48 protein-coding genes and 2 tRNA genes (1 of these 50 only partly in view) are annotated in these 50591 nt (G+C 58.3%); 24 read left to right on the forward strand and 26 right to left on the reverse strand.

The features are described 5' to 3' along the window. Both denD and ACFWW4_RS17370 read right to left on the reverse strand, forming a co-directional pair. A protein-coding gene (gene denD / locus ACFWW4_RS17365) for a D-erythronate dehydrogenase (protein WP_411892021.1) crosses the window boundary here: on the reverse strand, positions 1 to 578 show its 5' portion. Its footprint begins 373 nt before the window's first position; the window shows 578 of its 951 coding nt (coding positions 1–578); its start codon is at positions 576 to 578; its stop codon lies beyond the left edge, outside the window. Further along, entirely contained in the window at positions 575 to 3205 is a 2631-nt protein-coding gene (locus ACFWW4_RS17370) for an Rne/Rng family ribonuclease (RefSeq protein ID WP_411892022.1), read from the reverse strand. The genes denD and ACFWW4_RS17370 overlap by 4 nt, the downstream gene beginning before the upstream one ends. Positions 3206 to 3709: 504 nt before the next feature. Here ACFWW4_RS17370 and ACFWW4_RS17375 point away from each other — a divergent pair. Both ACFWW4_RS17375 and ACFWW4_RS17380 read left to right on the forward strand, forming a co-directional pair. Then, a complete protein-coding gene (locus ACFWW4_RS17375; RefSeq protein WP_411892023.1) occupies positions 3710 to 4051 on the forward strand; it encodes a DUF3140 domain-containing protein in 342 nt (113 codons plus the stop codon). A 248-nt stretch (positions 4052 to 4299) separates the two neighbouring features. Further along, the gene (locus tag ACFWW4_RS17380) at positions 4300 to 4377 is read left to right on the forward strand and encodes a hypothetical protein (protein WP_411892061.1); all 78 of its coding nucleotides are present in this window, start codon (positions 4300 to 4302) and stop codon (positions 4375 to 4377) included. 251 nt (positions 4378 to 4628) lie between these two features. Here the strand turns inward: ACFWW4_RS17380 and ACFWW4_RS17385 are convergent, their stop codons facing one another. From ACFWW4_RS17385 to purC, 5 genes are all read right to left on the reverse strand, one after another. After that, positions 4629 to 5960 carry a sigma-54-dependent transcriptional regulator gene (locus ACFWW4_RS17385; protein WP_393928530.1) on the reverse strand — a complete coding sequence of 444 codons (1332 nt, stop codon included), beginning with the start codon at positions 5958 to 5960 and terminating at the stop codon, positions 4629 to 4631. Between the two features lie 11 nt (positions 5961 to 5971). Continuing rightward, entirely contained in the window at positions 5972 to 7711 is a 1740-nt protein-coding gene (locus tag ACFWW4_RS17390) for an ATP-binding protein (RefSeq protein ID WP_411892024.1), read from the reverse strand. 62 nt (positions 7712 to 7773) lie between these two features. Further along, on the reverse strand, positions 7774 to 8442 hold the full coding sequence (gene purQ, locus ACFWW4_RS17395; RefSeq protein ID WP_411892025.1) for a phosphoribosylformylglycinamidine synthase subunit PurQ: 669 nt from the start codon (positions 8440 to 8442) through the stop codon (positions 7774 to 7776). Then, positions 8442 to 8672, reverse strand: coding sequence for a phosphoribosylformylglycinamidine synthase subunit PurS (gene purS / locus ACFWW4_RS17400; RefSeq protein ID WP_393928533.1), 231 nt, complete (start codon positions 8670 to 8672; stop codon positions 8442 to 8444). Before purS ends, purQ begins: the two co-directional genes overlap by 1 nt. 13 nt (positions 8673 to 8685) lie before the next feature. Next, positions 8686 to 9450 carry a phosphoribosylaminoimidazolesuccinocarboxamide synthase gene (gene purC, locus ACFWW4_RS17405; RefSeq protein WP_393928534.1) on the reverse strand — a complete coding sequence of 255 codons (765 nt, stop codon included), beginning with the start codon at positions 9448 to 9450 and terminating at the stop codon, positions 8686 to 8688. A 132-nt stretch (positions 9451 to 9582) separates the two neighbouring features. Between purC and ACFWW4_RS17410 the strand changes: the two genes are divergently transcribed. The 3 genes from ACFWW4_RS17410 (at position 9583) to bmt (ending at position 12915) form a co-directional block, all read left to right on the forward strand. Next, a complete protein-coding gene (locus tag ACFWW4_RS17410) occupies positions 9583 to 9897 on the forward strand; it encodes a DUF1476 domain-containing protein (protein ID WP_411892026.1) in 315 nt (104 codons plus the stop codon). Positions 9898 to 10030: 133 nt separating this feature from the next. Next, positions 10031 to 11836: a phosphatidylglycerol lysyltransferase domain-containing protein gene (locus tag ACFWW4_RS17415; protein WP_411892027.1), complete on the forward strand. Its 1806-nt coding sequence runs from the start codon at positions 10031 to 10033 to the stop codon at positions 11834 to 11836. Between the two features lie 62 nt (positions 11837 to 11898). Next, positions 11899 to 12915, forward strand: coding sequence for a betaine--homocysteine S-methyltransferase (gene bmt, locus ACFWW4_RS17420; protein WP_411892028.1), 1017 nt, complete (start codon positions 11899 to 11901; stop codon positions 12913 to 12915). Positions 12916 to 13019: 104 nt separating this feature from the next. On the opposite strand, the gene ACFWW4_RS17425 is transcribed toward bmt, so the two are convergent. Beyond that, positions 13020 to 14102 carry a PA0069 family radical SAM protein gene (locus tag ACFWW4_RS17425; RefSeq protein ID WP_411892029.1) on the reverse strand — a complete coding sequence of 361 codons (1083 nt, stop codon included), beginning with the start codon at positions 14100 to 14102 and terminating at the stop codon, positions 13020 to 13022. Between the two features lie 134 nt (positions 14103 to 14236). Between ACFWW4_RS17425 and ACFWW4_RS17430 the strand changes: the two genes are divergently transcribed. From ACFWW4_RS17430 to ACFWW4_RS17440, 3 genes are read left to right on the forward strand one after another with little or no spacing between them, the layout of a single operon-like run. Next, on the forward strand, positions 14237 to 14944 hold the full coding sequence (locus ACFWW4_RS17430) for a corrinoid protein (protein ID WP_393928539.1): 708 nt from the start codon (positions 14237 to 14239) through the stop codon (positions 14942 to 14944). A gap of 54 nt (positions 14945 to 14998) precedes the next feature. Further along, positions 14999 to 15175, forward strand: coding sequence for a hypothetical protein (locus tag ACFWW4_RS17435; RefSeq protein WP_411892030.1), 177 nt, complete (start codon positions 14999 to 15001; stop codon positions 15173 to 15175). Next, the gene (locus ACFWW4_RS17440; protein ID WP_411892031.1) at positions 15168 to 15791 is read left to right on the forward strand and encodes a DUF1638 domain-containing protein; all 624 of its coding nucleotides are present in this window, start codon (positions 15168 to 15170) and stop codon (positions 15789 to 15791) included. Before ACFWW4_RS17435 ends, ACFWW4_RS17440 begins: the two co-directional genes overlap by 8 nt. 12 nt (positions 15792 to 15803) lie before the next feature. Here the strand turns inward: ACFWW4_RS17440 and ACFWW4_RS17445 are convergent, their stop codons facing one another. From ACFWW4_RS17445 to purM, 4 genes are all read right to left on the reverse strand, one after another. Then, the gene (locus ACFWW4_RS17445) at positions 15804 to 16211 is read right to left on the reverse strand and encodes a SufE family protein (protein WP_393928542.1); all 408 of its coding nucleotides are present in this window, start codon (positions 16209 to 16211) and stop codon (positions 15804 to 15806) included. A gap of 57 nt (positions 16212 to 16268) precedes the next feature. After that, entirely contained in the window at positions 16269 to 17426 is a 1158-nt protein-coding gene (gene rnd, locus ACFWW4_RS17450; protein ID WP_411892032.1) for a ribonuclease D, read from the reverse strand. Between the two features lie 89 nt (positions 17427 to 17515). Then, positions 17516 to 18112, reverse strand: coding sequence for a phosphoribosylglycinamide formyltransferase (gene purN, locus ACFWW4_RS17455; RefSeq protein WP_411892033.1), 597 nt, complete (start codon positions 18110 to 18112; stop codon positions 17516 to 17518). Continuing rightward, positions 18109 to 19149 carry a phosphoribosylformylglycinamidine cyclo-ligase gene (gene purM, locus ACFWW4_RS17460; protein ID WP_411892034.1) on the reverse strand — a complete coding sequence of 347 codons (1041 nt, stop codon included), beginning with the start codon at positions 19147 to 19149 and terminating at the stop codon, positions 18109 to 18111. Before purM ends, purN begins: the two co-directional genes overlap by 4 nt. 287 nt (positions 19150 to 19436) lie before the next feature. Between purM and ACFWW4_RS17465 the strand changes: the two genes are divergently transcribed. From ACFWW4_RS17465 to typA, 4 genes are all read left to right on the forward strand, one after another. Then, positions 19437 to 19513 (forward strand) — tRNA-Ile (locus ACFWW4_RS17465). 98 nt (positions 19514 to 19611) lie between these two features. Further along, positions 19612 to 20820: an NADP-dependent isocitrate dehydrogenase gene (locus tag ACFWW4_RS17470; RefSeq protein WP_393928546.1), complete on the forward strand. Its 1209-nt coding sequence runs from the start codon at positions 19612 to 19614 to the stop codon at positions 20818 to 20820. Positions 20821 to 20922: 102 nt separating this feature from the next. Beyond that, positions 20923 to 21555, forward strand: coding sequence for a DUF4328 domain-containing protein (locus tag ACFWW4_RS17475; protein WP_393928547.1), 633 nt, complete (start codon positions 20923 to 20925; stop codon positions 21553 to 21555). A gap of 108 nt (positions 21556 to 21663) precedes the next feature. Further along, entirely contained in the window at positions 21664 to 23481 is a 1818-nt protein-coding gene (gene typA, locus ACFWW4_RS17480; RefSeq protein ID WP_411892035.1) for a translational GTPase TypA, read from the forward strand. A gap of 53 nt (positions 23482 to 23534) precedes the next feature. Here typA and ACFWW4_RS17485 read toward each other — a convergent pair whose 3' ends face one another. The 4 genes from ACFWW4_RS17485 to recA all read right to left on the reverse strand — a co-directional run bounded on the left by ACFWW4_RS17485 (position 23535) and on the right by recA (position 28189). Further along, positions 23535 to 24005, reverse strand: coding sequence for an MOSC domain-containing protein (locus tag ACFWW4_RS17485; RefSeq protein ID WP_411892036.1), 471 nt, complete (start codon positions 24003 to 24005; stop codon positions 23535 to 23537). Further along, complete coding sequence (locus ACFWW4_RS17490; RefSeq protein WP_411892037.1) at positions 24002 to 24289, reverse strand: DUF1330 domain-containing protein; 288 nt, start codon at positions 24287 to 24289, stop codon at positions 24002 to 24004. The genes ACFWW4_RS17485 and ACFWW4_RS17490 overlap by 4 nt, the downstream gene beginning before the upstream one ends. Further along, positions 24286 to 26943 carry an alanine--tRNA ligase gene (gene alaS / locus ACFWW4_RS17495; RefSeq protein ID WP_411892038.1) on the reverse strand — a complete coding sequence of 886 codons (2658 nt, stop codon included), beginning with the start codon at positions 26941 to 26943 and terminating at the stop codon, positions 24286 to 24288. Before alaS ends, ACFWW4_RS17490 begins: the two co-directional genes overlap by 4 nt. 163 nt (positions 26944 to 27106) lie before the next feature. Next, entirely contained in the window at positions 27107 to 28189 is a 1083-nt protein-coding gene (recA, locus tag ACFWW4_RS17500; RefSeq protein WP_393928551.1) for a recombinase RecA, read from the reverse strand. 193 nt (positions 28190 to 28382) lie between these two features. Between recA and ACFWW4_RS17505 the strand changes: the two genes are divergently transcribed. After that, on the forward strand, positions 28383 to 28979 hold the full coding sequence (locus ACFWW4_RS17505; protein WP_411892039.1) for a gamma-glutamyl kinase: 597 nt from the start codon (positions 28383 to 28385) through the stop codon (positions 28977 to 28979). 68 nt (positions 28980 to 29047) lie between these two features. Beyond that, positions 29048 to 29284: a hypothetical protein gene (locus tag ACFWW4_RS17510; RefSeq protein ID WP_411892040.1), complete on the forward strand. Its 237-nt coding sequence runs from the start codon at positions 29048 to 29050 to the stop codon at positions 29282 to 29284. 82 nt (positions 29285 to 29366) lie between these two features. On the opposite strand, the gene glpK is transcribed toward ACFWW4_RS17510, so the two are convergent. Then, positions 29367 to 30857 (reverse strand): glycerol kinase GlpK, encoded by a 1491-nt coding sequence (gene glpK / locus ACFWW4_RS17515; protein ID WP_411892041.1) that lies wholly within the window; start codon positions 30855 to 30857, stop codon positions 29367 to 29369. Positions 30858 to 30884: 27 nt separating this feature from the next. Further along, positions 30885 to 32426: a glycerol-3-phosphate dehydrogenase gene (gene glpD / locus ACFWW4_RS17520; RefSeq protein WP_411892042.1), complete on the reverse strand. Its 1542-nt coding sequence runs from the start codon at positions 32424 to 32426 to the stop codon at positions 30885 to 30887. Positions 32427 to 32596: 170 nt separating this feature from the next. On the opposite strand from glpD, the gene ACFWW4_RS17525 reads away from it, so the two are divergent. Next, complete coding sequence (locus tag ACFWW4_RS17525) at positions 32597 to 33355, forward strand: DeoR/GlpR family DNA-binding transcription regulator (protein ID WP_411892043.1); 759 nt, start codon at positions 32597 to 32599, stop codon at positions 33353 to 33355. 106 nt (positions 33356 to 33461) lie between these two features. After that, on the forward strand, positions 33462 to 34172 hold the full coding sequence (locus ACFWW4_RS17530; protein ID WP_411892044.1) for a VIT1/CCC1 transporter family protein: 711 nt from the start codon (positions 33462 to 33464) through the stop codon (positions 34170 to 34172). A 136-nt stretch (positions 34173 to 34308) separates the two neighbouring features. On the opposite strand, the gene ACFWW4_RS17535 is transcribed toward ACFWW4_RS17530, so the two are convergent. Further along, positions 34309 to 35025 (reverse strand): RlmE family RNA methyltransferase, encoded by a 717-nt coding sequence (locus ACFWW4_RS17535; protein WP_411892045.1) that lies wholly within the window; start codon positions 35023 to 35025, stop codon positions 34309 to 34311. A 14-nt stretch (positions 35026 to 35039) separates the two neighbouring features. Continuing rightward, entirely contained in the window at positions 35040 to 36152 is a 1113-nt protein-coding gene (locus ACFWW4_RS17540; protein WP_393929058.1) for a Ppx/GppA phosphatase family protein, read from the reverse strand. A gap of 244 nt (positions 36153 to 36396) precedes the next feature. Between ACFWW4_RS17540 and ACFWW4_RS17545 the strand changes: the two genes are divergently transcribed. From ACFWW4_RS17545 to ggt, 4 genes are all read left to right on the forward strand, one after another. Continuing rightward, positions 36397 to 36693, forward strand: a complete 297-nt coding sequence (locus ACFWW4_RS17545) for a virulence factor (RefSeq protein WP_411892046.1) — start codon at positions 36397 to 36399, stop codon at positions 36691 to 36693. Positions 36694 to 36734: 41 nt separating this feature from the next. Further along, the gene (locus ACFWW4_RS17550) at positions 36735 to 37658 is read left to right on the forward strand and encodes a methylenetetrahydrofolate reductase (RefSeq protein ID WP_411892047.1); all 924 of its coding nucleotides are present in this window, start codon (positions 36735 to 36737) and stop codon (positions 37656 to 37658) included. Positions 37659 to 37669: 11 nt separating this feature from the next. Further along, on the forward strand, positions 37670 to 38737 hold the full coding sequence (locus ACFWW4_RS17555) for a dihydropteroate synthase (RefSeq protein WP_411892048.1): 1068 nt from the start codon (positions 37670 to 37672) through the stop codon (positions 38735 to 38737). A gap of 280 nt (positions 38738 to 39017) precedes the next feature. Then, entirely contained in the window at positions 39018 to 40820 is a 1803-nt protein-coding gene (ggt, locus tag ACFWW4_RS17560; RefSeq protein ID WP_411892062.1) for a gamma-glutamyltransferase, read from the forward strand. A gap of 35 nt (positions 40821 to 40855) precedes the next feature. Here the strand turns inward: ggt and ACFWW4_RS17565 are convergent, their stop codons facing one another. Together ACFWW4_RS17565 and ACFWW4_RS17570 are read right to left on the reverse strand one after the other, a co-directional pair. Further along, a complete protein-coding gene (locus tag ACFWW4_RS17565; RefSeq protein ID WP_411892049.1) occupies positions 40856 to 41653 on the reverse strand; it encodes a hypothetical protein in 798 nt (265 codons plus the stop codon). Positions 41654 to 41657: 4 nt separating this feature from the next. Continuing rightward, positions 41658 to 43199: a helicase HerA-like domain-containing protein gene (locus ACFWW4_RS17570; protein WP_411892050.1), complete on the reverse strand. Its 1542-nt coding sequence runs from the start codon at positions 43197 to 43199 to the stop codon at positions 41658 to 41660. A gap of 401 nt (positions 43200 to 43600) precedes the next feature. Between ACFWW4_RS17570 and ACFWW4_RS17575 the strand changes: the two genes are divergently transcribed. Further along, on the forward strand, positions 43601 to 44215 hold the full coding sequence (locus ACFWW4_RS17575; protein ID WP_411892051.1) for an invasion associated locus B family protein: 615 nt from the start codon (positions 43601 to 43603) through the stop codon (positions 44213 to 44215). Positions 44216 to 44289: 74 nt separating this feature from the next. Here the strand turns inward: ACFWW4_RS17575 and ACFWW4_RS17580 are convergent, their stop codons facing one another. The 4 genes from ACFWW4_RS17580 to ACFWW4_RS17595 form a co-directional block, all read right to left on the reverse strand. Then, the gene (locus ACFWW4_RS17580; protein ID WP_411892052.1) at positions 44290 to 45498 is read right to left on the reverse strand and encodes a beta-ketoacyl-[acyl-carrier-protein] synthase family protein; all 1209 of its coding nucleotides are present in this window, start codon (positions 45496 to 45498) and stop codon (positions 44290 to 44292) included. Next, positions 45499 to 45759, reverse strand: coding sequence for an acyl carrier protein (locus ACFWW4_RS17585; protein WP_411892053.1), 261 nt, complete (start codon positions 45757 to 45759; stop codon positions 45499 to 45501). A gap of 67 nt (positions 45760 to 45826) precedes the next feature. Then, positions 45827 to 46888 (reverse strand): UDP-3-O-(3-hydroxymyristoyl)glucosamine N-acyltransferase, encoded by a 1062-nt coding sequence (lpxD, locus tag ACFWW4_RS17590; protein WP_411892054.1) that lies wholly within the window; start codon positions 46886 to 46888, stop codon positions 45827 to 45829. A 32-nt stretch (positions 46889 to 46920) separates the two neighbouring features. Next, a complete protein-coding gene (locus ACFWW4_RS17595) occupies positions 46921 to 48492 on the reverse strand; it encodes a L,D-transpeptidase family protein (protein WP_411892055.1) in 1572 nt (523 codons plus the stop codon). 377 nt (positions 48493 to 48869) lie between these two features. Here ACFWW4_RS17595 and ACFWW4_RS17600 point away from each other — a divergent pair, with 377 nt between their 5' ends. The 3 genes from ACFWW4_RS17600 to ACFWW4_RS17610 all read left to right on the forward strand — a co-directional run. After that, on the forward strand, positions 48870 to 49442 hold the full coding sequence (locus ACFWW4_RS17600; RefSeq protein WP_411892056.1) for a YcbK family protein: 573 nt from the start codon (positions 48870 to 48872) through the stop codon (positions 49440 to 49442). Positions 49443 to 49602: 160 nt separating this feature from the next. Continuing rightward, positions 49603 to 49678: transfer RNA gene (locus ACFWW4_RS17605), tRNA-Thr, on the forward strand. 213 nt (positions 49679 to 49891) lie between these two features. After that, positions 49892 to 50591: FRG domain-containing protein (locus ACFWW4_RS17610; RefSeq protein ID WP_411892057.1), on the forward strand; the 700-nt coding region annotated here is incomplete at its 3' end.

Below are 50591 nucleotides of genomic sequence, written 5' to 3' on the forward strand. Positions count from 1 at the left end.
GACGCCGCCGCATTCGGCTTGCCCGGCCGGACCGTGACGGTCGGCAAACGCAAGGTGCGGGCATCCACCCAGCCCCGCCTGCGATAATCGGCCATGACCAGTTCGGCCATGGCCTTGGTCACACCATAGGTATTGCGCGGCTGGATCGGTGTCGCCTCGGTCAGCGGTTCAACCGCACAGGTCCCATAGACGGCCAGCGAGGATGTGCCGATGACACAAACCTCGTCATCAACGGCACGGGCCGCCGCCAGAACCGCATTGGTCCCGCCCAGATTGACACGCATCGCCAGATCATAATCCGCCTCTGCCTGCCCACTGACCACGGCCGCCAGATGATAGATCAGAACCGTGTCGGCAGGCATCGCGGCACCCACGGCATCCGCATCCGCGATATCAATCGCGGTGAAAAGCACATCCGGCAGATCAGGCACCTGTGCGCCCGGAATGTCCCACAAATGCACCCCGGAAACGGAAAGACGCCGCCCATCGGGCAGCGTCACACCTTGTTTGGCAATCCGTCTGGCCAGCGCCGTCCCCAGAAAGCCGCAGCCTCCGGTGATGACGACAGCGCCGGTCATCCCCTGCCGAGCGACCACCAGCCCTTGCGTTTGGGCTTGGCCGGGGCGTCGTCCTGCGCGGGTTCCGGTGCAGCCTCCGCCGCGACAGGTTCCTTCACAGGCTCTGGCTCTGGTTCAGGCGCCGGTTCCGCCTTCGGCGCTTCAGCAGGTGCTTCTACCGCAATCTCTGCTTCCGGCTTCGGCTTAGCCCGACTACGCCGCTTGGGCTTGGGCTTTTCCTCGGCCTCTGGTGCAGCAGCAGCCTCCTCGACAGGCACCTCTTCCACCGCCGCTTCCTCAACCTTCGGCTCCGCCTTCTTGCGGGTCCGGGTCCGTTTCTTCGGCGCAGGCGTCTCCTCAGCGGCCTCAGCCGCAGCAGGCTCGGCAACAGCCTCTTCCGCCGCCCCTGCAGGTTCTTCTGTCTTCTTCCGGCGAGACCGCGTGCGCTTGGGCTTTTCTTCCGCCACCGGCGCATCCTCGGTCACAACAGCCTCAGCCGGTGCCGCTTCTGCCGCGGCGGGCTGCTCCTCGGCAGTCGCCTCTGTCACCTCGGCTTGCTGGTTCTCGGCATTGTTGCCACCACCCCGCCTGCGGCGACTGCGGCGACGGCGCTTGCGCTTGGGCTTGTCCTCACCACCATCAGACCGTTCTTCCGCATCTGCCTCGACCACCTCGGCGGCAACATCATCGTCATCATCGTCCATCAACGCGGCAGAGGCCACGACAGGGGCCGCCTCCGGCACGACACGGGTCGCTGTCTTGAACTTCTCAATGGCATAATCGGGCGACACCAGCGTCGGATCACATTCGATCCGCACCGACATGCCATAGCGGGCCTCGATATCGGCGATATGCTCGCGCTTGCCGTTCATCAGGAAATTGGCAATCGAAATCGGGGCCTTGATCAGCACTTCCTTGCTGCGGCCACGCACGCCTTCTTCTTCCAAGGCACGAATAATCGACAGCGCCACATTGTCGTCAGAGCGCAACAGGCCGGTGCCGTGGCAATGCGAACACATCTGCGTCGTGGCTTCCAGCATGCCGGGGCGCAACCGCTGACGGGACATCTCCATCAGGCCAAAACCGGAAATCCGACCGACCTGAATACGGGCGCGATCCGTTTTCAGCTTGTCCTTGAACCGTTTTTCAACGGCGGTGTTGTTCCGGCGCTCATCCATATCGATGAAGTCGATCACGATCAGACCGGCCAGGTCGCGCAGACGCAACTGGCGGGCCACCTCATCAGCAGCCTCAAGGTTAGTCTTCAGCGCCGTCTGCTCGATCGACCCTTCTTTGGTCGCCCGGCCAGAGTTCACGTCGATGGCAACGAGCGCCTCTGTAATCCCAATCACGATATAGCCGCCCGATGGCAGCTGCACCGTGGGATTGAACATACCACCCAGATAGCCCTCAACCTGATAGCGGGCAAAAAGCGGCAGCTGTTCGGCATAGTATTTCACGTTCTTGGCGTGGGACGGCATGATCATTTTCATGAAGTCCTTGGCCGTGCGATACCCCTGCTCGCCCGCAACGATCACCTCGTCGATCTCTTTGCTGTAAAGATCACGGATCGACCGTTTGATCAGGTCGCCTTCTTCGTAGATCTTCGCCGGCGCGATGGATTTCAGGGTCAACTCGCGGATCTGTTCCCACATGCGCTGCAGATATTCGTAATCGCGCTTGATCTCGGCCTTGGTCCGCTGGGCACCGGCGGTCCGAATGATCAGTCCGGCGCCATCAGGCACGGTCATGGACCCTGCGATTTCCTTCAGCTTCTTGCGGTCGGCCGCATTGGTAATCTTGCGAGAAATGCCACCGCCACGGGCGGTATTGGGCATCAACACGCAATAACGGCCAGCCAGCGACAGATAGGTCGTCAGGGCGGCACCCTTGTTGCCGCGCTCTTCCTTGACCACCTGGATCAGCAGGATCTGACGGACCTTGATGACCTCCTGGATCTTGTAACGCTTGGGGCGCGGCTTGCGGACCGGACGAACGTCTTCGCTGTCATCCTCTTCCGCGACACTCTCAATCGTCTCGTCCTTGTCAGACGCATCATCCATGGCGACATAGGGCTTTTCGTCATCGCCATCGTCATCATCACCAGCGGCAGGCGTCTCAACCGGGGTCTCGCCCACCAGTTCCATGGGCGAACTGCCCTCTTCCTCGTCCACCAGATCGATGGTTTCCATCCCGGCGATATCGCCGGATGTTTCCTCTTCCGGTGTCTCCACCTCAGCGGTGGTAACCGCATCCTCACCCTCAACCGCTGCGGCTTTGGGCTTGGCGCGGCTGCGGCGGCGCTTGGGCTTGGCCTTTTCTTCGTCCTCGGCCTCCGCTTCGGCCTTCAGGCTTTCAGCATAGGCTTTTTCCTCGGCGATCAGGGCCTCGCGGTCAGCAACCGGGATCTGGTAGTAATCAGGATGAATTTCCGAGAACGCCAGGAAACCATGGCGATTGCCGCCATAATCCACAAAAGCGGCCTGCAGCGATGGTTCAACCCGGGTTACCTTGGCAAGGTATATATTGCCGGCAAGCTGACGCTTGAACTGGCTTTCAAAATCAAATTCTTCGACTTTGTTTCCGTCTACCACAACAACGCGGGTTTCTTCCGCGTGTGTGGCATCTATGAGCATTTTCTTTGGCATATTGTCCGTTCACAAACAGCCCCGGTGGCGCCCCGGGGGGCGCTGTTGTCCGTACTGCTTGTTTGATTATGGCGACCTGCGCGCGGGCAAAACATGGGCCCCTTGGGGCCGCCCTGTCTTGCCTGTCATATCCTGCGCGTTGCATCGCGTTTCTTCTCCGACCCCACGAAATCGGGGGCCCGTTCAAGGCCCGGTCTGCGTTTGAGTGGACGCAGCCAAGGGCGTTCTTCTGGCCATTGAAGACCAAATCAGCTGCTCCAAGGTGTCGGACAATCCGCCCGCATCACTCAAAACAGAGAATTCTCCCGGATGGCACCGCGCGTACCCCGCCCAGACATCCGTAACTCATACATAAGGGAGGAAGGCCCGGTATTACAATGGCAATTTCGCGACGGCGATAATTGGGTCGGCCCGTTCCCACGACCCCGCGCACAACACTGACTGACGGAACCAACCACCCCTCAACACGTTGCCACAATGAACTTAGAAAGACGGGAGCTTGGGATGTCCTCATCGAAATCACATGATCAAATATGGGATGAATGGCGCGACCTCGTCAACATGGCCCCTCAGGAACTCGAGGATTGGCTGGAAACGTCAGAGTCAAAATCCGTGGGCGACAGCGAGGATAGCGAGAGCACCGGCCACAAGTCGGGCCGCCAAATCGTCAACATCAAGCGCACCAACAAGGATGACCTGAGTGATGATCAGTGGGACCACATGGCAACCGTCGTCGGCTACATCAAACGCCATCTGTCACAGGGCGGACCTGGTGATGATATCGAACATTCAGACTGGCGCTATTCGCTGATGAACTGGGGTCACGATCCGCTGAAAGAGGAATGAATGTCATCTGCAACGAAAACTGATCCCGATCTTTGGGAGAAGGTCAAAGAAGAGCTGATTGAAAGCGACAAGGGCGGTGAGCCGGGTCAGTGGTTCGCGCGCAAGGCCAAACTTGCCGTTCGAGAGTATAAAAGCGCGGTGGCGGCTACGCGGATGATGGTCCAGATCAGGAAGACACCGACGAGAACGGGCGCGGAAAGGGGTTCGTCGTTTCGCTGGAAAACAAGACGAAAAGCGAGCTTTACGACATGGCGCAGGACCGCGAGGTCGAAGGCCGATCAGATATGAGCAAGGACGATTTGGTCAAAGCGCTCGCAAACAGCTAACACGGTTAAGCACGACCACAAAGTTACCGCAGCACACACAATAGATACCGGCGGACGTTAGAAATTTACGAAAGGCACCGCGCGCTGCGTTAAAGGCGGCGATGCCCGCCAAAAGGTCCGACGTTTTGCCGACGCAAATCCGACGTGATGCCGACAGGGCAAAACGCCAGATTTTACAGCATTAACGTATGAATCGCGGCGGCGACGCGAAGATCACAGCCCGATGGGGGTCACGCAACGCCACGGTGCGTTTACAAATAGTCCGACCGCTGCAAACCGTATTTCGCCATCTTCTCGTTCAGCGTCCGGCGCGGCAGGCACAGCTCCTCCATCACCGACACGATCGATCCCTTGTGGCGGCGCATCGTGTTGTCGATCAGCATCCGCTCAAACGCTTCCACGAATTCTTTCAAGGGCTTACCCTCGGTTGTCATCGCCGGTTTGGTCTCTTCGGTATCCGCCATAAGCAGTGACGCAATCGACCCAGTGCCGCGCCGGTTCTGCAACACGGCGCGTTCAGCCACATTGATCAACTGACGCACATTGCCCGGCCATGGCGCCTGCAGCAACTGCGCCGCCTCTTGCGCGCTGACTTCGGGTGCATCGCAGCCATATTCATCGGCAAATTGCTCGCTCAAACGCGTAAACAACGCCAGAATATCCTCGCCCCGCTGACGCAGCGGCGGCACCGTGATCCGCAGCGCGGCCAACCGATAAAACAGGTCCGGGCGCAGCACGCTTTCACAGGTCTTGTCCTGCTCCTGCAGGTTACAAATGGCGACGATCCGGGTTTCAGCCGGGGTGCCCTGATCATTGATCGCGGTCAGCAAACGGGCCTGCAATGCGTGGCTAAGTGCCTCAATATCCTCAAGAACCAGCGTCCCGCCGCGGGCCTCTTCCATCGCCGGCACAGGCTCATCATCCTTGGCGGGGCCAAAGATGCGGCGACCCAGCGTTTCCTCGTCATAGGCCGAACAACTCAGCAGAACGAACTTCTTGCTGGCGCGCGCTCCAACCGCATGTAGGGCGTGGGCGACAAGGGTCTTACCCGTCCCGGTTTCACCCTCGACCAGCACATGACCATCGGCCTGCCCCAGATCCAGAATGTCCTCTTTCAGGCGCTCCATCGGGGCGGACTGGCCAATCAGTTTCTTGATCAGGGCCGATCCATCCGACAATTCCTTGCGCAGCGCGCGGTTGTCCAGCGTCAGGCGGCGGGCCTGTGTGGCTTTCTTGGCCAGCTCGGTCATCCGGTCCGGGTTGAACGGCTTTTCGAGAAAATCAAAGGCACCCACCCGCATCGCCTCAACCGCCATCGGCACATCGCCGTGGCCAGTGATCATGATGACCGGGAGCGAGCTATCAACACCCTTCAGCTTCTTGAGAAACTGCATCCCATCCATGCCGGGCATCTTGATGTCGCTGACCACAACGCCGGGGTAATCACTTCCTAACCCTTTCAGCGCATCCTCAGCCGAGGCAAAGGTTTCGGTGTCGAACCCGGACAGGGCTAACCACTGGCTGATCGACTGCCGCATATCTTTTTCGTCATCGACAATCGCGATTTTCATAGCCTTGGACATATTTTCTTTCCTTACTCTGCCGCAGCGACTTCGTGTTGTTTCAGTGCGGGCAACTGCACCTCAAAGATGGCGCCACCATCTACCGCGTTGCGGGCCGTCAGACGGCCGCTCAAATCGTTCACGATGCCAGACGAGATAGCAAGCCCCAGACCAACCCCGTCACCAGGCTGTTTAGTGGTATAGAACGGCTCGAACAACTCATTAAGGTTTTCAATCCCGTCGCCATTATCCCGGATTTGCAGGCTGACGGTGTCACCAGCGGCCAACAGGATTTCGATGGTTGGATTGCTTGCGCTTTTGGTCGCATCAAACGCATTGCGCAGCAGGTTGATGATCACCTGTTCAAGGCGCAGGCGATCACCGTAAATCATCACTGGCTCGTTGGGCAATGTGCGGATGATATTGACGTCACGCGTCTTGAGCTGCGGCTCCATCATCGCCAGCGCTGTGGACACAGCAGCCCTGCAATCAACGGGTTCGAACGCATCCTTGCCCTTGCGGGCATAGGATTTCAGCTGCCGGGTGATCGCGCCCATGCGTTCCAGCAGATCGTCGATCCGCTGAAAGGATGACAGCGCCTCATCTGGCCGTTTGCGTTGCAGCAATAGCCGCGCGCCCGCCAGATAGGTTTTCATGGCCGCCAATGGCTGGTTCAATTCGTGACTGACTGCCGCTGACATCTCGCCCAGGGCGGCCAGTTTCGACGATTGCGCGATGGTCTGTTCGGCCACCTGAAGCGTCTTTTCGACCTTCTCACGTTCGGCGATTTCCCGCTGCAGCCTTCGGTTCAATGCGCGCAACTCTGCTGACTCGCGCTGAAAGAAGACCAATCGCGACGCGGTCTTGCGGGACATGAAATAAAACACGACCGCCAGAAGCAACGCGAATCCCATCACCTCGAGCGCCAGAATGCCGTTCACCTTTTCACGGACTGATGCATATGTGGTAAAGCTGACCATCCGCCAGCCTTGGTGCGATACGCGCGCCTCGCGGCGCAAAACGGCCTCCCCGCGCAGATATGCATCGGCAGGCAGTGCGGCCCAGCCCTGGGTCAACCTGATGGCCCGCTCAATCGCAGACGGGGCCGATTGACGTGACAGCGCCTCTTCCTCGTTCAGACCGCGCCAGCGTGGTTCGGTCGACATGATGATCGTGCCTTCGCTGTCCATCACGATGACAGCTTCGGAAAATCCGGTCCAACCTCGTTCAAGGGTCGGCACGTCCACCTCGACCGATATGACGCCCAGAAATTCGCCATCCACCTCAACCCTACGCGAATAGATGAAGCTGAACGCACCATCCTCATCCCGATAGGTGGTGTAGATAGTTTCGTTTGCCCGTTGTGCGTTGACAAAGTAGGGGGCGGCGCGATGAGACTCGCCAATGCGGTTCCGGTCTGTCGCCGCAACGGTCCGCCCATCGCGATCAAACAGCATCGCAGAGGCACCACCGAATTCATCGATATTCGCCACAAGGCGGGCGGTCGACAGCGAATAGTTCCTGTCTTTCAACGCCGTAATCAATTCAGTGTCCCGCGCCAGAAATGACGGGTCCCGCGAAGTGTTCCGTAATTCGTAGCTCAAATCGCTGACATGACCGGCCAACCGGATTTCGGCCCGGTTGCGGATTGTTTCGGTAAAGCGCTGGGTCAGAAACTGGTTGCTGACATAAATGACAATGACCGCAAACAGGCAGATCACAAGAATGGACAATCGCAGATACCATCTGCCCTGCCCCTTGCGCGGCTTCATTTTACCAAACCCCTTCATGGGTGCAGTCTAGGCCCATGGCGGACCTGCAGCAAGAACGCAGATCAGGCTGCGGTCAATTGCCCGACCAGCCCGCGGAAAAGTGCCTGCCCATCAGTGCCGCCATGGCCCACATCAACTGCCCGTTCAGGATGCGGCATCATCCCCAGCACGCGTCGGTTTTCCGACAATATACCAGCGATATCTGCAACAGACCCGTTGGGGTTTTCGACGTAACGGAACGGAATGCGCGCCTCGGCCTCAAGCTGCGCCAGCGCATCAGCATCAGCGGTGTAGTTTCCATCGTGATGGGCGATGGGAAAGCCGACAGTATCACCCGCATTGTATCCTTCGGTAAAGGCACTGTCCGAGGTTTCCACTTTCAAATCAATCGTTTTGCAGAGGAATTTAAGGTTCGCATTACGCATCAACGCGCCCGGCAAAAGCCCGGTTTCAGTCAGCACCTGAAACCCGTTGCAAACACCCAGGGCAAAGCCGCCACGCTCCACATGGGCCACAACCGCCTTGCAAATCGGCGACTTGGCCGCAATCGCCCCGCAGCGCAGATAGTCACCAAATGAAAAACCACCGGGGATCGCCACCAGATCAACGCCATCCGGCAAGGCGGCATCCTTGTGCCACACCATGCTGACATCGGCACCCGCAGCCTTAAGCGCGACCGCCATGTCGCGGTCGCAGTTCGATCCGGGGAAGACAATAACTGCGGCCCGCATCAAAGCATCTCCACCCGGTAGCTTTCGATCACTGTGTTGGCCAGCAGCTTTTCACACATCTCGTTGATGGTCGCCTCTGGTGTGCCATCGGCCAGATCAAGCTCGATCACCTTGCCCTGACGCACACCTTCGACGCCGTCAAAGCCCAGCGAACCAAGAGCATGGCGCACCGCCTCGCCCTGCGGGTCCAGAACACCATTCTTGAGCATTACATGCACACGCGCTTTCATTGTGCGGACCTTTCTAGTTGATCAATGTGGGTTTGGCAGGTCGGTGTGTGACGTTCGACGGCATGACACCCAAACGCTTTGCCACTTCGGTATAGGCATCGGTCAGATTACCCAGATCGCGGCGAAACACGTCCTTATCCAGCTTCTGACCGGTTTCGATATCCCACAGGCGGCAACTGTCCGGGCTGATCTCATCAGCCAGCAGCAGGCGGGGAAATTCATTGTCCCAGACGCGTCCAATCTCGATCTTGAAATCAACCAGCTTGATGCCCACGCCATACATCACACCCGACATCCAGTCATTCACCCGCAAGGCAAGGCTGACGATATCATCCATGTCCTGCTGTGTCGCCCAGCCGAATGCGATGATGTATTCTTCGGGCACCAGCGGGTCGCCAAGGCTGTCATCCTTATAGGAAAACTCGACAATCGGACGCGGCAAGGCCGTCCCTTCTTCCATCCCCATCCGCTTTGCCATGGTTCCGGCGGCAAAGTTGCGCACGATCACCTCGAGCGGAATGATCTCGACCTGGCGGATCAGTTGCTCGCGCATGTTCAGGCGCTTGATGAAATGGGTCGGAATGCCGATCTGGGTCAGGCCGGTCATGAAAAATTCGGACAGGCGGTTGTTCAACACACCCTTGCCTTCAATCACGGCTTTCTTTTCGGCATTGAAGGCGGTGGCATCATCCTTGAAATACTGCACCAGCGTGCCCGGTTCAGGGCCTTCATACAGGATCTTCGCCTTGCCTTCGTAGATCTTTTTGCGGCGCGCCATGCTCACCCCTTAACACTGCGCTGGCCCGGCATGGGCTGCGCGTTGTGCGCGTCATAGTGCAAGCCCCCCTTGCGGGCAAGCACCTGCGGAGGCATATCAAGGGCAACAGTTGTTTCAAATGATGAGGCCCACATGAGCACCTTTGACGACCGCGAACACGCCTTTGAGGCAAAATTCGCCCACGATGCCGAAATGCAATTCAAGGCAGAGGCACGGCGCAACAAGCTTCTGGGCCTTTGGGCCGCAGACCTGATGGGAAAATCCGGTGATGAGGCGCAGGCCTACGCGCAGGACGTCATCAAATCCGATTTTGAAGAACCGGGTCACGAAGACGTCTACCGCAAAGTTTCTGGCGATCTGGGCGAACTGGCCGATGAAACAACTATTCGCACCAAGATGGCTGAACTGATGGCCGAGGCGAAGGCCCAGCTGCTTAGCGAATACTGATTAAAATCAAATTTTCACTATCTTGATGACGCTTTGGCCTGGCCAAGGCGTCGTTTGTATGTGGGGCAAGGTCTGACTTAACCCGCCCTTCACCTCTGCCCCCTAGCCCGGTGTGACACCCGCCGGAGCCGCCATGATCAACCTTCCCGCCGCCCGCCCCCGCCAGTTGCTGCGCAATGGACTGCCGGTTGCGGTTCTGCTGATCTGTGTTCCGCTGCTATGGCAGCGCCTGTCGGTCATGGATATGGGCGCGATCCGCGCGGCGGTAGGTGCCGTCAGGTGGGATCAGTGGCTCTTGGCCGTCCTTGCGACCTGGCTGAGTTTTCAGGCGATTGGGCGCTACGATGCGGTCTGGCATCGCCTGATGGGTACAGGCGTGTCGCCGGCCCTTGCCAGACGTGCCGGTATGCGGGCCATCGCTGTGGCACAACTGTTGGGATTTGGTGCAGTCACGGGCAGTCTGGTGCGCTGGCGCTGTCTGCCCATGTTTTCGCTCTGGCAGGCGACCCACCTCTCCATCGCCGTCACGCTGGCCTTTACCCTGTGCTGGGCCCTGTTTGCATTATGCGCATTCTGGTGGTCGGGCCTATACCCAGCGTTTTCGGCACTGCATCTGGGCCTACTGCTATTGGCGGCGGCTGTTCTGATCACGATAGTGCGGCGCAGACTGACCCATAATCTGACCGCCGCCGACATCGGGCAGTTGATGGTCTGGACGGCAGTGGATCTGTGTTGCGCCGCTGCGGCCCTTTCCGTGATGTTGCCGGACGCCATTGACGTCAGTTTTTCACATATTCTGGCCGCCTATGTTCTGGCACTCGGGGCGGGCCTTGTCTCAAACACCCCGGGCGGCGCGGGCGCGTTTGACCTGACCCTTCTGACGCTGTTGCCGATGGACACCCCTGAACCGCTCGTCGCCGCCATCATTGCGTTTCGTCTTGTCTATTACTTGCTGCCTGCCAGCCTCGCGCTTGTGTCATTGGCCCGCCCGGCGCGGCACGCAGGCGCATCGCGCAACGCACCTGCCCATTGGGCGCTCGCCCGACAATCCGGTGAGGTCTGGACCATCGCAAACCAAGTTTGGTATCTGGCCGACCTGCCTTTCGTGATGGTTGCGGTAGGGCCTGCCAAACGGGCAACCGCCAAAGCGCCCAATCTGACGGCGCTGCGTCGGCACGCTGCAATCCGCATCAGGTTTCCAGCGCTCTACAATTGCGACCCAAGGCTGGCCATGGCTGCCAGAAATGCAGGCTGGTATGTGCGCCGTACGGCGATGGAGGCGTTGATCCGCCCCACGACGTGGTCCACCGCCGGAAACCGGCGACAGACCTTGCGGCGCAAACTCCGCCATGCCGCCGCCGCGGGTGTCGAGGTCACGCGCCCGGGCGCGATGCAACCAATCGAACAGATGCGCTACATCGCACGGCAATGGGCGCTAACGCATGGCGGAGAGCTTGGCCTGTCGATGGGCCGGTTCTGCCCTGATTTGCTGAACCAACAGGAGGTTTTTCTGATCACAATCGACGGGCAACTCACTGGTTTTGTAAGCTTTCATGCATCACCCACCGGATGGGTGCTTGACCTGATCCGCCATGTTGACGGGATACCTGACGGCGCGATCCAGACAGCCATCGTCGCCGCAATCGAAGCCGCGAGACAAAGCGAAATTCCGGTGCTGTCGCTGGCCTGCACCCCTGACCCGCGTTACACGCCGGATCGCTGGGCAAATCGCAAGGCCGGTCTGATCCAGTTCAAACGGTCGTTTGGACCTATCTGGGTGCCTCGCTATCACGCCGCCCCGTCCCGTTTCAGCTTTTGGATCACAGGCATCGTGATCGGAATCGGCATTCATCGGCCATGGGCCAATCTGCCCTGGAAACTTGCGCGGCGCATCAAGATCATCATGCAGAAATATCAAGTCGCACAGGTCCGATACTGATTGAAAAACGTATTGATGCGTGACAAGCGACCAGTATCGGCTACCAAGGAGGTCGCGGGCCCATGACGAATGCACTTTCCAAACTGCTCGAAACCCGCGATTGGCTGATGGCCGACGGGGCCACCGGCACCAATCTATTTAATATGGGGCTGATGTCCGGTGATGCGCCGGAACTCTGGAACATCGATGAAACCGCAAAGATCACAACGCTTTACAAGGGCGCTGTTGATGCGGGTAGTGACATTTTCCTGACCAACAGTTTTGGTGCCAATGCGTCACGGCTCAAACTTCATGGCGCCGAGGGGCGTGTTCACGAGTTGAACAAGGCCGCGGCCGAGATCGGTCGCGAGGTCGCTGACGGCTCTGGTCGCACCGTAGTGGTCGCGGGTTCCGTTGGGCCAACGGGCGAGATCATGGCGCCCATGGGCACGCTCACGCATGAAACCGCTGTTGAGATGTTTCATGAACAAGCCGAGGGTCTGAAGGCCGGTGGCGCAGATGTCTTATGGGTCGAGACCATCAGCGCGGCTGAGGAGTTTAAGGCTGCCGCAGAAGCGTTCAAACTGGCTGACATGCCATGGTGCGGCACAATGAGTTTCGACACGGCGGGCCGGACGATGATGGGGCTGACCTCTGCCGAGATGGTCAAGATGGTTGGCAAGATCGACAACCAACCCCTTAGTTTCGGGGCAAATTGCGGGGTTGGTGCATCGGATCTGCTGCGCACTGTGCTGGGCTTTGCGACCGCCGGACCAAGGGTTCCGGTGATCGCAAAGGGAAATGCGGGCATTCCAAAATATCACGACGGACACATCCATTATGATGGGACGCCCGCGCTGATGGGCGATTATGCAGTGTTGGCCCGGGACTGTGGTGCGACAATCATCGGCGGCTGCTGCGGGACAACACCAGATCATCTGCGCGCGATGCGAGAGGCGTTGGAGACGCGGCCCAAAGGCGAGGCACCGACCCTGGATGCAATCACCAAAGCGCTGGGCGGATTTTCATCCGCATCGGACGGGACCGATGGTGCCGGGCCCGTTGCGAGCCCCCGCCGGGGGCGCCGCCGCCGCGGTTGATGTCGGTCGCAGCAATGAAAAAGCCCTATCCACGACCATCCAACCGATGGACCACTGCCTGCTCCGGCCCGCCGGAGGCTCCGACAATCACCACAAGCGCAGGTTCAGAAAAAAGAAAGCTGATCACCCTGTTGCGGCGGTCTCGCAAACAGGTCCGTGCGCAGCGGTGGCAAAGATCGATCCAACCCCAGTTTCCGCGTTGCCAGTTTGAAGCGTTGTTGGATCATGGCCGCCCACTCCCCCTGCCCGGTCATCCGTTTGCCGAATTCCGGGTCGTAGTCCCGACCGCCATGTAACTCCCGCACACGGCCCATCACGCGGGCGGCACGGTCCGGGAAGTGTTCGGCCAGCCAATCACGGAAAAGCGTTGCAACTTCGCGCGGCAGGCGCAGCACGATGGATGAGGCCGCGACCGCACCTGCATCGGCGCAGGCATGCAGGATCGCCTCCAACTCATGATCGGTCAGGGCGGGCACCACCGGTGACACCATCGCGCGGACTGGGATACCAGCCTCGGTCAGCCGCCGGATCGTGCGCAGACGCGCCGCCGGGAGCGGTACGCGTGGCTCCATCGCACGAGAGGTTGCATTGTCCAGGGTAGTGACCGAAATGCCGACACGGACAAGACCCTTCGTCGCCATCTCGCCCAGGATATCAGCGTCGCGTTCGATCAATGTGCCTTTGGTCACGATCCCCACCGGATGGTTGAAATCACGCAGGACCTCCAGCACCTGGCGCATGATCTTACGCTCTTTCTCAATCGGTTGATAAGGGTCGGTATTGGTGCCGATGGCAATCGTTTTGGGCACGTAGCGCGGGTTCGCAAGTTCAGCCCGCAGCCGCTCAGCCGCATTGGGTCGCGCGATCAGTTTGGTTTCAAAATCAAGACCCGGCGACAGGCCAAGAAAGGCGTGGCTGGGGCGGGCAAAACAATAGATGCAGCCATGTTCACAACCGCGATAGGGATTGATGGACCGGTCAAAGCTGAGATCAGGCGAGGTGTTGCGCGTGATGATCTTACGCGCCATCTCTTCGCTGACTTCGGTGCGCAGAACGGGCAGTTCCTCGTCCCGTGCCCAGCCATCATCCACCATGTGCGAGGTGTAGCGATCAAATCGGACATCGGGGTTCGATGTGGCCGCGCGGCCGGGGGTGCGATGTGACTTTGGCGCGGCATGATCAGTCATGATCTTTATTAGAACATTTCATGAACGCGCACAATGGCAGGTCGGTCACGATCTGATGTATGTCGTTATTCAGCAGGTAGTCAAAGCTGATCACGCGCACTACTAACAAAGTAACGCTTTTCAAGAGGTTCCGCATGTCTGACGAAGAAGACGACATCATCCTGTCCGAGTTGAATGACGAGGACCTCGTCGCGCAAATGTTCGACGACCTTTATGACGGCATGAAGGAAGAGATCGAGGAAGGCGTGAACATCCTGCTGGAACGCGGGTGGGAACCTTATCGCATTCTGACCGAGGCGCTGGTTGGCGGCATGACCATCGTGGGCCATGACTTCCGTGATGGCATCCTGTTTGTGCCAGAGGTCTTGCTGGCCGCCAATGCGATGAAGGGTGGCATGGCCATCCTGAAACCGCTTCTGGCCGAAACAGGTGCCCCACGCGTCGGCAAGATGGTGATCGGCACCGTCAAGGGCGACATCCATGATATTGGCAAGAACTTGGTGTCGATGATGATGGAAGGCGCCGGTTTCGAGGTGGTTGATCTAGGGATCAACAACGCGGTCGAGGCTTATCTGGAGGCGTTGGAAACCGAGCAGCCTGACATTCTGGGCATGTCCGCCCTGCTGACAACCACGATGCCCTACATGAAGGTTGTCATAGATACGATGATCGAAAAAGGGTTGCGCGACGACTATGTCGTTCTGGTTGGTGGCGCGCCGCTGAACGAAGAGTTTGGCAAGGCGATTGGCGCAGATGCCTATTGTCGAGACGCGGCTGTCGCCGTGGAAACGGCCAAGACATTCATGGCGCGCAAACATAATCAGGGTGCCGCCGCGACCTAAGCCCTTTCAATTGGCGGCGACCATGCACATCTAGAGCGGCAAAGGAGAGTGCCGATGCCGTTTCGAACCTTTGCTCTTATCGTGATTGGCGTGATCGCCGCGTCGGCAGGGACCGTCTGGTTGATGTCAGCCATTGCCATTCACTTTCAGGTCCGACCAATGCCCATGTTCGTGATGCTGGGCTTGGTAGCGATAGCTGCATTTGTAGCCGTGCGAAGGCGCAATGGATGACGCGACGCTGACGCGTGATGGGCTTGCGCCTGACGGGGGCGGTCGCATCCTGCTGATCGCTTGCGGTGCGCTTGCGCGGGAAATACTGGCGATCAAATCGGCAAATGGGCTGGATCATCTTGATCTGCAATGCCTGCCGGCCATCCTGCATAATCATCCAGAGCAGATTGTGCCGGCGGTGCGGAAGGCCGTGCAAACCTACCGCGACGATTATGCTGACATCTTTGTTGTCTATGCTGATTGCGGCACGGGCGGGCAGTTGCAGGCCGCTTGTGATGATTTGGGTGTGAAGATGGTGGCTGGCCCGCATTGCTATTCATTCTTTGAAGGGAATGATCGCTTTGCCGCGCGCGAGGAGATGACGGCGTTCTACCTGACCGATTTTCTGGTGCGCCAGTTCGATGCGTTTGTGTGGGAGCCGCTGGGTCTGGGCCGTCATCCTGACCTGCGTGACATGTATTTCGGCAATTATGAAACGCTGGTCTATCAGGCCCAAACCGAAGATCCGATTTTGACAGAAAAAGCCCGGACATGCGCCGAACGGCTCGGGCTGCGGTTCGAGCGACGCTTTACAGGCTATGGCGATCTTGCACCGGCACTTGCCGCATTGCTGTAAAATCTGGCGCGGCTAAGCTGCCGCTGCGGATTGTCTGATCCGTTCAACCATCGCCCGCAATCCGTTGGACCGTTGCGCAGACAGATGGTCATTCAAACCCAGCCGCCCCAGTTCTGCAGCGGCATCAATTTTCAAGACATCAGCAGCTGGCTGGCCGCTGTAAAGCGTGTGAAGCACAGCAATCAATCCGCGCACGATCATCGCGTCGCTGTCACCGCGAAAGGTGAATGTGCCATCCTTGATCTGTGGCACAAGCCAGACCTGGCTGGCGCATCCATCGACCTTGGTAGCGGGCACGCGCAACGCATCCTCCAGCGGGTCCATCGCCTTGCCCATGTCGATGACATGGCGATACCGGTCTTCCCAATCATCAAGGAATTCAAAGGTTTCGACCAGTTCTTCAAAATCGGGGTTTGCCATGGATGCGCCTTTAGCTGTCTGCCTTTGATGTAGGGCGCGCAGGCTGCAGCGTCCAGATCAAAGCGCGACAGTCACAACCTTCTGGCCCTTCACAGCCAGCGCCACCTGCCCTTCGCAAAGCAGCAGGGCATCGTTGCCGAACACCTCGCGCCGCCAGCCCTTGAGCGCAGGCACATCCCGTTCGCCTGCGGCCAGGGCATCCAGATCGGCAGAATTGGCGATCAGCTTTTGCGCCACACCTTCGTTTTCGGTCTTGGACTTGAGCAGGACGCGCAACAGATCAGCCAGCGCCGGGTTCACCTGCAGTTTGGCCCGGTCGTTGTCGGGTTTGGGCATGTCTTCGGGTTTCACGGCCAGCCCTGTCTTGATGCTTGTCAGGATACCCTGGGCAATATCGCCCCTGCGCGCCTCGCGCAGCAAGAGCCGGGACCGCCCCAGATCCTGCTCGTTCTGCGGCTTGGTGGAGGCCAGTTCAACCAGCGCATCGTCCTTGTAAACCCGGTTGCGGGGGATGTTGCGTTCCTGCGCGTAGGTTTCGCGAAACCGGGCCAGCTCGCGCACGATGGCCAGAAACTTGCCGGACGTGGTGCGTGTTTTAACCCGCTTCCATGCGTCATCCGGGTTGGCTTGATAAGTGGCGGGGTCTTTCAGCACCGCCATTTCCTCGGCCACCCATTTCTTGCGCCCCGACTTGCCCAAACGGTCTGACAGGTATTCGTAGATATCGCGCAGATGGGTAACGTCGGCCAGCGCATATTTCTTCTGCGCGTCGGTCAAGGGACGGCGCGACCAGTCGGTGAACCGCGATGATTTATCCAGATCGGCTTTGGCGATCTTGCGCACCAGCGTTTCATAGCCGACCTGTTCGCCAAAGCCACAGACCATCGCGGCGACCTGCGTGTCAAACAATGGTTCGGGGATAACACCCACATCGACATAGAAAATCTCAAGATCCTGACGTGCGGCGTGGAATACTTTGACGACACCTGCATCGCGGAACAGATCATAAAGCGGCTCGAGCGACAGATCATCGGCGAGCGGATCGACCAGAACTGCATCCTCGCCGCCCTCATCCCGATAGGCCAACTGCACAAGACAAAGTTTGGAATAGTAGGTCCGCTCGCGCAGGAACTCGGTGTCTACGGTGACATAGCTGCATTTTGCAGCCTCTGCACAGAATGCGGCCAAGTCCTTGGTTGTGGTTATTGTTTTCATTCTTGTTCCGTCACTCGTTCAGGGCCCACACCCAAGCGCCGTTCATTGATAGGCGATCAGGTGGCCCATGGAAAGAAGTACGCTGCGGATCAGGCGGAAACTGTGACCTGGCTGCGATCCCCGATGGCATATTTGCGCAAGACGGCTGCGTAAAGCTGGTGTTCGAGCGGCAAAAGACGCGCGGCGAGCGTCTCGGGCGTGTCATCAGGCTGGATGGCGATGCGCGCCTGCCCCAGAACCGGGCCGCCATCCAGCTCTGCTGTCACTTCATGCACCGAACAGCCATGTTCACTGTCGCCAGCTGCCAGGGCACGGGCATGAGTGTGCAGCCCCTTGTATTTCGGCAAAAGCGACGGATGGATGTTCAACATCTTGCCGTCCCACTTCTTGATGAACTCGGGTGTCAGGATGCGCATGAAACCGGCCAGGCAGATGATATCCGGCCTGGCCGTTGACAGGGCCCTGTGCAATTCGGCCTCAAACCCCGCCCGATCCCTGCCGAATGGTTTATGATCAATGGCGAGTGTGGGCACATTCAGTGCCCGCGCCTTAGCCAACCCTGCCGCCTCTGGATCATTGGACAGCACCAGAACCGGACGCGCCGGATGATCGCCGGTCATCGATTTGATCAGCGACACCATGTTGGAGCCGCTGCCGGAAATAAGGATCGCAACCCTTTTGCTCACAAAAGTGCGCCCTTGTAGCTGACACCGGCACCCTTGATGACGCTGCCAAGCCGGTAGACCGTTTCGCCGGACCCCGTCAGATTTGCCATCAGATCATCGGCGTTGTCCCCGTCCACGACCAGCACCATGCCAATGCCCGCGTTAAAGGTTTTCAGCAGTTCCGCCTCTGCCATGCCGCCGGTTTGAGCCAGCCAGCCGAACACCGGGGGGAGCGTCCAGGTGCCCAAATCAATTTGCGCGCCAAGCCCCTCTGGCAGGACACGCGGAAGATTTTCCGTCAACCCGCCGCCAGTGATATGGGCCAGCGCATGCACGCCCCCGGCCCTGACCGCCGCCAGCGCCTGCTTGACATAGAGCCGGGTCGGGGCCAGCAGGGCGGCACCAAGGGTCGCATCGGCAAAGGGTGCAGGATCAGCCCATGTCAGCCCCGACAGATCAACAATCCGCCGCACCAGTGAATACCCGTTGGAATGCACACCGTCAGAGGCAAGTCCAAGCAACACGTCGCCTTCGGCCACGTCGGCAGGCAGATCCGCGCCGCGTTCCATCGCGCCCACAGCAAAGCCCGCCAGATCGAAATCCCCATCATGATACATGCCCGGCATCTCGGCCGTTTCACCGCCGATCAGGGCGCAGCCAGACGCGGCACACCCGGCGGCGATCCCTTCAATGATACGGGTCGCCTGATCAAGCTCCAACTTGCCGGTTGCAAAGTAATCCAGGAAAAACAAGGGCTCTGCCCCCTGGCAGACCAGATCGTTGACGCACATGGCGACCAGATCAATGCCGATCGTGTCGACATTGCCCGTATCGATGGCGATCCGCAGCTTGGTGCCGACACCATCAGTGGCCGCCACAAGGATCGGGTCGACATAGCCTGCACCCTTTAAATCGAACAGCGCGCCGAACCCGCCCAGTCCCGCCATAACGCCCGGACGGGCGGTGCGTTTCGCGGCCGGTTTGATCCGATCCACAAGGGTGTTGCCCGCGTCGATATCGACGCCTGCATCGGCATATGTCAGGCCATTTTTCGTCATCGTGACACCCCATTTTTCCGTTGGCGCTGCGATAGCGGATCAGGGGCATGGCCGCAAGAAGACATAAATAAAGTGTATTCTGTTGAGCGTTTGTTAATACTTTGACTGCAGAACGGTAGGCGAGACGAAGCGCCCTCCTCAAGTTCTTGTCGGTCTCGCTGGTATAGGGGCGGCCGGCGTTTGGTTAGTCAGTATCTACTCCAGCGTCGCCGCCTCGTCATCCTTCACACGAAAACCCATCCTGATCTTGACGGCCCGGCCCGGTCTGGTAGTGCAGGATACTGGATGGGCCTGTAGCTCAATTGGTTAGAGCAGAGCGCTCATAACGCTTTGGTTGCGGGTTCAAGTCCTGCCGGGCCTACCATCCTTGCCTCCACTCAGTATACGAATGCATACCACCTTTCCGTCCGCAAAGATTTGCGTTATGGGGGCGGCAGAATCCATGCAATGCGGAGGGACGAGATGTCCAAGATCAAGGTAGAGAACCCAATCGTCGAGATGGACGGGGATGAGATGACCCGGATCATCTGGGACTTCATCAAGAAAAAACTGATACTGCCTTATCTGGATGTGGACCTGCTCTACTACGATCTGGGGATCGAGGAACGCGACCGCACCGAGGACCAGATCACCATCGATGCTGCCGAAAAGACCAAAGAGGTCGGTGTCGCTGTCAAATGTGCGACCATCACACCGGACGAAGCCCGGGTCGAGGAATTTGGCCTGAAAAAGATGTGGCGCAGCCCGAACGGCACCATCCGCAATATCCTGGGCGGTGTGGTTTTTCGCGCGCCGATCATTTGTAAAAACGTGCCGCGCCTTGTGCCCGGATGGACCCAACCGATTGTGATCGGGCGTCACGCCTATGGTGACCAGTACCGTGCGACCGATATGAAATTCCCCGGCCCCGGCAAACTGTCGATGAAATTTGTCGGCAACGACGGCGAGGTGATCGAACATGAAGTCTTCGATGCCCCGTCCTCCGGCGTCTATATGGGCATGTATAACCTTGATAAATCGATCGAGGATTTCGCGCGCGCCTCCCTGAATTACGGTCTGAACCTCGGCTGGCCGGTCTATCTGTCCACCAAGAACACCATCCTGAAACAGTATGACGGTCAGTTCATGCTGATCTTCCAGCGCATTTTCGAGGAAGAGTTCAAGGACAAGTTCGAAGCCAAGGGCATCACTTACGAACACCGCCTGATCGACGATATGGTCGCCGCCGCAATGAAATGGTCCGGCGGCTTCGTCTGGGCCTGTAAAAACTATGACGGCGATGTGCAGTCCGACACTGTTGCGCAAGGCTTTGGCTCGCTTGGTCTGATGACCTCGCAACTGATGACCCCCGATGGGAAGATTGTCGAGGCCGAGGCCGCGCACGGCACCGTTACCCGTCACTACCGACAGCATCAGGCGGGCAAGGCGACATCGACCAACTCGATCGCGTCGATCTTTGCATGGACCGGCGGGCTCAAGCACCGTGCCAAGCTGGATGACAATGCAGAGCTGATGAAGTTTGCCGACACGCTGGAAAAGGTCATCGTGGACACGGTCGAAAGTGGCCACATGACCAAGGATCTGGCCCTGCTGGTTGGTCCCGATCAGCAATGGCTGACCACCGAAGGGTTCCTTGAAAAAATCGACGAAAACCTGAACGCGGCGATGTAATCCTGCAACGATTGTTCAGAAAAGGCGGCCCTGTCATGGGCCGCCTTTTTGTTGTCAGTTCGCTGGTTCACGTGATCCGAACATCGCAACCGAAATGATCCTATGACCCAATACGAATTTACTGATCTTTCCGGCCCGGGGCGGCGCGCCATCTGGGCCACATGTGCCTATGCCTGTGCCCAGCTGGGCCTTTCGGCCGCGCATGTGTACCAAAACGCCGTGATCCGCGGCTACATCTCCGGCACAACCGATGATGCGGCCTTGTTGCAAAGCGACAACGTCGTCGGAATGACGTCAATTGTCTTTCTTCTGCTGCTCATTCTCGTTTTCATCGTGAACGGGCGCTTTATCTATCTGGCAAGTCGGAATGCAGCAGTCATGACACCTGACAGCCAGGCGATCACCCCCGGATGGGCTGTCGGTTGGTTCGCAGTACCTATTGCCAATTTCTGGATGCCCTACAGAGCGATGAAAGAGACCTGGCTGCGGACGTTTAAGACGGCAGATACCGTTCCGGGATGGTTTGTCATATGGTGGCTCAGCTGGGTGGCCATGAATATAGTCGATCAGGTTCTTGGCCGTATGTCGCCACCAAACAACCTGCCCGACTACATCGGCTATAATCAGGCCTTTATCGTCTCGGGTGTTCTTTGGCTGATCCCTGCCTACCTTTTCCTTCGGATCATCCGCGCACTCAAAGAGGCCAAACACAACCCTGCCGAGGTTTTTGCCTAGGTCTAGGTCGTTTTACTTTGCGTCCTGCGTGTTCGTGTCAGTTTGGGACTAGCCATTCGCCCCGCCTCGCGTTATCCGCGCCGCAACTTATCCCTAAAGGCTGATCCCATGGATATCCGCAATATCGCGATTATCGCGCATGTTGACCACGGCAAGACGACACTGGTTGACGAACTTCTGAAGCAGTCTGGCGTGTTTCGCGAAAACGAAGCCGTGTCCGAACGAGCGATGGACTCGAATGATATCGAGCGCGAGCGCGGCATCACCATTCTGGCCAAATGTACATCGGTTGAATGGAAGGGTACCCGGATCAACATTGTCGACACACCGGGTCACGCCGATTTCGGCGGAGAGGTGGAACGGATCCTGTCCATGGTGGACGGTGTCGTGCTGCTGGTTGATGCCGCCGAAGGGCCAATGCCGCAGACAAAATTTGTGACGTCCAAGGCGCTTGCGCTTGGACTGCGCCCGATTGTGGTGGTCAACAAGGTGGACAAGCCCGATGGGGAGCCTGACCGCGCCATTGACGAGGTGTTTGACCTGTTTGCGGCACTGGAGGCCGAGGATGAGCAGCTGGATTTCCCTTCCATGTATGCGTCCGGCCGCGCGGGTTGGTGCGACGCGACGCTTGATGGACCGCGCAAGGATCTATCAGCTCTGTTTGATCTGATCGTCGATCACGTGCCCACGCCGGCGCAAATCACGCGCAAGGAAGAACCGTTTCAGATGCTGGCGACAACCCTGTCAGCCGATCCATTCATCGGGCGTATCCTGACCGGTCGGGTCGAAGCAGGGACTTTGAAAGCCGGCGAAACGGTCAAGGCCTTGTCCCGGACCGGTGAGAAGATCGAACAGTTCCGGGTATCCAAGATCCTCGCGTTCCGTGGCCTGTCGCAACAACCGATCGACGTAGCTGAAGCCGGCGACATCGTTACCCTCGCCGGGATGACCAAGGCCACCGTTGCCGACACGATCTGTGATCTGAGCGTTGATACCGCCATTCCCGCTCAACCAATCGATCCCCCTACGATCACAGTGACGTTCGGGATCAATGACAGCCCACTTGCAGGTCGTGATGGCAAAAAAGTGCAGTCACGCGTCATCCGCGAACGGCTGATGAGAGAATCCGAAGTCAATGTCGCAATCAAGGTCGCCGACACGCCCGGTGGTGATGCATTCGAGGTGTCCGGCCGTGGCGAATTGCAGATGGGCGTGCTGATCGAAAACATGCGCCGTGAAGGGTTCGAGCTGTCGATTTCCCGCCCGCAGGTGATTTTCACGGAACAAGACGGGCAGCGAATGGAGCCGGTCGAGGAAGTCACCGTCGACGTGGATGATGAATATACCGGCGTGGTGGTCGAAAAACTGACCGGCCCGCGCAAGGGTGAGTTGGTCGAAATGAAACCCGCCGGTGCCGGCAAGACACGCATCATTGCGCATGTCCCGTCGCGCGGGCTGATCGGATATCATGGCGAATTTCTGACCGACACACGCGGGTCGGGCGTGCTCAACCGCCTGTTCCACGGTCAAACCCCATATAAGGGCAAGATCGAAGGCCGCCGCCAAGGTGTGTTGATTTCGATGGAAAACGGAACGTCTGTCGCCTTTGCCCTGTGGAACCTGGAAGATCGGGGCAAGATGTTCATCGGCGCACAAGAAGCGGTTTATACCGGTATGATCATCGGCGAGCACAGCCGGGATAACGATCTGGAAGTGAACCCATTGAAGGGCAAGAAGCTAACCAACGTGCGGGCGTCGGGCACGGATGAGGCGGTGCGCCTAACAACACCGGTGACCATGTCATTGGAGCAGGCAATTGCCTATATCGACGATGACGAACTGGTCGAAGTCACGCCAAACGCGATCCGTCTGCGCAAGCGCTATCTTGACCCGCATGAACGCAAGCGGCAGGCGCGGGCAAGCTGAGCGGCACAAAGTTTCGCAGAAACTTTGGCAACAGACTTTCCTCGAAAGTCTGGCTACGCCGGTGTCATCGGATCGCCTAGCGACACGTTCCGGGGCGCAACGACCGACGCATACCAGCCACCGTGACCGCGCATTGCGTTGTAACCGCCCGGCCCCAAGTCCTGTTCCATGCGCGAACATGGCGGGCATGGTCCTTCGATCTGCAACACGGCTTGCCCGACCTTGATAAGTGTTTTTCTGAGCGCATAAAGATTGAGGCCCGACACCATCAAGTTGCGCCGCAATTGTCCGGGCTGCACGCGTTCGAGGCCAGCCAGACTTGCGATGACTTGCAGATGCTCTTGCTGGATCAGCGTCACAGCTCTTTTCCCGCCCGACGCGTGATCACCGACCAGTCCATTTTCGTCAATGAAAACTGAACTTTGACTGATCACTGCCTCTCTACGTGCTGGCCGCAGGCCGATCCAATCCAACCGACCGGGCTTCGCGTGCCGGGCCATCATTTCAGCCAGATTGCCCTTCAAGCGATCTCTTCTACGATGCTGAGTTCGCGCTGACTTGCGCCTTTGGCAAAGCTCAGCGCCTCCTGGTATGCATCCGAGCAATAGCAATCGTGCGCTGCCTGCAGGCTTGGAAAGCGGGCCACCACATTGCGCGGCCTGTCCGGCCCTTCCAACTGCTCATAGGCCCCGCCCCGCGCCAGAAAGACGCCGCCGTGATCGGCAATGGCGCCCGTCGCCCGTTTGGCGTATTCGCCATAGGCCGCTTCGTCCGTTACCTTGACATGTGCGATCCAAAGTGCGCTCATTTCAATTCCTCCAAGACTTTCCTTGCTGCTGCAATTGCGCCTTCGGCGTTGTCAGCCGATGCTCCGCCACCCTGCGCCATATCCGGGCGACCGCCGCCGCCCTTGCCGCCCAGTTCCGGGGTCGCCGCACGCAGGATATCCACAGCCGAGACCCGACCTGCCATATCATCCGTCACGCCTACAGCCACTGCGGCCTTGCCGCCAGTATCGGCGATCAGCAGCACAGCACCGCTGCCCATCTGAGCCTTGATGTCGTCGATAAGGGACGGCAGGTCCTTTCCAGTCACCCCGGTCAGAACCTGCGCCTGAAATGCGACGCCATTGATCACCTCCGATGGTGCGGTCTCTTTCGCGCCACCGCCCATAGCCAGTTCGCGGCGCAGTTGTGCGACTTCATTGGCAAGCGCCTTGCGTTCATCCAATAGCGCCTTCACCCGATCTGCAACTTCCGTTGCGGGGGCTTTCAGCGCCAATGCGGCCTGTGCCAGCCGGTGATCCTGTTCGCGCAGATAATCCAGGGCTGCCTGCCCGGTCAGCGCCTCAATCCGGCGCACCCCGGCGCTAGACGCACTGTCGCCCAGCGTCACAAAGGCCCCGATTTCACCCAATTGTTTGACATGGGTGCCACCGCAAAGCTCCAGCGAATAGGTGTTACCATCGGTGCCCTTGCCAGAGCCAGGCTTGCGGCCCATGGACACCACGCGCACCTCATCCCCGTATTTCTCACCAAAAAGCGCCTGTGCACCCATGGCGCGCGCGTCATCGGGCGTCATGACCCGAGTTTCGACCGTATCATTCTGGCGGATGACTGCATTCACATCGCGCTCAATCTGTTCCAACTCTTCAAGGCTCAGCGCCTTGTTATGACTGAAATCAAAGCGTAACCGGTCGGGGGCGTTCAGCGACCCGCGCTGTACCACGTGATCACCAAGCGCCTCGCGCAGCGCCTCGTTCAGCAGATGCGTGGCTGAGTGGTTCGCCATGATCCTGCCCCGCCGCCCTGCATCCACAGCCAGTTCAGCGCCCTGCCCTTTGGCCAGCGCACCATCTGTGACCTTCGCGATATGCACATGCAGACCAGCGACCTTTTTCGTGTCCGTAATCTCTGCGGTGCCAGTTTCGGTCCTGATCGTCCCGGCATCGCCGACCTGACCGCCGGCCTCTGCATAGAAGGGCGACTGGTTCAGCACGATCTGGACAGAGCCGTCCGCCTTGTCGGTTTGCTCACCCTCCGCCACCAAGGCCACGATCTGACCCTCTGCGGTCAGCGTGTCATAACCCAGAAAATCCGTTGTGCCATGCGTATCGGCGATGTCGAACCAGACGGCGCCATCGGCGGCCTCGCCGGTGCCGGACCACGCCGCGCGGGCCTTGGCCTTCTGTTCGGCCATGGCCGCCTCGAACCCGGCAGTATCAACATCGCGCCCCTGTTCGCGCAGTGCATCCTGCGTCAGGTCCAGCGGGAAACCATAAGTGTCATAAAGCTTGAAAGCCGCCGCACCCGGCAATGCGGCATCCTCTGGTAACCCGGACAGCTCATCATCCAGCAGCTTCAAACCCCGGTCGAGGGTCTGTTTGAATCGCACTTCCTCATTCAGAAGCGTCTCTTCAATCAGGCGCTGCCCCTGGCCCAGTTCGGCGTAAGCAGCACCCATCTGTTGCACCAGCGCGGGCACCAGTTGATGCATGACCGGATCCTTGGCACCCAGCAGATGCGCGTGGCGCATGGCCCGCCGCATGATCCGGCGCAGCACATAGCCGCGCCCTTCATTTGACGGCAAAACACCTTCGGCGATCAAAAAGGCGGTCGAGCGCAGGTGGTCAGCGATTACCCTGTGATGAACAATCAGATCATCATCGGTTCCGGTAGAGGTGGCATGGGCTGATGCCTCGACCAGCGCCTTCATCAGATCCGTTTCAAAGACATTGTTGGTGCCCTGCAGCAGCGACGAAATCCGCTCCAGCCCCATGCCCGTATCAATGGACTGGTTGGGCAGTTCAGTTCGACTGCCATCCTCGAACTGCTCGTACTGCATGAAAACGAGGTTCCAGATCTCGATGAACCGGTCGCCATCCTCCTCGGGAGAACCCGGCGGACCGCCCCAGATATGATCGCCATGGTCAAAGAATATCTCTGATGACGGGCCGCATGGCCCTGTCGGGCCCATCATCCAGAAATTGTCGTCCGTGGCGATCCGGATAATCCTGTCATCGGACAATCCGGCAACTTTCTTCCAGATATCAGCAGCCTCGTCATCTGTGTGATAAACCGTGACCAGCAGCTTTTCCTTGGGGATTTCAAGCTCTTTGGTCAGCACCTCCCATGCATAGGGAATGGCGGCTTCCTTGAAATAGTCGCCAAAGCTGAAATTCCCTAGCATTTCGAAAAACGTCAGGTGCCGGGCAGTGTAGCCCACGTTATCAAGGTCATTATGCTTGCCCCCGGCACGCACGCATTTCTGGCTGGTTGTAGCACGCGTATAATCGCGTGTTTCAACCCCGGTGAACAGGTTCTTGAACTGCACCATACCCGAATTCGCGAACATCAGCGTCGGGTCATTGCGCGGCACCAGCGGGCTGGAGGCTACGACCTCGTGCCCCTGCTGGCCAAAGTAGTTCAAAAAGGTCGCGCGGATGTCAGCAAGAGAGGTCATGACAAGGTTTCTCATTGGATTGCGTTAGGCCGGAGAAATAGCCCTGCGCCCACACACTGTCCACAGCCAACGCAAAAAGGGTGCCGCAATGCAGCACCCTTTTTCCGGAGTATTCTTCGCCACATTGCGGTGCGGGCGTTTCAGCAGTCGCCGTTTGCGTGCCTTAAACCTCGACTAGGTCGTCATCCCCATCGTCCATTCCGCCCTCTGGCAGATCAAAATCCAAACCATGGGCGGCCCTGATCTTGTCTTCGATCTCATGCGCGATATTGGGGTTTTCTTTCAGGAACAGCTTGGAGTTCTCACGCCCTTGCCCGATCCGTTCATCGCCATAGCTGAACCAGGCACCGGATTTTTCGACCACACCAGCCTTGACCCCAAGGTCGAGCAATTCGCCGGTCTTCGAAATCCCCTCGCCATACATGATGTCGAATTCCACCTGCTTGAAAGGCGGGGCCACCTTGTTCTTGACCACCTTCACGCGTGTGGCATTACCAACCACCTCATCACGATCCTTGACCGCACCGATCCGGCGGATATCGAGCCGGACAGAGGCGTAGAACTTCAAAGCATTCCCGCCTGTGGTTGTTTCCGGAGACCCGAACATGACACCGATCTTCATGCGAATCTGGTTGATGAAAATCACCATACAGCCAGAGCGGTTGATCGACCCGGTCAGCTTGCGCATCGCCTGGCTCATCAGACGGGCATGTACACCGACGCTGCTATCGCCCATATCGCCTTCAAGCTCCGACTTTGGCGTCAGGGCCGCAACAGAATCGACAATCACCATATTGACGGCACCAGAGCGCACCAGCGTGTCCACAATCTCCAGCGCCTGTTCGCCTGTGTCGGGCTGAGAAATCAGCAATTCATCCAGATTCACGCCCAGTTTCTTGGCATATTGCGGGTCCAGCGCGTGTTCGGCGTCAACAAACGCGCACACGCCGCCTTTTTTCTGTTCTTCAGCAATCGCATGCAGGGTCAGCGTGGTCTTGCCCGAAGATTCCGGCCCGTAAATCTCGATCACCCGGCCCTTGGGCAAACCACCGATTCCCAGCGCAATATCCAGCCCCAGTGAGCCGGTTGATGTCGCCTCGATATCGGCCATTTGGTTTTGACCGCCGAGCTTCATGATAGAGCCCTTGCCGAACTGCCGTTCGATCTGTGCCAGTGCGCTTTCCAGCGCCTTTTCCTTATCCGCAGTCTTCTTGTCAGTCATTTTGAGGAGTTCTGCCGTTGCCATATTTCCTGTCCTTATTTCATGCGCCTTAAAGGGCGGCAATCACTGCTTTGTTCTTCTTGTGTTCTCACTGTTAATGAGATCAAAAAGAGAACATTGCAACTAAAATTTTCCTGTCTCAGCCTCTGCCAAGAGTGGTTAAAGAGTGGTTTATGCCCTAGAAAAGGTTCCAAGGCGGACGAAGGACACCGATCAAATGCTTGTTTTCTGGAAGGAAAATCTTGTTCTGCTGGCGGTTCCGAAAACCGGATCAACCGCGCTCGAAGGCGCGTTGGCCCCCCGCGCGTCGATGGTATTACGTGACCCGCCGCACCTGAAACATGCCCCCTGTTACCGCTACAAACGATTCCTCAAGCCGTTTTTCGTGCAGGCCGGCGGGCAGAAACCGGAACTGATGGCAGTGGTCCGCAACCCGATCGACTGGCTGGGCAGCTGGTATCGTTACCGGACACGGGATGACCTGATCGGCCATGAAAACTCCACCCGCGATGTCAGTTTCGATGATTTCGTGCTGGAATACTGCAAAGGCACCCCCGCCCCCTTTGCCAATGTCGGATCACAGAACAAGTTCCTGCGGATCAACGATGGTGAGGTCGGCGTCCAGCATTTGTTCCAATATGAGCAGTGGGACAAGGTGATCGACTATCTAGAAGAGCGGCTGGAGGCAAAGATCACGCTGAAGCAGAAGAACGTATCGCCAGTGATGGATTTGACTTTGTCGCCCGATGTCGAGACGAAACTGCGGGAGAAGCGCGCGGCGGAGTTTGAGATTTGGGAGCTGGGGCGGGAATAAATCTCCCAATTGTCCCATTCCATTGAGTGGAAGGCCAAACGTGATTGGAAGAAAACAGGAGCATTGAAATGAAACTGTACGGATATCTTTCTGGCAAAGATGACCAGTTGGAGGAAGTCAAAAGCGTTTCACTTTGCTTTGAGAGTCACGCGGAAGCACAGAAGTTTGCCGATTTTGCAGAAGAATGTGCAAAGAAAATGAAGGCGTGGGGAGCAGACTACGATCATGAGCACTTCGCTGGTGGTGAGCTGGCAGACATTGTCATCGCGAGGCTAGTCGCAAAGGTCGGCGAATCTTCGCGATGACTTTGTTGCACAACCCGCCCTGGACTTGATCCCGGCCCAACATGGCACCTGCCAGAGGTTTCGAATCAAGTCCGGGACGGCGTTACGCCTTGGTCAAAGTCCGCCGCACCGCATCCTTCCACCCTGCATAACGCCGTTCCCGCACCGCCTCGTCCATCTGCGGCTCGAACCGCCGGTCGAGCGCCCATTCGGCGGCAAATCCGGCCTGATCGGGATAGACCCCTGCCTTCATCCCCGCCAGCCATGCCGCCCCCAGCGCCGTCGTCTCGAGCACCTTGGGCCGGTCCACCGGCGCGCCGATGATGTCGGACAGGAACTGCATCGACCAGTCAGACGCGCTCATCCCGCCGTCGACGCGCAAAACACCAGTCGTATCAGATGTTTGCCAATCGCTTTTCATGGCCTCCAGCAAATCGCGGGTCTGGAAACCCACGCTTTCCAGCGCGGCACGGGCAAACTCCGCCGGCCCCGAATTGCGGGTCAGGCCATAGATGGCGCCCCGCGCCTCCGCATCCCAGTATGGCGCCCCGAGGCCAGTGAAGGCGGGAACCATGTAGAGCTCCTGCCCCTGATCTGCTTTCTCGGCCAGCGGTTGGGTCTCGCTTGCCTCACGAATGATCTTCAACCCGTCACGCAGCCATTGCACCACAGCCCCTGCGATAAAGATCGACCCTTCCAGCGCATAGGTCGGCTTGCCGTCAAACTGATAGGCAATGGTGCCAAGCAGGCGTTTTTGGCTTTCGACCAGCGTGTCGCCGGTATTGAGCAGCGCAAAACACCCCGTCCCATAGGTGGATTTCAGCATACCGGGCTGGAAACACGCCTGCCCGATGGTCGCCGCCTGCTGATCCCCGGCCACGCCCAAAATGGGGAGTTCCTTGCCAAAGAGATCAGCGCGCGTGGTCCCGAAATCGGCGGCGCAATCGCGCACCTCGGGCAGCATCGACATCGGGATGGCGAAGCGGTCGCAAATCGTGCTGCTCCACCGTCCCTTACGGATGTCATAGAGCATCGTGCGGGCCGCATTGGTCGCGTCGGTTGCGTGAACCTTGCCACCGGTAAGCTTCCAGATCAGATAACAATCGACAGTGCCGAACAGCAGATCGCCAACCTCTGCCCGTGGCCTGGCCCCCTCAACATGGTTGAGAATGTAATGCACCTTGGTGCCGGAAAAGTAGGGATCAGCCAGCAGGCCGGTGCGCTGCGTGATCGTGGCTTCGAACCCTTCATTGCGGAGCTCCTCGCAAAACGGGGCGGTGCGACGGTCCTGCCAGACGATGGCATTGTGGATCGGTTCACCCGTCTTTCTGTCCCAGACCAGTGTCGTTTCGCGCTGGTTGGTGATGCCGATGGCAGCCACATCTGCGGCGGTGATCCCCGCCTTTTCGATGGCCCCACGGCAGGTGGACGCGACAGAGGACCAGATATCGGACGGATCATGTTCGACCCAGCCAGAGCGTGGGAAATGCTGGGTGAACTCCTCTTGCGCGGTGGCTTTCACGCGCATGTCGGCGTCAAAAATGATCGCCCGGCTGGATGTGGTGCCCTGATCGATGGCCAGAATATTGGTCATGGTGTCCCCCCGTTTCGTGTTTTTGTTTCAAGCCGCCATGAATGCGTCAAGGGCCGCAGTCTGATCAGGCGTCATCCGCAGGCCCAGCTTGCTGCGCCGCCAGACAACATCCTCGGCCGTGCGGGCATATTCGCGGCCCATCAGCCATTTGACCTCGGCCTCGGTCAGGGTTGCCCCAAAATCCTGCCCAAGATCAGTCGCTGATTTAGCATCGCCCAGTATCTGTGCCGCTTCGGTGCCGTAGGCGCGGATCAGACGCAACGCCCAGAACGGTGTCAGAAAACTGTAGCTGGCCTGCAAATCCGCCACCAAGGAATCGCGGCGCGACACCAGGAAATCGCCACCGGGCAAAGCTACGCCAGCCGTCCATGGTTCGGACCCACCCAAAAGCGGCGTCAGCTTTTTCAGCGCGTTTTCGGCCAGCTTGCGATAGGTGGTGATCTTGCCGCCAAAGATATTCAACAGCGGCGCGCCATTGTCATCGAGCGACAGCACGTAATCACGGGTCGCGGCTGTCGCCGATTTGGCCCCGTCATCATACAGCGGGCGCACCCCTGAATAGGTCCAGACGATATCATCGCGGGTCACTGGTTTCTCGAAATACTGCGACGCGAAGTTGCACAGATAATCCTGTTCTTCGTCCGTTGCATAAGGCCTTTCGGACAGGTCTTCATGCTCTGCATCCGTCGTCCCGATCAGGGTGAAATCAGTTTCATAAGGGATAGCGAAGATGATCCGCCCATCTTCACCCTGAAAGAAATAGCTCTTCTGGTGGTCGAACAGCTTCTTCGTGACGATGTGACTACCCCGCACGAGCCGCACCCCTTCGGATGTATTCTGCCGCGCCACCTGCCGGACAATGTTTTCAACCCATGGGCCGCCAGCGTTCACCAGCCCACGGGCCGTATAAACGGTCTGTTTGCCATCGGTTTCCAGGACGATCTTCCAATGGTTTTCAACCCGATCCGCGCTGATGACCTTGGTGCGCGTCATGATCTTCGCGCCACGCACCTCAGCATCACGCGCATTCAGAACAACCAGCCGCGAATCCTCGATCCAGCAATCGGAATATTCATAGGCGCGCTTGAACTTGTCCTTCAGCGGGCCACCGACCGGGTTCTTGGTCAGATCCACCGTCCAGGTGCCAGGCAGGATTTTCCGCCCGCCCAGATTGTCGTAAAGAAACAGACCCAACCGGATCAGCCAGGCAGGCCTGCGCCCTTTCATCCACGGCATGAACAACGACAGCAATTTCGATGTCGGCGTGTCCCCTTCGAACCGCATATCCTTGTGATAAGGCAGCACAAAGCGCATCGGCCAACTGATATGCGGCATCGCCCGCAGCAGCACCTCGCGTTCGATCAGAGCCTTGCGAACCAGTCCAAACTCGAAAAACTCCAGATAGCGCAACCCGCCATGGAACAGCTTGGTCGAGGCCGAAGATGTAGCCGACCCCAGATCATTCATCTCGGCCAACCCGACCTTCAGCCCCCGCCCGGCCGCGTCGCGCGCAATTCCACAGCCATTGATGCCACCACCGATGATGAAAAGGTCGAAATCCGTTTGCATGATGTGCCCCATATGTTCGACTGCCTGCTAGGCCCCCTGTCCTGCCGGCGCAAGCGCAGTGCTGCAATATGTTCGCCCCGCGATGAACGAACACAAAACGAAATCAGGTTTTCCAATAATTATAAAGAAAACAGCTTGCCAATCGTTCGCATAATCCGCAAACCGAACACATGGAAACGTCCCAGCGGCATGCCCTGATCCGCAACGAGGCCCAGAAGCACGGCAAGGTCACGGCGACCGATCTTGCGATCAATCTGGGTGTGGCCGTGCAGACGATCCGGCGCGATCTGCGCCAGCTTTGTGCGACAGGGCTGTTGGAACGTGTGCATGGCGGGGCCGTTCTGCCATCCGGGGTAAGCAATATCGGCTATGGCGACCGGCGTGCGCTGAACCGCGACGCCAAGATCAAGATCGCCCGCCGTGCCGCGCAACTGATCCCCGATAGCGCGTCGGTCTTCCTCAACATCGGCACCACGACTGAGGCCGTGGCCCACGCCCTGCAGACCCATCGCAACCTGATGGTGGTGACGAACAACCTGAACGTCGCCAATATCCTGGCCGACAACCCAAGCTGCGATGTGGTGGTTGCCGGCGGCCTGCTGCGCCGGTCCGACGGGGGTCTGGTCGGTGATCTGGCCGCGATAGCCATCGACCGGTTCAAAGTGGATTTCGCCGTGATCGGGGCGTCAGCGATCGACCTTTCCGGCGATCTACTGGATTTCGACCCCGAAGAAATACGCGTCAGCCAACAAGTTATCAGGGCCGCGCGATCAACGATCCTGGTCGCAGACAGTACAAAATTCACACGCAAGGCCCCAGTCAAGATCGCCTCACTGGCGCAAATGGATCACTTCGTGACCGACAGGGTCCCGTCTGAGATGCTGATCAACCAGTGCGCCGACTGGGGAACGCGGATTGCTTTGGTTTAGTGTAATCCAAAGGCGGCATTATGGGCCCAAAGCGGCAAATGCACGTTGATTTAGATTAATGCGGCATTCGAAACTCAGCATAGCCTTGAATTCTAGGAGGTGCACAGTGTCTGAGCATGGTCATACACCACAGGAAATTGCCGCACGAATTGGTGCTCCACCCGGCAGGGGTGTGTTGCGCGACGCGGTTTATGGCGCAATCGATGGAGCCGTCACCACATTCGCGATTGTAGCGGGCGTAGCGGGTGCCGGTTTGTCTCCGTTCGTCGTCATCGCATTGGGTGCTGCAAATGTATTGGCCGACGGATTTTCAATGGCAGCGGCCAACTATTCAGGAACCAAGGCTGAGCTTGAGAACATGCGCCGCATACGCGAAGTTGAACAGCGCCATATTCGAGACTACCCAGAAGGCGAGAAACTTGAGGTGCGGGAAATTCTTTCCAGCAAAGGCCTGTCCGGCGAAGTGTTGAGTCAAGCAACCGAGGCGATAACGCTGAATCAAGAAAACTGGATAGCGATGATGATGGATGGCGAGTACGGCTTGAGTGGTGTCGATCCTCATCCAGTTAAGTCCGCAGTTACGACATTTCTGGCATTTCTTGTTGCAGGGATAATTCCATTGTTACCGTTCGTTCTCGGCTCTAAAAACGCTTTTCCTTTCTCGGCTGGGATGACAATGGCCACGTTCTTTGCGATTGGAGCACTTAAGAGCCATTGGTCACTCAGCCCATGGTGGCGATCGGCCTTTGAAACATTTCTCATCGGTGGCTGTGCCGCCGCAATCGCCTTTTTCGTCGGAACGCTGTTTCACGCTTGATCGATTCTGCACGAGCAACTCTTTGTGGAAAACACCATTCTTCACAAAAGGTTATGTTGGCCAATGTCCACTTAAATCCCCAGCGTTAACATCCTGCACTTAGTCGCAGTCAATCAGCATCAGCGCCTAGGCGGCTTCACCCTCCCTTAAACCCCGTCGCTACAACGAATTTCTCCGAGCTATCAGACCGTGATGCTGGCGGTTTGACATTGGCGACTTTGGTGAACCGCGCCTTGAGAAGCTTTTGCAACTCACCCTCAGCCCCGCCTGCCAGCACTTTCGCCACGAATGTCCCGCCTTCGTTCAGCACGTCGAATGCGAAATAGGCCGCCGCCTCGCACAGCGCGATGATCCGCAAATGGTCCGTCTGTTTGTGACCAGAGGCGGAGGCGGCCATGTCGGACATCACCACATCAGCTGGCCCGCCCAACCAATCCTTGACCTGTTGGTCGGCGTCATCTTCCATGAAATCAAGCTGGTGAATTTCGGCGCCAGCAATCGGCTCGACCTCTTGTAGATCAACGCCCAGCACATAGCCCTGCGCCTTGCCCTTCTTCTCGCCCAGCGTATTGGCGCGCCTGACCGCGACCTGCAGCCAGCCACCGGGTGCGCAACCCAGATCCACGATACGCGCGCCAGGGACAAGGAACCGGTACTTGTCATCCAATTCGAGGATCTTGTAGGCCGCCCTGCCCCGATAACCGTCCGCCTTGGCGCGCTTCACATACGGATCGTTCAACTGCCGCTGCAACCATTTGGTCGAACTCAGCTTGCGTCCGCGCGCGGTCTTGACCTTGACGGTCAGATCACGCTGCCCGCGTCCAGAGGTGTTTTTGGTGGGTTTCTTGGCCATTGGGTGCCTATCGCCTAAAACGGCGTATCTTCCAAGACCCCATCGGCCGACATCTGGGCATAAAGCAACCCCTCACGCAGGCCACGATCCGCAACTGACAGCCGGTCCGTGGGCCAAAGCCGCATGAGCGCCTGCAGGATGGCAGACCCCGACATGATCAACGCCTGCCGGTCCTTGCCGATGCGCGGATCGGCGCGGCGGCCTGCCGGACCCAGCGACAGATAATCGCGGATCACGCTGTCGATCTGATCAGATGTCATGCGCAGCCCGTCCACTTTTGTCCGGTCATAACGCTTGAGCCCTAGATAGCTCGCTGCGACAGTCGTGACCGTCCCACTGGTCCCGATGATTTGGAACCCTTCACGTGCCTGTGCGGCCACAGACGGTGAGAATTCTTCTAGGTTCTCCTCGAAAAACCAGCTCATCAGGGCAAAGCGGGCCGCATCGTCCTCCACATCCGAAAACTGATCGCGCAACGTGGCAACACCCAATGGCACAGAAATCCAGTCCACCACCTTGGCCGCGGCAAAGGGACCAGGATCGGATTTGAACCCGGCATGCAGACGCATGATCGCACGCGGGCGTTCGCGCTTGGGGACGTTGGTCAGATCAATCCAGACAAGCTCGGTCGAACCGCCACCGATATCCACGACGAGCAACTGTTCAGTATTCACGCTAACCAGCGGCGCGCAGGAAATCACCGCCAGCCGCGCCTCTTCCTCCGGCTTGATAATCTCCAACTTCAACCCGGTCTCGCGACGGACCTGAGCCACAAAATTATCGCCGTTCAACGCGCGACGACAGGCCTCCGTCGCGACAAGACGCATCCGCTCGACACCGTAACGCTTCAGTTTTTCACGGCATATACGCATGGCCGAAATGGTACGGTTCATCGACGAACGCGATAACCGGCCCGTGCTTTCCAAACCCTGCCCCAACTGGACTGATTTGGAAAAGCTGTCCACCACATGAAACTGGCTGCCCTTGGGTTGGGCAATCAGCATACGGCAGCTATTTGTGCCCAAATCCAACGCCGCATACAGCGTCGCCGGATCAGGCGGTTTTGGCGCGGGGGTTTCGACCGCTTTGGGGAACGCGCCCGCACCTTTGGGACGCCTGGGCGCCATGTTCACGCCCTCCATTTCGAGTTACCTCCAAGCTAGGGCGACAACGGGTGCGGTGCAAGTCTTGTGTACGCTTTCGTGAGCCATCCACATCTTGGATATGAGGATTATGACCCCCAACTGCTCTGGTGTGGGACGGATGTGCACGTTACCCATATGCAGTCGCTCAGAGCATCCACGATGTCGAAAACCGACTTCGGCAAGGAAAAACGGATGTTAAACCGGGATCAGAACAATGAGGAATCAGATGCCTGACGTCACCATCGTTTATTGGCGCGACATGCCCGCTCAGGTCATCGTGGGCCGTGGCCGTCGGGGCACCAAATTGCCCCTGCCGGAACGATTCGAACAGGCAATCGACCGGGCCGCGATGAAATCCGGTGCCGCCGAATCCGATGAATACATGGCCGGTTTTCGAAAGGCCGATCCGTACCCGGCTGAGGGCACAGATGCCGAAGCCGCCGAAGCCGCCGTCGCCCGCATCGATGCCGAATACGATGCCGAACGGATAAAGACCCTGATCACCAATGACGGTTGGGCTTGAAAACCCCGCCCCGCATCCCCCCACGCCTTACGGAGGTCGTTATGTCCTTGCTCCCCTTCCTCAAGCGCAAAGAAATCGAAGAGATCAGCGTCAATCCTGATGTTGAGGCGTTTCTGCAGGGCTATTCAATCGAGGTGATGCCGCGCACCGCCGAAAAGGTCGATGACTTCCGCGATCTACTGCCCGCTGGCACACGCGTCTATATTGCGCATATCGAGGGGACCCAGATCGAGGATATGGTCGCCACCGCCAAGCGGCTGGCAAACGATGGCTATAAGGTTATGCCCCATTTCCCGGCGCGCATCATCAAGGACAAGGCCACACTGGCGGAGTGGATCGCACAATACAAAGGTGAGGCTGGCGTAGATCAGGCGCTGCTGCTGGCCGGTGGTTTGGCGGAACCACATGGTGATTTCCACAGTTCCATGCAGTTGATGGAAACGGGTCTCTTCGGCGACTTCGAGCGCCTGCACGTCGCCGGTCACCCCGAAGGCAACCGCGACATCGACAATGATGGATCAGATATGAACGTCATGGACGCCTTGCGCTGGAAACAGAAATTCAGCGAAACAACAGATGCCGACATGGCACTGGCCACCCAGTTTGCGTTCGAGGCAAAACCGATCATCGCATGGGCCGACGCGCTGCGTGATGCGGGCATCACGATCCCGATCCATATCGGTATCGCAGGTCCCGCCAAGCTGCAGACCCTGATCAAATTCGCCATCGCCTGCGGCGTCGGGCCATCGCTCAAGGTTCTGCAAAAACGGGCCATGGATGTGACCAAACTGCTGCTACCCTACGAACCAAACGAGGTTCTGACCGAACTTGCCGCCCACAAGTCCGCAAATCCTGATTTCAACATCGAACGTGTCCATTTCTTCCCGCTGGGCGGGATCAAGACCAATGCAAAATGGGCGATCGATCATGGCGGCAGTTCAGCCGTTCCAGCCTCCCAATCCTAAAGGACCCTAGAATGACACGCACCATCGTCGAATCCAAAACCAAGACGGCCATTATCGGGTTCGACCAGCCCTTTTGCGTGATCGGTGAACGGATCAACCCCACAGGCCGAAAAATCCTGGCCGAGGAACTGGAACGCGGCGATTTCAGCCGGGTCGAGGCGGACGCGATTGCGCAGGCCGCAGCCGGTGCCAATGTGCTGGACGTGAACTCCGGTGCAGTCTTTTCCAACAAGATGGCCGAAGACCCCCGCTACGCCGACAACAACTTTGTCGAACCACCACTGATGACCGAACTGGTCAAACGAGTGCAGGCCGTGGTCGACATCCCGCTTTGCATCGACAGTTCGGTTCCCGGGGCCTTGGAAAATGGCCTGGCGGCAGCCGAGGGGCGGCCCCTGCTGAACTCTGTCACCGGGGAAGAGGAACGGCTGGAACTCGTCCTGCCATTGGTCAAGAAATACAATGTGCCAGTCGTGGCCATCTCCAACGACGATACCGGGATCAGCGAAGACCCCGACGTGCGCTTCGCCGTCGCCAAGAAGATCGTGGAACGGGCCGCCGATTTCGGCATTCCGGCCCATGACATCGTTGTGGACCCACTGGTGATGCCCATCGGTGCCATGGGCACCGCCGGCCTGCAGGTCTTCACCCTTGTGCGGCGCCTGCGCGAAGAGCTGGGGGTCAACACGACCTGCGGTGCGTCGAATATCTCATTCGGTCTGCCCAACCGTCACGGGATCAACAACGCCTTCCTGCCCATGGCAATGACCGCCGGCATGACCTCTGCCATCATGAACCCGGTGGCACTGCCAATCGGCCCTATCAAGATCGCCGAGAAAAAGGCCGAAATATCCGCCGCCGGTATCATCCTGCCCGACGACATGGACGACGAAACCTTTGTCACGCTCTTCGGCCTTGGCTCCACAAAACCGCGCGCTGGTAGCGAGATGGCAGCAATCCGCGCCGCCAACTTCTTGACGGACAATGACCCGTCGGGTGCAGAATGGATCAAGTTCAACCGCGCCCCGGTCAAAGAGGGCCAAGGGCGCGCGCGGACCGGTCGGCGGCGGCGCGCTTAATCCAAAATTGGGACTGCATTAACGTGATCCACCGCGAGATCGGGAGCGAACGCTTTGAATGAGAGGTGCGGCGGCGCGGATTTGGCCTGATGGCCAACGGCAACCAGTTCATCGCGATCTGCAACAACGCACCTCTTACGATGATCTGCTAAAATCTTCGCGAAGACTTTTGGCCCTACGATTTTTCGTCGAAAAATCGTGCCCGCCACGACCCGCTTTACATTCCACCTGCCCTTGCGTCACCCTGACCGCATTCGTTCCAACAATGAGGTCCATCATGATGTTGCGTCGTTTCTTTACCCCTTGCCTATTCAGTGCCTGCCTTCTGTCTCCCGCCTTCGCCCAACAAGCCGCAGATGCGGTCGCCCCAGAGGAGGCCACAGCACAGGCCGGGTTCGAGAACCTGTCAGAGGCGGCACAGGCCGCCCTCGATGCCAAGACGGCGGGCGTTCCCGTCTCTGCGGAAGACTGGATAGTGGCCGCTGCCAATCCGCTCGCGGTTGAGGCAGGTGCTGCCGTTCTGGCCGATGGCGGCACAGCAGCGGATGCCATGGTTGCGGTGCAGGCAGTACTCGGGTTGGTTGAACCACAATCATCTGGGCTGGGCGGTGGCGCCTTCCTTGTCTGGTACGATGCGACAACTGGCGAAATCACCACGCTGGATGGTCGTGAAACCGCACCTTTGGCCGCAACACCCACGCTGTTTCAGGACGAAAATGGTGAGCGCCTTGGCTTCTTCGATGCCGTCGTCGGTGGCCTGTCCGTCGGCACCCCTGGCACGCCAAAACTGATGGAAGATGCCCATCGCCGCTGGGGGCAGTCCAACTGGGCGGGCCTTTTCAACGAAGCAATCAGCCTTGCCGAAAACGGCTTTGCCGTCTCGCCGCGCATGGCGGGCGCCATCGCCAATGACAGCGAAAGATTGCAACGCTTTCCGGCAACCGCCGCCTACTTTTTTCCGGGCGGCAACGCCTTGCAGGCCGGTGACACCCTGATCAACACGGACTATGCGGATACGCTGCGCCAGATCGCGACCCGTGGAACAGATGCATTCTATACTGGTCCCATCGCCGAGGATATCGTCGCCACCGTGCGCAATGCCGAAGGTAATCCCGGTGTCCTTTCGACACTGGATCTTGCGCTATATGACGTGGTCGAACGCGCGCCGGTCTGCGTCATCTATCGGGTGTACGATGTCTGCGGCATGGGGCCGCCATCATCCGGCGCACTGACAGTCGGGCAGATCCTCGGGATCGTGAACAATTTCGACATCTCGGACCCAAGCGACTCGAACACATGGCGGCTGATTGGCGATGCGTCCCGCCTCGCCTTTGCCGACCGGGGGCGTTACATGGCCGACAGTGATTTCGTGCCTATGCCCACGCAAGGGCTCGTCGACCCCGCCTATCTGGAAGAACGGGCCGGGCTGATCGAAGGTGATCGCATCGATGGTTTTGTCGCCTTGCCAGAGGTGGCGCCTGGCAACCCCACATGGGACCACGCGCAGCTTTGGGGTGATGATGTCAGTATCGAGTTTCCCTCAACCTCACACATCTCCATCGTCGATACCTATGGCAATGCGCTGTCCATGACGACCACCATTGAAAATGGCTTTGGCTCACGGCTATTCGTGCGTGGCTTCCTGCTCAACAACGAACTGACCGACTTCTCCTTTGCCACGCATAGCGATGGCTATCCCATCGCCAACCGGGTCGAACCGGGCAAACGGCCACGCTCATCCATGTCACCGACCATCGTGACCCAGGATGGTGAGCCTGTGCTGGTCATCGGCAGCCCCGGCGGCAGCCGCATTATCGGCTATGTGGCCCAAGCCATCATCGCCCATTTGGAATGGGGAATGGATGTACAACAGGCGGTCGCAATGCCGCATCTTGTCAATCGCTTCGGGACCTACGATGTTGAGGAAGGCAGCGACGCGGTATCGTTTGAAGCACCGCTCACTGAACTGGGATACGAGGTCAACATCCGCGGCCTGAATTCCGGCCTGCATGCCATCGCCATTGGTGAGACGCTGGAAGGCGGTGCCGACCCGCGGCGCGAGGGGATTGCGCTCGGGCAATGAACGACTACACCCGCCGTCGTTACAGGCGGGTGTTGTCAACAGCCGGGCACCGGTGCATTGGACAAGGCCGTTGTAATGGTTTGAACAATCGCATCGGTGATGGCCCCGTTGAAAAAGGTGAAATCTATCAAAAGGAAATAGACCACCAGCATTGTGGCCACATATCCGCCAGCAGCCCAATTGTTGAACAAAATGGCGGCAGCCCAATCCTGCGTGAACACGTACCAATACATCGCATAAAGGACATACGCAGCCAAAAGCAGCGTCATCGGCAGGATGCGTGCACCAACGCGGCCCTTGAACACCGACAGAAAGATCAGGGTCAGAAAAGCGACCAGATTGGCAATGCCAAAGGTCGTCAGATCAGACCGCAGGCCGGTGATTGTCGCGTCATAGCGGGCAGCAACAAAATCGCCCACCGTCTGTTCACCAATCCGCAACGCTGCAATACGATCCCGGATCGCGATACTTGTGAGCGTGGCCCCCGTGACCAGACGGTTGGTTTCGCAATCGCAGCGATCCTGCGCGACCGAGGCGACCATCGACCGGATCACAGCATCGCGCTGCTCTAACAGCTTCGCATCATCGGCAAAACGATCAGCAAGCGTGCGCAAAAGCCCGTTCTCGCTGCCCTGGGCCGCATCCTGCGCCTGATCCAGCGCGGAAATGGCACGGCTCTGAACCTCTTTGATCGCGAAGGATTGCAGCTTATGTTCGATCAATTGCGGCTGGGACTGCACAACGAAAAGAAGGGCCGCCATCGCCGCCACGCCACATACCGCCAGAACAAATGTCAGAAAGCGCGCGCCGCGATGCATTGTACCATCAATCATCTGTCTAGCGTCCCTTGAACAAGCCCCCCAGAATTCCGCGAACGATGCGGCGTCCGGTGGTGCCGGTCAGCTCTTTGGTGATGACCGAGGCCAGCTTGCCACCAAACCCACCGCCTGACGACCGGGACGATCTGCGCGACGATGACCGCCCCGTCCCGCCACCGTCATAGCGGCGGGCCGCCTTAAACTCGCGCTCTTTCTCTTCAAGTGCTTCTTCTTCCGCCTCCGCCTTCTCGGCAGCGGCCGCAGCCGCATCAGCCCGGTTTCGGAGCATCTCAAAGGCGCTATCACGATCAACGGGCGTGTCATACTTGCCCGCCATATCAGAGGCTTGCATGACGAACTTGCGTTCAGCGGTGGTGATTGGCCCCAGCTGTGACGAAGGCGGCCGGATCAGCGTGCGCTCGACAACCGTCGGAATACCCTTGGGGTTCAGGAATGATGTGACAGCTTCACCCGTCCCCACCTCCTGAATAGCCTCTGCCGTATCGAACTCCGGATTGTCACGATAGGTCTCGGCGGCCGTCTTCAGCTCCTTGCGGTCTTTCGCCGTGAAGGCCCGCAGCGCGTGCTGCACCCGGTTGCCTAGCTGGCCCAAGACATCCTCGGGGATATCACCGGGGTTCTGCGTGACGAAATAAACCCCAACCCCCTTGGACCGGATCAGGCGCGCCACCTGTTCGACCTTATCCACCAGCGCCTTTGGCGCATCATCAAACAGCAAATGCGCCTCGTCGAAAAAGAACACCAGTTTGGGTTTGTCGGGGTTACCCACTTCTGGCAGTTCCTCGAACAGTTCTGACAACAGCCAAAGAAGGAAAGTGGCATAGAGCCGTGGACTACCCATCAACTGATCGGCGGCAAGGATGTTGATCTCGCCCCGGCCATCGCGGGTCCGCATCATATCCGCCAGATCCAGCGCCGGTTCGCCGAACAGGGCATTGCCCCCCTGATTTTCCAGTACCAGCAACTGCCGTTGGATCGCACCAACGGACGACGACGCCACATTGCCATATCGCAATGACAGATCCTGCGCGTTCTGCCCGACCCAAACCAGAAGCGCCTGCAAATCCTTGAGGTCGAGAAGTGGCAAGCCCTCCTCATCCGCGACCCGGAAGGCGACATTCAACACGCCTTCCTGTACATCGGTCAATTCCATCAGGCGGGCCAGCAATAGCGGGCCCATTTCGGCGACCGTCGCCCGGATCGGATGGCCCTGTTGCCCGAAAAGATCCCAGAATGTCACCGGAAAGCTGTCATATTGCAGATCAAGGCCGATAGTATCAGCCCGTTTCATGAAAGCGTCATGCAGCTTGAACTCGTCTGACCCGGCAGCGGCCAGACCGGACAAATCACCCTTCACATCCGACAAAAACACCGGAACACCGGCAGCCGAAAACCCTTCGGCCATGATCTGCAGGGTGACCGTCTTGCCCGTGCCGGTCGCACCGGCCACCAATCCATGCCGGTTCGCCTTGTCGAGCAACAGGGATTGCGGCACTCCGTATTCGGCCCCGCCGCCCCCGATAAAGATATGATCGCCCATTTAAACTGCTCCCTCGTCAGATTGTTTCAGATCAAAATACATTCTTAACCAATCCATGCCAGTCTAAACGCCTGTCATACCACCCAAACGGGACGGTTTGGCATATTTCCTCCCTGTTAGACTTGCCGTGCCTGCGGGCACGGCTTTTTTCTGGCAAGATCACCATCCTATGACATAGATAGGCAAAGATTTCCGGTTGACGGACACAATGGCTTTGCGTAGCTTCCCCTGCAATTAGTCGGCCAAGTCCGACAGGGAGAAAACGAAGAAGGGTCCTTTGGGGCCCTTTTTCTATGGCAGAACAGTCTTAGCGGATGCCTGCCCATCGCGCGGATTTTGGCGCTGACAGCCCCGCCTGACCGTGCTAAAGCCCTTGAAAAACACGCGAAGGATCAAACAAGATGAGCAGCTTTTTCAAATCCATCATTCTGGCTGGTCTGTTGACACAGGCCGGTGCCGCGATAGCGCAGGAAACCGAAACAGAAACGCCAGCGGAAGAAAACGCACCCGCGCAGGATGACGCACCAGATGATCTGATCCTCGGTGAACCTTTGCCGCCGAAAGTTGGCGAACCCTACGTGCTGCAGGAATTCGGTGATTGGGAGATGCGCTGCGTCAAGGCCCCGCAAGGGCAGAATGATCCATGCAATCTTTATCAGCTATTGCTGGACAATGACGGCAATCAAGTGGCCGAGGTCAACCTGTTCCGCCTGCCCGACGGATCGCGCGCCGCTGCTGGTGCTACAATTGTCGTCCCTCTCGAAACACTGCTAACCCAGCAACTGACCCTGTCGGTGGATGGCGGTGAAGCCCGCCGTTACCCGTTCACCTTCTGCAATGCCGCCGGCTGCGTCTCGCGTCTTGGATTCACCCAGGCCGAGGTCGATCAGTTCAAGCGCGGAAGTAACGCCACGCTGAGGCTGGTGCCTGCAGCAGCACCAGATCAAGAAGTCCTGCTCACCATGTCCCTGACTGGCTTCACAGCAGGTTTTGAAGGTGTCGTGACTCTCGAATAAGACGACACGCAGCAAACTGGCAGGGCATCAACATGCCTGCCAAGTGGCCTTTGCATCGGCACTGACCGACCAGCCTATACTGCCCGCAATGCCAGCACCGCATTCAGCCCACCAAAAGCAAAAGCGTTTGACAGCGCCACATCCACTTTTGCATCGCGCGCGACATTGGGCACCACATCCAGCGCGCATTCGGGGTCGGGTGCTTCATACCCGATGGTCGGTGCTACGACCCCGTCCCGCAGGGCCATGATGCAGGCGAGCAGTTCCACCGCCCCGGTTCCACCGATCAAATGGCCATGCATGGATTTGGTGGACGATATCATCAACTGGTCCGCATGAGCACCGAACACATCGGCCACTGCAGCACATTCCGTCTTGTCATTTGCGGCTGTTCCCGTGCCATGGGCGTTGATATAGCCAACACTATCGCCAGCCAGTCCGGCGTCCTTTAACGCACCGCCAATGGCCCGCGCCGCGCCCTGCTTTGAAGGCATGACAATGTCGGCAGCGTCAGAGGACATGGCGAAACCCACGACTTCGCATAGGATGTCTGCCCCCCTTGCAGCGGCGTATTCATACTCTTCGAACACAAATACTCCCGCACCCTCTCCCTGCACCATACCGTTGCGGGTGGCCGAAAACGGGCGGCAGGCGTCCTTTGACATGACCCGCAACCCTTCCCAGGCCTTGATCCCGCCAAAGCATAACATCGCCTCTGACCCGCCGGTCACCATCACCTTGGCCATACCGCAACGCACCATATTAAACGCCTGCCCCATCGCATGGTTCGACGATGCGCAGGCGGTCGCCACTGTAAAGGACGGGCCGCGCAGGTTCCACTCCATCGACACATGGCTGGCCGCGGCATTGTTCATCAGCTTGGGCACGATAAACGGATGCACCCGGTTCTTGCCCGCCTCATAGACCGCGCGATAGTTTTCGTCCTGCGTGGTCAATCCACCGCCGGATGTGCCCAGAACAACACCCGACTGATCAGCTAATGCACCGGAAAAACTCAGGCCCGATTGCGCAATCGCCTCGCGCGCAGCGAGCAGTGTGAACTGGGTGAAGCGGTCATAAAGGGCGATCTGCTGGCGGTTGAAATGCTGTGCCTCGTCATAGCCCTTGATCTGGCCACCGATCTGTATTGCCAGACGGTCCACATCGGCAATCTCAAGCGGGCCAATGCCGCAACGCCCTTCGCGCATGGCTTCAAACGTGGCAGGGACGTTTTCGCCCAGCGGATTGATCGTGCCCGCCCCGGTGATGACAACCCGGCGCATTTACTTGCCCTGTTCGGCCTTCAGCCGGTCAACCGCAGCAACGATAGCCGCAACGGACGAGATATCGAAATCGCTCTCTCCCGGCTCATTGGCGTTGAACGGCACCGATATGTCAAAGCATTCCTCAATCGCAAAAATGCTCTCGACCAATGCCATGCTATCGATGCCAAGATCCTGCAGCGTGTGTTCCAGCTTGACATCAGCCGGCTCCAGCATCGCTTGTTCCGCAATGATTTCGACAACCTTTTCCTGGGTGTTCATGTCGCTTCGACGTCCATTTCAGTTCATCTGTGATGTAGTCACAATGGGGCCGCTTTGAAACAGGCAGTTAACCTTTTCCGAGACCTTTCAGAACCCGCGGCAGACGCCGCAATGCCTTATAGCTGTCCACATGGGTCTGCATCTTTGTGGCAGGATAGCCCATCATGACCCGCCCGGCAGGCACATTGGACAGCACGACCGAACCGCCACCCAGCACAACATCATCGCCCACCTTCAGATTGTCAGCGATACCCGCCTTGCCACCCACAACCACCCGGTCACCCACCACGGTGGACCCGGCCACACCCGCCTGCGCACAAAGCAGGCAATGGTCCCCCACAATCACATTGTGACCAACCTGCACCAGATTATCGATCTTGGTGCCTTGCCCGATGCGCGTCGCGCGGATGGTTCCGGCATCCACCGTCGCATTCGCCCCGATCTCCACATCATCGCCAATCTCCACGCCGCCCAGCGAATGGATACGGTGCCATGTCGGGTCTGCCGGGGCAGGCATGGTCGCATCGCCCAGCGTCTCGCGCGCCAGTTCAACATTGGATGGCTCGGCGGTAACAAAGGAAAACCCGTCGCCACCGATTGTCACATTAGGGTGCAGGATAGCACGATCACCGATACGCACGTCCCGCTGCAACCGGACACCGGGGTGAATGACACAGTCGCGTCCGATGGTGACGCCAGAGGCAATACTGACCTGATCGCCAATCCAGCATCCGTCACCAATGACCGCATCCGCGCCAATGACGGCAAACGGGCCAATCACGACATCAGTGCCAATCCCGGCCGCAGGATCGATCAAGGCGTGCTTTGAAATCCCTTCGCCCGGCAGCTTTCGGTCCAGCATCCGCGTCAGACCCGCCATCGCCAATCGGGCACGGGGGGCCAGAATTGCGGCCTCAAGCCCCAATGCCTGCCAATCCGCTTCGGGCCAGACAACAGCGGCACGTGCCTGCCCTTTCGCCAGCGCATCGCCATAGGCTGGGGTCATGGCAAGCGCCAGATCATCAGGACCGGCACTGCCAGGCTCCGCTGCACCGTCCACCAAAAGATCAACAGCGCCAAAGGCTTCTGCCCCCAGCGCTGCCGCGATGTCTGCTATGGAATGTGCCATCTTGTCCCCGGACCGGTTACCCGAGGAAAGATTTACCCGCGAACGGCGCGAACTGCCACCCCTTCACGGGCCAACGCGTCCCAGATGCGGCCATCGCGACCATAGACATCACGACGGTACTGCATCCGGCCATCAGCCTGGGTGAAGGCTGTGCGATACACCAGATGAACCGGCACTGGCTCGGTCAGGTCGACGCGTTGCTCACGACCCGTGCGCAACTGAGCCTGAAAGAACTCTTCGGGATTGCCCATCTGCTTGGCCAGCAAGGCATAGGCAAAATCAAACGGATCATTCAGGCGGATACAGCCATGACTAAAGGCCCGGGTCTCGCGGCCAAACAGGCTCTTGGCCGGGGTGTCGTGCAGGTAGATGTTGTAGCGGTTGGGGAACATGAACTTAACCAGTCCCAACGCGTTGCCCCGGCTGGGCGGCTGGCGCATCGAATAGGGAAAGTTCGACGCGGTATATTGGCTGAAATCCACGGCACCGCGGTTGACCTGACGGCCCCGGCTGTCAGTGATGATCAGCTGGTTCACCGCATTTGGATTACGCTGCAACTGGGGTAGGTATTCCTTGGTGACGATGGAACGGGGCACATACCAGCTCGGGTTGATGACCATGAACTCCATGACATCGGAAAACTCCGGACTGACGCGATCACGTTCATTGGCACCGATAACCGACCGAGTGCTGAATGTTTCCACATCATTGTCGATGATCTTGGCGGTGAAATCGGTCAGGTTGACCCAGATGTGGCGCTGACCACGGGGGCGATTGATCCAGCGTTCCCGCTCCATCGCCACGATAATGGCCTGCAACCGACGCTCTACGGACGTGTTCAACTCGGTCAGGGTGCCGGGGCCTGCCGTGCCGTCAATGGCAAGCCCGTTGGCCTGCTGAAACCGCTGAACGGCGGTGGTAATCGCCTGATCATAGGTCTGTGTATTGGTGCGCGACAGAAATCCCATGGCAATCAACCGATTGCGCAGTGCAACAACCTGCGGCCCGGTATCGCCGGGTTCCAGCTTACGGGCACTGACTGTCGGCCCCCAACCACCATCCGCCAGCAGACGCTCCATCGCCAGTTTTTCACGCATCAGGCGGGTGTATTCTGGCGATGCGGGCGGCAAGGCCCGCAAGAAACCCGCAGGGTTGGATTGCGAAAAGGCCTGGATAGTCGCCAGACGCGACCGGTATGGAACCTGCCTGCGGATACCGCTATCGACGCGCGACGGGATCAGAATACCGGTCTGCACATCACGGGCGTATTGCAGAAACAGGCGGCTGACCTCGACCTCGACCCGGCCTTGTGCGGCAGGTGTCGTGGCCGATTGGAACTGCGCACGCAGCGTCTCGGGATTATAGCGGTCAATCGGCAATCCGTGGTCGCCTGCAGAACTGAACGCGGCCAGCAACGCATTGCGGCGGCGGCGTTCATCCCAGATACCTTCGAAATTACGGGCACGGTAGAATCCCATCAGGTCATCATCGCCGGCCGCAGCCTCGGCTACAGCCTGCCGGAATTCAGTCACCTGCGCATGGGCCTGCGGCACACTGAACAGACCAAAAACCAGCAACATACACATCGCTGCAAAACGAAGCATCACCCTTTGAATTGGCAGGCTTTCAACTCGCATAAATCAAATTTCCCATAACTTCTTTCAAATGACACTAACGCAAAGTCACCATGGGGAAGAGTATCAATATCCATACCCCAGCCCTGTCCACTCACAATGCGGCGAAGCGCTGGCGACGACCCGTGTGTGTTGCCAACATGCCGCCTTGAGGAGCGTTTTTGAACGGAAGCGCGTGTCATCTTTGCGCAATTTGCCGCCGATTTCCGCCCCGTTAACCAATAACGGGCTAAACACCTCTTGGTGATCGAATCGAAATATGCCATAAAACTAGCATCATCTTGGGGGCATGATGGAAAATCCGCTGTAAAGCGGAGTTATTGAGCGACGGGACAGGCGCTACAGACATGACAAAACTGACTTCCTCGGGGATGACCCGGCGTGGATTGCTGGGGGCATTTGCAGCAACGGCAATCGCAGCAGCACCAACCTATTCAAACGCAGCAGGTTTTTTGCGCGGGCGCGCGGGCGACATTCGCCGCATCGCCATGCATTCCGGCCGGACAGGTGAACGGATCGACACGATCTACTGGATCGAAGGTGAATACATTCCCGAAGCCGTGCGCGAGATCAACGTCTTCATGCGCGACTGGCGCACAAGTGAGGCGATCCAGATCGACCTGCGCACCATCGACATCATGTCAGCCGCCCTGAACCTGATGGATACGAGCGAACCCTATCTTCTCCTGTCCGGCTACCGTTCGCCGCAGACCAATGCGATGTTGCGCAGCCGCTCTTCAGGTGTTGCCCGCAACTCCTTGCACATGCGCGGTCAGGCCGCCGATCTGCGGTTGCAAAGCCGAACCACGGTTCAGATGGCCAATGCCGCCATCGCCTGTCGCGCCGGTGGCGTTGGGCGCTACGCCGGTTCCAATTTCGTGCATATGGATTGCGGCCCGATCCGCAGCTGGCGCGGCTAGGCAACTGCTGCCCCGGCCTGTGCTGGTCCGGACATGCCTCTCACTTATGACTTGGCCACTCTGCCCTTTTGCGGCCTGCACCCATCTCACGTAAAAAGACAAAAGAAACGATCGAGCCGACTTGCCAACTCTCAATCGCAATGGTAATTCGCGCGCCAGTGCCCCTATAGCTCAGCTGGTAGAGCAACTGATTTGTAATCAGTAGGTCCGCGGTTCGAGTCCGTGTGGGGGCACCATTTATAATAATAAAAACAATAACTTATGGGTCAGCTCTGTGCGCTGTTGATGTGCTGCTTGCTTCAAGAACAGTATAAGCACAGAAATCGCCGAATCTCGGGCTTCGTGGGTGCGCATTATGGCTGATTTGTGCCGTCCTTTTTCGCTCGACAGGTATTTAGCGCAATTGTAGGTTGAGATGACTTTAGGGAGTGTTTTTAGTTGGATTTTCAATGAAGTATGATGACACCGAGGTGACTGGCATTGGGGACCTCTTAGATGCACTGGCTGGGCAAGTAACCGAAAATGACCCTGTTTGGTTTCGAGGGCATGGCGATGCGTCTTGGAAGTTGGATTGCACTCTGGCGCGTAACGGAGGAATTGAAAACGAACTCCCGCTCATACGTCGGTTCAAGCAAAACGCCTTACCGTTGATCGCAAGCAGGCCTGCGGACGAATGGGAGTGGTTGTTCTTGATGCAGCACCATGGATTGCCTACCCGCCTGTTAGATTGGTCAGAGAGTGTCTTGGTGTCGCTCTATTTTGCCGTGAATGACGAAGGTTCCGATCATGAGGAAGCAGACGGGTGCATCTGGGCGCTTCTTCCACAAGAACTGAATGCAATTTCACTGCGCGATGACCAAGCGAAGCAAGTGCTGGGCTTAGGAGACGACAAGCATTTTGATGACTATTTGCCTAGCAAAATCGGCGCACAAGTACAGACGTTCCAGCCGCTAGCAGCTACAGCCGTCAGAAATAATCCTAGGATTCAGATGCAACAGGGCGTTTTCACAGTGTCACACAAGGACCTGTCTGGCCTGGATAAACTTCCCAACACTGTGGCCTGCTGCCGGTTTCGTGGACACCGAGATAAGGTGTTTATGAAACTGGAGAATCTACATGACGAGAAGAGTGTTCAGCCGCGAGTTCAAG

This window comes from Yoonia sp. SDW83-1, from assembly GCF_046762885.1.
Classification (GTDB): Bacteria; Pseudomonadota; Alphaproteobacteria; order Rhodobacterales; family Rhodobacteraceae; genus Yoonia.

What these genes read in the sequence shown, in the direction of transcription:
- glpK (WP_411892041.1), bottom strand. Translation starts at nt 30,857, where the DNA reads ATGACCAATATTCTGGCCATCGATCAGGGCACCACATCCAGCCGGGCG.
- ACFWW4_RS17555 (WP_411892048.1), top strand. Translation starts at nt 37,670, where the DNA reads ATGACACGCACCATCGTCGAATCCAAAACCAAGACGGCCATTATCGGG.
- ACFWW4_RS17540 (WP_393929058.1), bottom strand. Translation starts at nt 36,152, where the DNA reads ATGGCGCCCAGGCGTCCCAAAGGTGCGGGCGCGTTCCCCAAAGCGGTC.
- ACFWW4_RS17565 (WP_411892049.1), bottom strand. Translation starts at nt 41,653, where the DNA reads ATGATTGATGGTACAATGCATCGCGGCGCGCGCTTTCTGACATTTGTT.
- ACFWW4_RS17380 (WP_411892061.1), top strand. Translation starts at nt 4,300, where the DNA reads ATGGCGCAGGACCGCGAGGTCGAAGGCCGATCAGATATGAGCAAGGAC.
- ACFWW4_RS17580 (WP_411892052.1), bottom strand. Translation starts at nt 45,498, where the DNA reads ATGCGCCGGGTTGTCATCACCGGGGCGGGCACGATCAATCCGCTGGGC.
- ACFWW4_RS17525 (WP_411892043.1), top strand. Translation starts at nt 32,597, where the DNA reads ATGGAAACGTCCCAGCGGCATGCCCTGATCCGCAACGAGGCCCAGAAG.
- ACFWW4_RS17550 (WP_411892047.1), top strand. Translation starts at nt 36,735, where the DNA reads ATGTCCTTGCTCCCCTTCCTCAAGCGCAAAGAAATCGAAGAGATCAGC.
- bmt (WP_411892028.1), top strand. Translation starts at nt 11,899, where the DNA reads ATGACGAATGCACTTTCCAAACTGCTCGAAACCCGCGATTGGCTGATG.
- ggt (WP_411892062.1), top strand. Translation starts at nt 39,018, where the DNA reads ATGTTGCGTCGTTTCTTTACCCCTTGCCTATTCAGTGCCTGCCTTCTG.
- ACFWW4_RS17435 (WP_411892030.1), top strand. Translation starts at nt 14,999, where the DNA reads ATGCCGTTTCGAACCTTTGCTCTTATCGTGATTGGCGTGATCGCCGCG.
- purS (WP_393928533.1), bottom strand. Translation starts at nt 8,672, where the DNA reads ATGAAAGCGCGTGTGCATGTAATGCTCAAGAATGGTGTTCTGGACCCG.
- ACFWW4_RS17585 (WP_411892053.1), bottom strand. Translation starts at nt 45,759, where the DNA reads ATGAACACCCAGGAAAAGGTTGTCGAAATCATTGCGGAACAAGCGATG.
- purM (WP_411892034.1), bottom strand. Translation starts at nt 19,149, where the DNA reads ATGACGAAAAATGGCCTGACATATGCCGATGCAGGCGTCGATATCGAC.
- lpxD (WP_411892054.1), bottom strand. Translation starts at nt 46,888, where the DNA reads ATGGCACATTCCATAGCAGACATCGCGGCAGCGCTGGGGGCAGAAGCC.
- ACFWW4_RS17375 (WP_411892023.1), top strand. Translation starts at nt 3,710, where the DNA reads ATGTCCTCATCGAAATCACATGATCAAATATGGGATGAATGGCGCGAC.
- recA (WP_393928551.1), bottom strand. Translation starts at nt 28,189, where the DNA reads ATGGCAACGGCAGAACTCCTCAAAATGACTGACAAGAAGACTGCGGAT.
- ACFWW4_RS17505 (WP_411892039.1), top strand. Translation starts at nt 28,383, where the DNA reads ATGCTTGTTTTCTGGAAGGAAAATCTTGTTCTGCTGGCGGTTCCGAAA.
- ACFWW4_RS17385 (WP_393928530.1), bottom strand. Translation starts at nt 5,960, where the DNA reads ATGTCCAAGGCTATGAAAATCGCGATTGTCGATGACGAAAAAGATATG.
- ACFWW4_RS17440 (WP_411892031.1), top strand. Translation starts at nt 15,168, where the DNA reads ATGGATGACGCGACGCTGACGCGTGATGGGCTTGCGCCTGACGGGGGC.
- alaS (WP_411892038.1), bottom strand. Translation starts at nt 26,943, where the DNA reads ATGACCTCTCTTGCTGACATCCGCGCGACCTTTTTGAACTACTTTGGC.
- glpD (WP_411892042.1), bottom strand. Translation starts at nt 32,426, where the DNA reads ATGCAAACGGATTTCGACCTTTTCATCATCGGTGGTGGCATCAATGGC.
- ACFWW4_RS17415 (WP_411892027.1), top strand. Translation starts at nt 10,031, where the DNA reads ATGATCAACCTTCCCGCCGCCCGCCCCCGCCAGTTGCTGCGCAATGGA.
- ACFWW4_RS17445 (WP_393928542.1), bottom strand. Translation starts at nt 16,211, where the DNA reads ATGGCAAACCCCGATTTTGAAGAACTGGTCGAAACCTTTGAATTCCTT.
- rnd (WP_411892032.1), bottom strand. Translation starts at nt 17,426, where the DNA reads ATGAAAACAATAACCACAACCAAGGACTTGGCCGCATTCTGTGCAGAG.
- ACFWW4_RS17370 (WP_411892022.1), bottom strand. Translation starts at nt 3,205, where the DNA reads ATGCCAAAGAAAATGCTCATAGATGCCACACACGCGGAAGAAACCCGC.
- ACFWW4_RS17430 (WP_393928539.1), top strand. Translation starts at nt 14,237, where the DNA reads ATGTCTGACGAAGAAGACGACATCATCCTGTCCGAGTTGAATGACGAG.
- ACFWW4_RS17390 (WP_411892024.1), bottom strand. Translation starts at nt 7,711, where the DNA reads ATGAAGCCGCGCAAGGGGCAGGGCAGATGGTATCTGCGATTGTCCATT.
- purC (WP_393928534.1), bottom strand. Translation starts at nt 9,450, where the DNA reads ATGGCGCGCCGCAAAAAGATCTACGAAGGCAAGGCGAAGATCCTGTAT.
- purQ (WP_411892025.1), bottom strand. Translation starts at nt 8,442, where the DNA reads ATGCGGGCCGCAGTTATTGTCTTCCCCGGATCGAACTGCGACCGCGAC.
- ACFWW4_RS17600 (WP_411892056.1), top strand. Translation starts at nt 48,870, where the DNA reads ATGACAAAACTGACTTCCTCGGGGATGACCCGGCGTGGATTGCTGGGG.
- ACFWW4_RS17595 (WP_411892055.1), bottom strand. Translation starts at nt 48,492, where the DNA reads ATGCTTCGTTTTGCAGCGATGTGTATGTTGCTGGTTTTTGGTCTGTTC.
- ACFWW4_RS17475 (WP_393928547.1), top strand. Translation starts at nt 20,923, where the DNA reads ATGACCCAATACGAATTTACTGATCTTTCCGGCCCGGGGCGGCGCGCC.
- ACFWW4_RS17570 (WP_411892050.1), bottom strand. Translation starts at nt 43,199, where the DNA reads ATGGGCGATCATATCTTTATCGGGGGCGGCGGGGCCGAATACGGAGTG.
- ACFWW4_RS17510 (WP_411892040.1), top strand. Translation starts at nt 29,048, where the DNA reads ATGAAACTGTACGGATATCTTTCTGGCAAAGATGACCAGTTGGAGGAA.
- ACFWW4_RS17425 (WP_411892029.1), bottom strand. Translation starts at nt 14,102, where the DNA reads ATGACTGATCATGCCGCGCCAAAGTCACATCGCACCCCCGGCCGCGCG.
- ACFWW4_RS17535 (WP_411892045.1), bottom strand. Translation starts at nt 35,025, where the DNA reads ATGGCCAAGAAACCCACCAAAAACACCTCTGGACGCGGGCAGCGTGAT.
- ACFWW4_RS17410 (WP_411892026.1), top strand. Translation starts at nt 9,583, where the DNA reads ATGAGCACCTTTGACGACCGCGAACACGCCTTTGAGGCAAAATTCGCC.
- ACFWW4_RS17490 (WP_411892037.1), bottom strand. Translation starts at nt 24,289, where the DNA reads ATGAGCGCACTTTGGATCGCACATGTCAAGGTAACGGACGAAGCGGCC.
- ACFWW4_RS17545 (WP_411892046.1), top strand. Translation starts at nt 36,397, where the DNA reads ATGCCTGACGTCACCATCGTTTATTGGCGCGACATGCCCGCTCAGGTC.
- typA (WP_411892035.1), top strand. Translation starts at nt 21,664, where the DNA reads ATGGATATCCGCAATATCGCGATTATCGCGCATGTTGACCACGGCAAG.
- ACFWW4_RS17470 (WP_393928546.1), top strand. Translation starts at nt 19,612, where the DNA reads ATGTCCAAGATCAAGGTAGAGAACCCAATCGTCGAGATGGACGGGGAT.
- ACFWW4_RS17575 (WP_411892051.1), top strand. Translation starts at nt 43,601, where the DNA reads ATGAGCAGCTTTTTCAAATCCATCATTCTGGCTGGTCTGTTGACACAG.